Here is a 57671-nt window from a genome sequence, read left to right as displayed (position 1 = left end):
CTTGCCTGTGACTCTTTCGTAGCTCAATATACTACCGTAAGCGTTTCGTGTTGCAATATTCTATAGTGCAGCACGAGCAACCCTATCTGTTCAGTATTTTAAAAATAGTGATGTCACTTTATACACGATAACCTAATGATAAGCTTATAGGTGCCATATGCCGGTCACTGTCAAGACTCAGTCCAGCTCAGCGGCCACTTGCCATTTAAGCATCAACCCGCAACATTCTGCCTATCATAAAACAGAGTTCAGTCTGCTTCCTCGTCATTGTCGCAGTGACTACTCGCCGTTAAAAAATTCTCAGATTTTCTCTGCTAAACCATTAAGCCTTTGTCGATCGCAAACGGGTTTTACTCTCGTTGAAATCGTGGTGGTGGTGGTTATTCTATCTATATTTGCTGGCATGATGAGTTTGTCGGTCGGTAGCAGTGAATCCCGCAAAAACCGTGCTTTTTATGAGCACTTTACCGACTCATTAAGTTACGTTCGTCTGTTATCAGCTGAGCGTATGCAGCCCATGGGGCTAGTTTTACAAGCGGATAAAGAAGGTCAGGTAAACCCTGTGATTGTCACCTTATCAAATCCTTATGTCGCTTATCAAAGCGCTGACATCACATCGAGTAGTGTAGACAGCCGTCCCAAAAATGCCATGGAGTTGTCTACCGATTTGAATGCTATGTCAGGGGCTATGAGCGACCAACCGCCAACCCCGAGTTGGGAGAGTGAACCAGAAGTCAGCTTGCCTGAACTGCCTGCTGGGGTCAGCTTAAGGATTCAAAGCTTAGAGTCTGGTAACTTATCAATTTCTGGACAAAAACAAACACTACAGCCGTGGTTTGCCAACCAAGCAGTACCACAGGTCCTATGGTTTGGTACTGGGCAAGCGACTCCCGTCACCATTGAAGTGCTGCATGATTCGCGTTTGGTGGGTGAGGTGATTACGATTATGCCCGATGGTAGTATGATGATCGGACAGGGGGTATAGTTGATGGCTATCTTTTCCAAGTCGCTTACTATGCCTACCTACTCTCAGTTTAAGCGTGAGCGTGGCTTTACCTTGATTGAGGTGATGGTTGCTTTGGCCATTTTGGCAGTGGTTGCCGTGGCGGCCAGTCGGGCCAGTAGCGCCTACCTGCACTCAGTCGATGTATTGCGCACCCGCACGCTGGCGCACTTTGTCGCACAAAACGCGGCGTCTGATTTGCGTATTCAAAAGACGTGGCTGACCGCAAGTCGTACTCAGACTGTCAATGCCCAAGGTCGTGATTGGCAAGTGGTTATGACAGTGGGTGAGGCCATGACACCTGCCTTAAAACAAGTGAATATCGCTGTTGCTCCCATTATTGATGGACAAACGCGTAGTGCTGTGACAGACATTGATGTGATGTTAAGCAGCGCTGAGCAAGAGGTTGGCAGTTTGGATTTGGCTGGTTTAAACCCAAATGGTCGTGTGCCATGAGTCAGCGCGGCTTTACCTTACTTGAGCTGATGGTTGCCATGGCAATATTTGCGATGCTGGCGGTGGCGGGTTGGCAAGTATTTGACAGTGTCAACCGTGCTCGTGAACGGGCGCAGTTCCATGCGGATAATTTGGCAGTATTGCAATACGCTTATCTACAGCTACAGCAAGATATGGGGCAAATCATTCCTTATCAAGCGATCAATGTCCAACAAGATAGCATCAGCAGCAATGATGGTAACCAAGCAAGTAACATCCAGCCTGAGCCTTTTATGCGCTTAGATGGCGAGCAGGTCAGCTTTGTACGCTTTGCCGATCCTGATCCGCGCTATCAAAGCAGCACTAGTGTGCAGCATGTCGAATACGTTTTTGTAGATGAGCGCTTAATACGCCGTCAATACACCAGCCTGGATGGTGGGCGTGATAGCGTCAGCTTAGACAGTGTGTTGCTAGAAGGCGTCACCGCAGGCCGTTGGCAAGCGTATTTACCAGAGCTGAGCAGCACATTCCCCAACGAAGACGGCAGTAGTGTCGGTACAAATGTAACCTCTGAACAACCAGCTGATACAGTAGACATGCATCCTGAAGTGGCTTTACTGCCAAAAGGTATTGCCGTTAGTTTTACTTATCAAGACATGCCAATTACTTGGCAGTGGGCGCTCGCGCCGCAGTCGTTACCCCAGAGCAGTCGTCAAAACGTTCCTAATAAAAACAGCAACAACAATGGCAATGATGGTAGCGAGGCAGGTAGCGGCGATGAGGAAACCAGTAATTGAAAAGGCAGTATTGAAAATGGTTTATTGGCTCAATAATGAAGGCAATTTATGTCAATGACAGCCCATTCTCAGCGCGGGGTAGCGCTGCTCACTATCTTGCTATTAGTAGTCAGTATTACGGTGGTCGCAGGGGCGATGCTTGCCAGCCAAAAGATTGCTATTAGGCGTAGCGGCTTATTGTTTGACCAAAACCAGTTATTACAAGACATTCATGCAGGTCAGCAATTGGCCCTCACGGTGATTCGTGCTGACGATAAGCTAAATGATACCGACAGCGAGCAGGATATTTGGGCACAACCCATTCCACCTTATACCTTAGGCACGCATAGCATCAGCGTCGAGTTACGTGATGAAGCCAGTCGGTTTAATATCAACAACTTATATCAGAAGGGAGCGGTAGATACAGCCGCTTTAGCACTCTTTCAAAGACTGCTGACACAATTGAACTTAGAGCCTGACATTGCCATCGCGGTACTTGACTATCAAGACACAGACAGCGACGTGTATCAAGACGGTGGTAACGAAAGTACAGTCTACTCTCAGCAATCGAGTGCGACAGTCAATAATACGTTGCCAAATCAGCCCTTTGTTAGTGTTGATCAGCTGCAAGCGGTTCGAGGCGTCAATACTGACGTGCTAGCGACACTACGCCCTTATATCACGGCGGCTCCCTACTTTGTACCGGTTAATATTAATACAGCCAGTCCTGTTTTATTGGCTGCACTGGTAGACGGCGGCAATAGTGAGCAGATGCAAGGACTGGTCGACATGCGGACGCAGCGGGCGTTAGAGTCTATTGATGCTGTGTGGCAATTGCCAAATTTGAGCGGTTTAAACGAAGAACAACGAGCCGCACTAGCGCCACTATTAGCCGTTGACAGTCAGGCTTTTATGACGCTTATTACGGTTACTGATAATGCAACGGTCGGGCAGGCAAAACATCGCTATGCCACTGTATTAATGAGTAAAACGGCGAATGATGCCGAAGGTAGTAGCAACGCGAATAACAACAGCTCAAATGCCAATAACGCCAATAACAATATCCCTAACAGTCTCCCTAACGGTGCCAACTATAACGGCGACAGCAAAAAAACCAAGCAAATCGACGTAGTGGCACAGCGGCTATGGGCTTTTCGGCCCAGTTTTTAATCACTCTCCTAAAACGAGTGATCAATCCTTTAAAAGGGTTTCCTCACTGGACTTCCAATTGTAAGCGCCATAAAAAAGCATCTGTGCTTGGCGGGTACAGTTGTGTAGCATCGTCTGTTTATTCTCTTCAATCTCATTCAAATCGATTTCATCATCATGGTCTTCAGTATAGGTCAACTCTAACCAATCGATGATCCAAGAAAAGAACATATTTACGCCAGCCTCAGCCAACAGACGGCGGTCATAGTCATTGATGTGCGTAAACGCTGGCTGTAGCGCGAGATCTTCCGCTAAGCTGTGGGCGTGCTTTTTGACCAGCTCATTAATGGCCTTTCGCACGGCGTCTGAGCCGCCATAACGTTCACTGACTAAAAACTGCCAGTAGTAAGGCTGATCACTGACCATATACAAAAAGAGTTGGATACTCTTAGCGATTTGGCGATCAAAACTACGTTTACGGCCAATCTGTAAGCTATCGCTTAATATGGCTAAGGTGCCTCCTAGCTCTTCTACCACCAAGGCTCGTCCAAGCGACTCCATATCATCGAAATGCCGATAAAACGCAGTCGGCACAACGCCCACCTCACGTGTTACCTGTCTGAGGCTGATGGAGCTAAAAGACTGCCCTGTCATACATAAATCCAGCACAGCATTAAAAAACGCGTGCCGAGTTTGAAGTTTTTTTTGTTCGCGACTGCTCATAATATTTCAAAATTATCCGATAGGGGTTTATGATACTCATTTCAGCGCGTAAATACGACTGAAATACGCCACATATGTTAATTTATTAAACCATCGTGCCCCAGTGACCTTGTAACTCTTGCGCCAACCGATAAGCCTCATGATCATTCATGCCGGTAATAAAGTCTAAGATATTCAAAATATTGTGATAAGTATTGTCTGATAGTTCGCGGCGATGTTCGTCAAAATGTGGCTGTAGTAACTTTAGTAAGCGTTGCTGTTCAAAGGACATAGGTAATGACGTGAGTGTGGCTTGAGTGCCAGTCCAAGCGAGTGGCATAAAGGCATCTAGCAGACGGTGCAAACATTGATTGGCCATCAGCTCCATTCTTACCTTGCTTGGGTGGTTAAATATTTGCTCACGTGCTAGTTGTTTGGCTTGGTGAATGCCGTTTTGTACGCTAGTGTCACAATGGGCAAACAAGCTACCGTTCAGTTTTCCAGCGAGCATAGCATCGTTATTAGCCACGAAAGCATCAGTAACTGTATTGACCAAACGCATCATGGCACGTGCTCGCAATGACGCCAAACTTTGCCTAACGGACATGTGGGCGGGCAGCTGGATATTGCTAGGACGCTCGCCAATCAGCTCATAAAATATACTGGCCACATCCTCATAGGTTAAAATATTTAAATTGATGCCATCCTCTAAATCTATCAAAGCGTAGCAGATATCGTCTGCCGCTTCCAGCAAGTAAGCCAACGGATGACGGGCAAAGCCATCGTGTTGCTCTGAGCGCGGTAAGTGCAGGCACGCTGCCAACTCTTCTAATTGTGAGGCTTCACTATCGAAACAGCCAAATTTCTGCACGTTACTGTTGATACTATGATTACTGACATCGTTGCTGTGAGACGCTAGCCACGGGTATTTCATAAAGGCACCCAAGGTTGCACAGGTTAGCCGCATACCGCCTTTATCAGGATGGTGCTCATTGCGCGCTAATAGCCGAAACCCCTGAGCATTGCCTTCGTATGCCAGTAGATCCAACTGTTCATTAAGGGTCAGGTTTTGCAACCTAGCTTGAGGAACAGGTTGCCTAAACCAGTCGCGAATGGCGTATTCTCCGGCATGGCCAAAGGGTGGGTTGCCAATATCATGAGCGAGGCACGCTGCTTGTACAATCACCCCGACATCGGCTGGCGAGACCCCGCTGGGTAGACCGCTACCTAACGTGTCATGGAGCTTTTCTGCTGACATCATCCCTAAAGAGCGGCCAATACAAGACACTTCAAGAGAGTGGGTCAAGCGAGTATGAATACCAAGCTGATTGGTCAATGGATGGACTTGCGTTTTTTGATTAAGCTGGCGAAAGGAGTGAGAAAAGACCAATCTGTCATAGTCTTTATGAAAGTGCGAACGCGCCGTTTCACCTGTTTTGGGTTCTTTGGATGAGCCGAGCCGTTGGGCGCTGAGTAAGTGCGACCACTGTGTGGTGGCAGATGAGAGAGATAGGTGGTTAGACATTATTATTGTGATCCCAATGATGAGCCGATAGTATTTGTTATATTGCTTCTTAGCATAGCAAAATAGTCGCGTCGGTTCATCTGTTGCCGCCGCCTGTTTTTGGTTAGGCAACGGCACTCTTTTTGAGATAAATGTTGGAGATAAGAGGGAGTCGCTTAAGCAGTCATTAAGCCGTATTAGCTGTCCGTTTCTTGACAATCGAATAGTACGGTTTCAGCATCTTTAGCCACACTGCCGTCCAGTGTTTTATTGCTCAATATCGCTCTAGTCGTGTCAGCATTCACTTGCCATCTCATCCCAGCATCATTAGTGATGCCAATATCGGTTTCATACACTGCACCAGCACGGTCGGTTTGAGGTAGCGTCATTGCTGTCAGATCGTACTCAATACCATCGATCAATAGGTGTGCGCTGGTAGCAGATTGGGCATTATCTTCGGGGTCATAATGCGCTTTAATTGTCTGTTCAGGCTGGCACGCGTAAGTGGTCATGTCTGTTGCGTCATGATTGTGCCCCTCATGATTGCCTTCATGACCGTGTTCTCCGTGACTGTGTTCACCGTGACTGTGTGCGTGTTCCTCATGACTGTGCTCATCGTGGTCTGCATGCGCGTCGTGCGTGTGTTCATCATGTGAGGCCTCAGCAATTGAGTCAGGCGCTACAGCAGCGCTACTTGGTTTTGGCTCATCAGCTTGTTGTTGGCAGCCTGCACTTACTATGAGAAAAGACAAACAAAGCAGAGCGGTCGTGGAATGAGTGCGGGAAAGTGCTAGCATGAAAAATGGCCTTGTAAAAGCAAACGTAGAATAGGGCAAACATAAGAATTTTAAAAGTTATGTTATAATATAACATATTAGCCATAAAAAAAACCAATATAGATGGCTCTATATTGGTTTTTTACTTCAGGATACAGCGTTATTACACGTTAAATCTAAAGTGCATCACATCGCCGTCTTGTACGATATAAGTTTTGCCTTCTAGGCGTGATTTACCAGCGGCTGCCGCCCCTTTTTCACCGCCATGTTCGATAAAGTCGTCATAAGCAATCACTTCAGCACGAATGAAGCCACGCTCAAAATCCGTGTGAATCACGCCAGCTGCTTGCGGCGCTGTGGCACCAACGGCGACTGTCCAAGCGCGTACTTCTTTCACGCCTGCTGTGAAATAAGTCTGCATATCAAGTAAATCATAACCACCGCGAATCACTTGATCAAGACCGGCCTCGAGCATATCCATCTCAGCCAAAAAGTCTTTTTTATCATCTTCATCAAGCTGCGCGATTTCAGACTCGATTTGGTTGCATAGGGCGATGACGATAGAGTCTTCACCAGTCGCATAATCGCGGACCGCATCGAGGTATGGATTGTTTTCAAAGCCGTCCTCAGAGACGTTAGCAATGTACATGGTTGGCTTTAGCGTGATTAGACCATAGCTTCTAATCAGTTTTTTCTCATCGGCGTCTAAGTTAGCAGCGCGAGCAGCTTTACCTTCAGCCAGTAATGGTTCGATCTTTTTGAACACTTCCAGCATGGCCTGTGCGTCTTTATCGCCGCCTTTGGCTTTTTTGGTCAAGTTAAAGACAGCGCGCTCGACGGCTTCTAAGTCAGCGAGTGCCAGCTCAGTGTTGATGGTTTCGATATCATCAATAGGACTGACGCGGCCATCGACGTGTACCACGTTGTCATCATCAAAGCAGCGTACCACGTGGGCAATCGCATCGGTCTCACGGATATTGGCCAAGAACTGGTTGCCCATACCTTCGCCTTTTGATGCGCCTGCAACCAAACCTGCGATGTCAACGAATTCCATCGTCGTTGGAAGTACGCGCTCAGGATTGACGATATCAGCCAACTTCTTTAGACGTGGGTCAGGTACTGGTACGATACCCGTATTGGGATCTTTGGTACAAAATGGAAAGTTTTCAGCGGCAATTCCCGCTTTGGTCAAAGCATTAAACAAGGTGGATTTACCCACGTTTGGTAGGCCGACGATGCCGCAATTAAAACCCATAGTGTTCTCTCAATGTATTAATAAAATCAGTTGGTATTCAGACAGTATAAGACCTGACACTTAGTCAGTATAAAACGCAGTCAAATAGTAAATCAAAATTGGGCGTATTGTAGCAAATTTAACCCAATATGGGTGAGGTTGTTGCGTTAGAAGTTTGGATTTCCAATACTCAGTAGCAGTGAGGTTTAGTATGCTCATAAAAAGTTATTGGGTCTCAAAACGGCTTCTGCTATCAGCGTGTGTTGTCTGATAGAGTGTCTCTTGTTACTCATTCTCAAACCTCAATAATTCATCAAATTGGTTAGAAAATGAATGCTCAACCCTCTGTTTATTCCTTTTGAAAATACCTAGTTTGAAAATTCATAGCCAAAAGTTTTTAATAGTAAAAATATTTATTAGATAAGGGTTTAATATTTAGCCCAATACGTTACTATTACCACCTTATCTGTTAGACCCTCATATTTGACACTCTGTATTAATACCATAAGAAAAGGACAGGTTATGCGCTATGAAGTTATCGTTATCGGTGCAGGTATGGTTGGCACCTCAATTGCGTGGCATCTACAAAAAAACCACTCAAAAGTGTTACTGTTAGATAAGAAGTTGCCCGGGTCGGAGACCTCATATGGCAATGCAGGATTGATTCAGCGCGAAGCCATTCATACGCATCCTTTTCCTCGTCAGCTGACTGAAATGATCAGAGTGTTGCCAAACCAAGGCACTGATATCCGCTATCGCATACCGGCAATTTTGCGTTATCACCAAGCGCTGCTCCAGTACTGGAAGTACTCTACACCCGCGTCAGTCAAAAAAATCGAATCTGAGTGGCAGACGCTGATCGCGCATTGTACCAGTGAGCACCAAACCATGATTAGCGCCTCTGGTGCTGATGAGCTAATTACTCGTGATGGCTGGTTACAACTGCATCGCTCAGAAGAGACGTTTAAAGAGGCTCAAGCGTCAGCCATTGATGCTCGTAATCAAGGGGTTGAACATAACGTATTAAATATTGCAGCGCTAAAAGCAATGGAGCCGAGCGCCAATTTTGAGGGCTTTGTTGGTGCAATCCATTGGTTGAACTCATGGCAAGTATCAAACCCAAGCTCGCTTGTAAAAGCCTATGCAAAGAACTTTCAAGACATGCAGGGCACCATTAAAGAAAGCGATGTAAAAGAAATCGTCCAAGATAGCGAAGGCTGGAAAATAATCACTGATAACGAGACTTATTATAGCGATAAGTTGGTCATCGCAGCAGGCCCGTGGTCCAATGATTTGATCAAACCGCTTGGCTATAATTTGCCACTGTTCCCAATGCGTGGCTATCATCAGCACTTTAAAGTGACGGATAAAAATACGATCAAGCACAGTATGTTTGATATGGACAAAGGCTTCGTCATGGGCCCGATGCAGCAGGGCATCCGTATCACGACGGGTGCTGAAATGACCACGATGGACGCACCGAAAAACTTCGGGCAACTAAAAACCGTCTTAAAATTTGCGAGAAAGATCTTGCCGTTAGAAGACGCAGTAGAAAGTGAAGCGTGGGCAGGATCGCGTCCTTGTATGCCGGACATGAAACCCGTGATTGGCCCTGCTGATAAGCATGACAAATTATGGTTTGCCTTTGGTCACAGCCATCAAGGCTTTACGTTGGGGCCAATGACAGGTCGTCTGGTTGAAGAAATGATTCATGATAAGCCTGCATTGGTCGATCTTGCCCCGTTTAGCGCCCAGCGTTTTTCTAACTAAAAGCAATTTGACTGGCTAAGTATAGATTTAAATTCATAAATGAAAGGGATATGACATGATAAAGAAGCTACATAGCAATCAACGTATGAGTAAAACTGTAATTCACAACCAGACTATTTATTTATGTGGTCAGGTAGGTAATGCAGAAGACGATATCAAAGCGCAAACATTGACTTGTTTGGAAAAGATCCAAACGTTGCTAGAAGAAGTGGGTAGCGACAAATCCAAGCTGTTGTCAGTGACAGTTTGGATAAAAAATATGGCAGACTTTGCGGCTATGAATGAAGTCTATGATAAATGGTTTGAAGGCGTGCAGCCACCAGCGCGTGCGTGCGGCGAGTCTGCATTGGCACGTCCTGAGTTATTGGTTGAGATGATCGCCATCGCTGCTGAATAATAGACCCATTTTAATGCCTGTATAAAGTAAAAAAGGACATGATAAAGATATCGTGTCCTTTTTTACGCTTGGCTTAGTAGGCGCCTTCGCTGTAGATAAGCTCGTAGCTGTGGCTATATATCTCAACGATATTGCCGAACGGGTCTTCCATATAAATCATACGATACGGTTTTTCACCAGGATAGTAGTAGCGTGGTTTTTCCATACGTTTTTTGCCACCTGCTGCCACTATACGCTCAGCGAGCGCTTCAACATTTGGATCTTGCACACAGAAGTGAAAGATGCCTGTTTTCCAGTATTCAAAGTTGTTCTCAGGGTTTTCTTGATTTTTGAATTCAAAAATCTCCACACCGATACGGTCACCAGTAGAGAGGTGAGCGATACGGAAACTGCCCCAACCTGAACCGAATACTTCAGTACACATCTCACCAATCGGGCTGTCATCTTCAACAATCTCAGTTGGCTCCATGATGGTGTACCAACCCATCACGTCAGTATAAAATTTTACGGCGGCCTCCAAGTCAGGGACTGAAAGACCGATGTGCGAAAAGCTTCTTGGATAAACGTTGTTCATTGCTTGTGCTCCTATTGGCTGTACGCTTATTTAAGGTGAGATCAGTGTACAAACGCACAGTCATTATGTAAAATTATCAAATATTATATAAATAAGTATAAATTTTAATGATAAATATCACATGGTTACGCACTTTTTGTACGCTCGTTGACGTTGGGCACTTTACTCGTACAGCTGGACGTCTATACATGACACAGTCTGGCGTGAGCCAGCACGTGCGTAAACTAGAGGAGCAGTTGGATACAGAACTACTGATTCGTCAAGGCAAGCTGTTTTCATTGACCAACGCAGGTGAGCAGCTCTATCGGGAAGGGGGTGAGATACTGCAGCGCTTATCAAATCTGCAGCAGCGTATCGGCGAGGATCCCCCTTATGCAGGGCTCGTGCGCTTAATGTCGCCTGGTAGTGTGGGGCTCAAGCTATTTCCGCAGCTTTTGACGTTACAGCAGCAGCATCCAAAGCTAGTGATTGATTATCGCTTTGCCCCAAATTCTGATATAGAGCGAGCGCTGGCCAATCATGAGATTGATCTTGGTTTTATGACAAATGTCTCAGATGATGAGACGGTTAGTTGCAAGCCTATGGCGCAAGAAGCATTGATACTGGTGACACCTGCCACTACGTTAGAGCCAAGCTGGGAGAAGCTCACAGAGCTTGGTTTTATTGATCATCCAGACGGTGCCCATCATGCGGGTATGTTATTGACTGCCAATTATGATGAATTTCAGCATATCAATGACTTTGACAAAAAAGGCTTTTCTAATCAGATTGGTTTGATTTTAGAGCCAGTTGGTAGGGGCATAGGCTTTACCGTCTTGCCAGCACATGCTGTGGCGGCTTATCAAAAACCTGAGCTGATCAAAAGCCATCATTTGCCAGTTGCCGTGAGCGAGACGCTATACCTTGCGGTCAGACGACAGCATGCACTCTCTAACAGAATGCACACGGTCATTGATGAAGTAAAAAAATGGCTATAGCAGTGTTGAAGTAAAGGTTCAATGTAGAGCTATCAACGGTATGCAATGGCTCTACATTTGATAGACTACTATTATTTCAAGTTTTGCCCAAGTTTGATACTTGCGGCGATGTTAACAGCAGTCGTCTCTATATTGTGATAAGCCGTGCGGAGCACATTATCAATCGAGTCGATCTTTTGGATACTCGGCATAATGACATCGAATTGATTGGTCTGAGTAGGTTTTAGTCCATCCACGCTACCGCAAATCGCAATAACTGGCGTATGAGTGGCTTTGGCGAGCTGACTGATGCCGCCCGCCACTTTGCCCATTGCGGTTTGCACATCAAGCTTACCTTCGCCTGTGATCACCAGGTCCGCATCAGCAATATGCTCTGATAAGCTGGCAACCTCGGCGACCGTATCAAAACCTGATTTCAACTGGGCATTGCAAAAGCTCATCAAGGCATAGCCAAGGCCACCTGCTGCTCCAGCCCCCGCTACTTCCTGACATTCTGGATAGCCATGCTGAGCACATGTGGCGGCAAAGTGGCTTAACGCCTTGTCTAAGTCAGCGACTTGTTGTGGACAAGCGCCCTTTTGAGGACCAAATACTGCGCTCGCCCCTAGAAGGCCACACAGTGGATTGGTCACATCACAAGCCACTTCAAACACGGTCTCTCGCACCTTTGTATGAAGGTTTGTACTATCTAATCGGTGTAAGCTGGCAAGCGCGCCGCCGCCGTGGGTGAGTAGGCTGTCATTCACATCGTGGAACGTCATACCTAACGCCATTAGCATGCCTAGACCAGCATCATTGGTTGCGCTACCGCCCAGACCGATGATGATGCGTTTGACCCCTTCACCTAAAGCATCTGCAATAAGCTCACCCACACCATAACTGCTAGCAACGACAGGATTACGCTCTGCCTCTGTTAACAGATGTAAGCCGCAGGCTTGGGCGATTTCAATGACCGCCGTGGCATCAGGTAACAGCAAGTATTTTGCGGTAATTGGTCTCATTAAGGGATCGTGAACGCTCACTTCTTTCCAGCGTCCACCCAACACATAAGACAAAACCGCAGAAGTACCTTCGCCGCCATCCGCCATGGGTAATAACGTATAGTCAGCGTTTGGAAACACCTGACTAAATCCAGACTGGATAGCATGGCACACATCTAATGCCTCTAAGCTTTCTTTAAACGAGTCGGGAGCGATTAAAATTTTCATGAAATTCTCTTTGAATATTGCCGCTAATACGTTAAATAAATACCAAGGTTAATAACCAGATAAACATGATACTGGTCACGCCTTGAATACCAGTAGCCATTGAATGGGCTTTGTAAGCCTGTGCCACACTCATGCGACTAAACTGGCTAACAATCCAAAAAAAGCTGTCATTGGCGTGAGAGATCGTCATTGCGCCCGCACCAATGGCCATGACACAAAACACGCGGCCAAGCTCACTGTCGAGACCAATTTGATCCAATAGTGGGGCAACCATGGCCGAGGTAGTAACCAAAGCGACTGTGGTCGAGCCTTGCGCGGTTTTTAAAGCGGCTGAGACAATAAACGGCATAAAAATACCCAGTCCTAATGCCGATAGAGTCGTGCCCAAATAATCCCCAATCGGAGTGACTTTTAGCATGGCACCAAATGCCCCACCAGCACCAGTAATCAATAGGATGGGAGCGGCTACCACCAAACCTTGTGAGATACTGTCACTAATCTGCTGCGTTTTTTGATCCGTATTAATGAGTAAAAACGACAGAAATAAACCAATAAGCAGCGCGGTGAGAGGGTTGCCAATAAACACCAAGATGTCTGTCACTATACCGCTGCCGAATGGCGTGCTTGGAAAATTAGCAACGGAAGATAGGCAGATTAAGACGATCGGTACGATAATGGGTAAAAACGCCATCGTTGCTGACGGCATGTGGCTATAGTCGTCGCGGGTTTTCATGTTTTCAGGTAGTGTCGCGGCTGGCGCGTCCATCGCATCTATATTGTCGGGAGTGGCATTCAAGAAGCGGTTCGACCACCACCAGCCTGCCAACACTGCCACAGCCGTCACCACCACACCCACCATGATGACCAAGCCTAAATTTGTCTCTAATCCCAAGTTCCCTGCTGCTGCAATCGGTCCTGGGGTCGGTGGTACAAAGGTATGAGTGGCATACAAACCCGTTGCTAAGGCAATACTCATCGCCACACTAGACACGCGTAAACGCTCGGCTAAAGACTCCTTTAAAGAGTTTAAAATGATGTAACCAGAGTCACAGAACACAGGTACTGACACCACGGCACCAACAATGGACATGGTCAAAGTAGGGAAGCGTGGTCCCAATACTTTGATGACCGTTTCTGCCATCACAATGGCGGCACCTGTTTTTTCAAGAATCAAACCGATAATAGTACCAAATACAATCACCAAACCAATGTAACCTAAGATACCACCAAAGCCATCAGAGATCGTTTTAGCGACAGTGTTAAGAGGTACTTGGTAAAATAAGGCCACCAAAAAGGCTGATAATATCAATACTAAAAAAGGATGCCACTTTAACTTTGCTGTGGCGAAAATAATAAAAAGAATGGTCAGCACAAGCCAAAATACGATCATTACTGTCTCTATATAATTGATATCTTAGTGAATTATTCATGCCATTATTACTTAGCTTAGCATCAATAATGATAGGGAATTTTAAAGGGGCATATTCTATCGTAAATACGCGCTGCTAGGAAACCTATTCGGCCCAGATATGACTTTATTAATGGCAAAAACCACACACTCTGCTAGTATGTGGTTTTGTTTTACATGTACCAACATCAGGATGCTACCCTTTGATCACATTTACTGCGCCCACTATCGCCACTATAGAGAATAACGAACGACGTCAACAGCTCCAGCAAATTCTAGACCTAAAAACCAAACCACTTGGTGCCCTTGGACGGTTAGAGGCGCTGGCATTGCAATTGGGGATGATTCAAGGTACCACCAAGCCGCATATTGAGCAGCCACAGATTCGGGTGTTTGCCGCTGATCATGGCTTAACCAAACATGGCACCTCCGCGTATCCGAGTGCGGTGACCGCGCAAATGGTTGAAAACTTTTTGCAAGGTGGGGCGGCGATCAATGTATTGGCGCGCCAACACCAGATTGAGCTAAAAGTAGTCGATGCTGGCGTAGATACGGATTTTGCCCCCCACGCGCAGCTACTGGATTGTAAAGTACGTCATGGGAGTCGCGATGCGCTAACAGAGCCTGCCATGACAGAGGGTGAATGCTTGGCGGCGTTAGAAAACGGTATGAAAGTGGCTAAGGAGGCCCCTGGTAACTTGTTGATCGTTGGAGAGATGGGTATTGGCAACACCTCAGCGGCCAGTTTGTTGTTGGCAAGGTTGGGTGATGTGCCTATTACTGATTGTATTGGTCGTGGCACGGGTCTTGATGATGCAGGGTTGCAGCACAAGCACGATATTTTAACGCAGGTATTGGCGCGTCATAGTGAGGCAACAGCACCGTTAGCGGCGCTCGCAGCACTAGGCGGGCTTGAGGTTGCTATGATGACAGGTGCGCTAATTCAAGCCGCCAGCGAGCGTCGTATTCTCTTAATGGATGGATTTATTGCCAGTGTGGCTTTGTTAGTCGCTGAGCGCTTAGCACCAGGAGTGGCGCAGTACGCTGTGTTTGCTCATCACTCGGTCGAGCCGGGGCATGCACACTTATTAACGTTGTTAAACGCTAAGCCATTATTGGACGTGGGCCTGCGTTTAGGCGAAGGGAGCGGGGCGGCGCTAGCGTATCCGCTCTTGCAGTCTGCTTGTGCCATTATTAATGACATGGCAAGTTTTAGTGATGCTGGTGTTAGCGGACAAAACCACTGATGTCACAGTCGCTAAATCAACCAAAACCGTCAAAGAACGCACCAACGCGACCAACGGTTGGACAGCTCATAAAATATGAATGGCGTCTGCTGCTGGTTGCCATGCAGTTTTTAACGCGCCTGCCCGTTCCCTCATTTTCCAGCTATGATCCGCAGTGGTTGCATCAGAGCAGTCGTCATTTTCCAGCAGTCGGTTTGCTGATTGGCTTACTTTGTGCTGGCGTGTTTTGGCTTGGCAGTGTTTTATTTACGCCGTTAGTAGCTGCGGTGATTAGTACAGTGTTTGGTATTAGGCTTACTGGTGCTTTTCATGAAGACGGTTTGGCCGATAGTTGTGATGGTTTGGGCGGTGGTTTGACTCGTGAGCGTACGTTAACGATTATGAAAGACTCACGCTTGGGAACGTATGGTGTTTTAGGTCTAGTGTCAGCGCTGCTACTCAAAGTGACCTTGTTGGCCTCCATGCCACCATCAGTGGCTATCATCGCACTTATCATTGGCCACACTGCATCACGTTTACTATGTATTAGTCTGCTCGCTTTACTGCCTTATGGCGGGGAGATCGAACATGCCAAAGCCAAACCCATGGCGCAGCAGTTGACGCCATTACAAGGACTATTAAGCAGTGGTTGGCTGCTGTTAGCCGGCGTACTAGTAACGCTCATTTTTCCTTATACGGTACAGCAGATTGGTGTGGGTCAATGGCTGTTGGCGCTATTACTTGCCCTAATAGCCACAGATTACATGCGGCGCTTATTACGTAGGCGACTCGATGGTTATACGGGTGATGGGCTGGGTGCCACGCAGCAGCTGAGCGAAGTGGCGATCTATGTAGGTCTGGCGGCATCGCTACCGTTTATCTAATATTTAAACATCAAAAAGGTAACACTCTCTTAATGGTTCTCTACATTTGGCGCCACCCTAAACCGCGTACCGCGCAGGGCAGGTGCATTGGGCAGACAGACATAGCGGTAGATAAACGCAAACTAAAACGCCTTGCTAATAAAATCGAGCGCTTTGTACGTTTGCATCAATTGCCTAGAGTGATTTGGGTCAGTCCTTTGCAGCGCTCACTCAAGGTTGGTCAGATATTGGCGCAACGTGGATTTCAATATCAAGTCGCCCCTGAGCTTGCTGAGATCAATTTTGGCGTATGGGACGGTTGTCTGTGGGAACAGATTACTCAGCAAGAAATTGACGACTGGTGTAATGACTTTGCGCACTTTGCTTGTGATAAGGGTGAAAGCTTACACCAGCTCTTTGATCGTGTTGAAGGCTGGATGAGTGCTAGAGTGATCGAAAACAATGGCAAAAGGAACAACAAACCTACCTTAGTTGTCGGTCATGCGGGCTGGATCACTGCTGCTAAAATGATTGCTGACGGGCAAAATGTGCCGACGAGAGCCAGTGAGTGGCCACGTTCGGTAAAGTATCAAGAGCGCAGTCGTCTAGACTACTAATCGTCTACTAAGCAAAAAAAATGGCCATGTGTCATGACCATTCGTATTTTGAGTATAAGCATGTGGTGACTTCTTTGACTGCTAGGCTATCTTATCAAACCATGCTTTATTGTCTTTTGCTGACATCGAGTCAAAGCTTACGTAGATCCCTTTTTCATCGAGTGTGGCATACCAGTGATCATCGTTACTACCGGTAAGTAGCTGAAAATACTTGTTATTTACAATTCTACCAACGGTATAGACCTCGCCTTCTGAGTAAAAGTCATTACCTCGTATACATAACAACTTATCATTGGTATTGATCATATTATCGCGCTCTATTAGTAAATAAGATACAGACAGGATACCAATTCAACTGAGAATAATAAAGATGATTTTTTAGGGAGTATCTTGTTGTTTAGTAACAGCTTTTAAGTTGTTTATTACCGTCCGTTACCGCGCTACCTAGTTTTAAAATAAGGGATAAAAAGTGGGTGCAAGCATTCGTGTTTAACGTATCAAGAGTCACAAAATAGTGGCGTAAGATAAAGTCATGATGTTGGTATACAGCCGTAAGTAGACTGACACAAAAAAAAGCCAACAACTCAAGGTTGTTGGCTTTTTTACAGACTGAATCTAACTATTTCAAAAATTACTCTTCAGAGTAGTCTTCATCAGCAGATTCTTCATCTAGATCTTCGTTATTATTGTCTTCAGACAAAATAGTAACTAAGATGCTAGCAGTAACGTCATGATGTAGCTGAATATCAACATTATATTCGCCAATTTGACGTAGTGTGCCTTCAGGAAGCTTGATTTCAGCACGGTCAACTTCTAGACCTGAGTTAGTCAATGCTTCAGCGATATCGCGAGTACCGATAGAGCCGAATAGCTTGCCTTCGTCACCTGATTTAGCACGCATGATGACATTAACGTCAGTTAAAGCATCAGCACGCTCTTGAGCAACAGCTACTTCTTTTGCTTCTTCAGCTTCAAGCTCAGCACGACGTGCTTCGAACTTTTCAATGTTAGCTTTGGTCGCAGGTAGCGCTTTGCCCTGAGGGATAAGAAAGTTACGTCCGTAACCTGGTTTTACATCGACAGTTTCACCGAGTTTACCAAGGTTGACGATACGCTGTAACAAAATAATTTGCATGAGTCATTCCTAGTTAGCGGTTAACCTTGATGGTTATCAGTGTATGGAAGTAGCGATAAGTAACGAGCTTGCTTGATAGCAGTCGCTAGTTGACGCTGATATTTAGTAGAGGTACCGGTAATACGGCTAGGTACGATTTTACCATTATCACTGATGTACTGTTTTAGCAATTCAACATCTTTATAATCGATGTGAGTGATGCCTTCAGCAGTGAAACGGCAGAATTTGCGACGGCGATAGAAACGTGCCATGAGTATTCTCCTTTAATTAGTCTTCACTGTTGTCGTTGTCGTCATTATCGTTTTCACGATTGTCTGGACGACGAGTAGTTGCTTTGCGTGCGCGTTTTTCATCGGCATTCTTGGCTAACTGCGACTCTTCAGTGACAGCTTCGTCACGGCGCATAACTAGACTACGAATGATCGCGTCGTTATAACGGAATAATTCTTCAAGTTCAGCCAAAGTCTCGCCGTCAGTTTCAATATTGAAAAGAACGTAATGAGCTTTGTGAATCTTGTTGATAGGGTAAGCCAGTTGACGACGGCCCCAATCTTCTAGACGATGGATAACACCGTTGTTGTCTTGAACTAACTTGATGTAGCGCTCAACCATGCCGACCACTTGGTCGCTTTGGTCTGGGTGTACAAGTAACACCAGTTCGTAATGTCGCATTATGACTCCTTACGGATTAGTAGCTATTAACCCTATGTTAATAGCAAGGAGATTTATAAGGTAAACCTAATGTCCAGTAAATATAAAAAATACAGGAGAGGATAAGCTTAGTTTATAAAGCGCCGTATTATAACAGTACTTAGTGATTAACACAAAGGTTAATCACTCAGGCGCCCATAATAAAATATGCCAACACGCCATTGTTTATTACCAACAAAAAAGCAACGATGAGACGCTGCTTTTTTATGCAAGAACTCAGGCATGTGATTAAGAACCAAACTAACCATCAGGATGAAAATCGATTATTTTATCTTGGGTTCTTTGACCAATTGACTGCTGTCAGCTTTCACCACTAAGGTTTTAGCCAATTTATCATGCCAACCAATATTTTTGGCGCTTTTAGAGGCCATATAATAGTGAACCGCAATAATGACAAAACCTAAGAAGCTAGTAAAAGAGAACAATAAATTGTAAATAATAAACAGCAGTAACGTTCGTACACCGATAAGTTTGGTAAATGATGGCAGACGATGCGTGGTTTGATCCACGACGCGAATACCCGTCAGCAGCTTACCGAGTGACTGACCACGCATGGTGATAAAGACCAACTGCAACGCAAATAAACCAAAGACCATGACTTGCGACATCATCAGTGTGCTGCTAGGAAGGCTTTCCATCAGCGTCATGGAATACTGATAAGCGGCGTCCATATCTTGGATATTTTGAAATTTACTATAATCCACATCCATGTTGGTCAAAGCCATCACTAGTGGAAAAATGGCCAATAGATACAGTAAGCCATTAATGGCAGTAGCGAGCACCCGCGACATGATAGGCGCAAGTACGACGTTTCCAATGACCTTGTCTTTATCCGTAGCGGTTTTTTTGATACTAGATTTATTTAAGGACACGTTGTTATGCGGTGTTTGCTGACGGTTGCTTGTCATGTCAGCTTTCACTTTTTTACTTGTGTCTTTTGGCCGCTCAGGCTTGCCATACAATCTATCTAACGATACTGACTTGCCATCTTGATCACTACTGGCTTTATCTTCAGGAAAGATCGTGACGTTATTAATAATAGAGTCATTAACATCCGAACTGCCAATATTGGTCGGTCTATAAACCGTTTGATTATTGGTTAAGGTGCCAACGCGCTGCCATTGATCTAAGCCTTCGTGCCACATCAAATCATCTAGTAATACTTCACCAGACGCCAACATGATATTAAGTTGCTCCAAATCGTATGGACCAGCTTGTACGTTATTTCGAGCAAGGAAAATCTGCATAATTGCCTGCATAGTTAGTCATATCTTAAGTCACTATATATGATACCTAGTATTAGGGTCTATTTAATATTTTTCAAATAGACCCTAATAATTGTTTCTTTAATGACTGTGTGAATTACTGCTGTGACTGAACGTGATGGCTTATTTCGTTTCTTCACCAGCTAAGAAGAACCATGTGTCTAACACTGAATCAGGGTTCAATGACACAGAGCTGATACCTTGCTCCATGAGCCAAAAAGCAAGATCTGGATGGTCCGATGGTCCTTGGCCACAGATACCCACGTATTTGTTTTGCTTACGGCAGGCATCGATCGCCATAGTGAGCAGTTTCTTAACAGCAGGGTCACGCTCATCAAATAGATGTGAGACGATGCCTGAGTCACGATCAAGACCAAGGGTAAGCTGAGTCAAGTCGTTAGAGCCGATTGAGAAACCATCGAAGTGTTCTAGGAATTCTTCGGCTAGTAGGGCGTTGGTCGGTAGTTCACACATCATGATGACACGTAGACCGTTCTCACCACGTTTTAGACCATTCTTTGCCAGTAACTCGATGACCTCAGCGGCTTCGCCAACCGTACGTACGAATGGAATCATAATCTCGACGTTGGTCAAGCCCATCTCATCACGTACACGTTTCAGCGCTTTACATTCAAGCTCAAAGCAGTCACGGAAGTTATCAGAGACATAACGGCTAGCACCGCGGAAACCAAGCATTGGGTTTTCTTCTGATGGTTCGTACAACTTACCGCCAAGCAGGTTAGCGTATTCGTTTGATTTAAAATCTGACATACGTACGATAACGGGCTGATCCATAAAGGCAACGGCTAGCGTTGAGATGCCTTCGACCAATTTATCAACATAAAAATCAACCGGTGAGGCATAGCCTGCGATACGCTCTTGAATGGCTTGCGAGATTTCACGTGGCAAGCTGTTCATGTTGAGCAACGCTTTTGGATGCACACCAATCATACGGTTGATGATGAACTCAAGACGCGCAAGACCAATACCTTCGTTTGGCATTTGCGTGAAAGAGAATGCGCGATCTGGGTTACCAACGTTCATCATAACTTTGAACGCAAGCTCTGGCATAGACTCGACAGAGTTGGTCTGTACTTCAAAATCAATCAGACTCTCGTAAATAAAGCCAGTATCACCTTCGGCACAAGAAGCGGTCACTTCTTGACCATCAACCAATAGCTCAGTGGCGTTACCACAACCCACGATGGCTGGCACACCTAGCTCACGCGCGATAATGGCAGCATGACAGGTACGGCCGCCGCGGTTGGTAATGATAGCAGAGGCACGCTTCATGACAGGTTCCCAATCAGGATCAGTCATGTCTGATACCAAGATGTCGCCTTCTTGCACTTTGTCCATCTCGTTTAGGTTGCTTACGATACGCACTTTACCTGAACCGATACGCTGACCGATTGAGCGACCTTCACACAATACTTTTGCGCCAGTCGTATCGATGACATAACGTTCCATGACATTGCTGTCTTGACGGCTCTTAACGGTTTCAGGACGTGCTTGCACGATAAAGATCTCACCGCTGTCGCCATCTTTTGCCCACTCGATGTCCATCGCTTGGCCATAATGCTTTTCGATCGTTACGGCTTGTTTGGCAAGAGAGGTCAGCTCTTCAGTAGATAAAGAGAACTGCATACGGTCTTGTTTTTCTACATCGACGGTTTTAACGGATTTTGCCGTGCTACCTTCGTCACCATAGACCATTTTCTTATGCTTGCTACCTAGGTTACGGCGAATAACGGCAGGCTTACCATTGGCTAGTAATTGTTTTGAGATATAGAACTCATCTGGGTTTACTGCACCCTGAACCACCATTTCACCCAAACCGTAGCTTGAGGTAATGAAGACCACTTGATCAAAGCCGCTTTCGGTATCGAGCGTGAACATCACGCCCGCAGCGCCAGTCTCTGAGCGTACCATACGCTGTACGGCTGCAGATAGCGCAACACCTTCGTGCTCAAAACCTTTATGGACACGGTAAGAGATGGCACGGTCGTTGTATAATGATGCAAACACTTCTTTAATAGCAATCAGAACGTTATCAATACCGCGAATGTTTAAAAAGGTCTCTTGTTGACCGGCAAATGACGCATCTGGCAAATCTTCGGCAGTGGCAGAAGAGCGTACCGCAACCGCGATGTCTTCGCCGCCACTCATGGTTTCAAATGATTGACGCACTTCTTGCTCAAGATCTTTAGGCAGCTCTTGTTCAATAATCCAAGTACGGATTTTTTTACCAGTGGCAGCAAGCTTATTGACATCATTCACATCCAACGTTTTTAGCTCGCTATTGATTTTGTCCAGCAAGCCGGTTTCTGTTAAAAAACGGTTGAATGCATTTGAAGTGGTGGCAAAACCGCCTGGCACACTCACGCCTAAATCAGAAAGATGACTGATCATCTCGCCAAGTGAGGCATTCTTACCACCGACCATATCAATGTCGTCTTTTCCTAGCTGATCAAGATTGATTACAAGTGCTGTAGATTGCGCTGCCATGATAACTCCAGAAAATAAGGTTATTTAGTAAAGATTATAACGGTAAATTATACCGCTATATTAGGACAATTTCGAGGGGTTGAACCAAAAAACTTGTTAAAAAGATACAAATTGTCGAGTTTGCTACACACATTCATAGAAGTCGCGGTTATTATTAATTTTCAGAGGTGAATAAAGAGGCCTTACACAAGGTCAATATATGCCCGTACGACTTCACGGTTTTAAGAAATGGGCTTATAAACAAGTAAATTTAACGGCATAAAAGCGGGCTTAATATGTTCTGTGATGTGTATCTTGCCACACATTAGGCAAGTTTAACCAAGGTGACCCCTGAAACGTTACGATAAGTACAATCAATTAAGAGGAGCAGACTAAAAACAGTCTGGGTTTCTATATGAGTTTCTACATGAGCTTCTATGTGGATTTCTAGGTGTACACCTGTAACATTGATTTCTATTAGGCCGCTATTATGCGTATAATGTATGGCATAAATAGTAGAGACTGGTTCTGATATAAGTAGTCAATATCAGTGCTGATCTAAAGCGTCCCGTCAGACCACGCAACATCAGTTAAAAATAGGTGAGAGACACAAGCGCAATGAAGGTCACTATTGTGTTTTTAATCGAGGTGCCACAGTTATGTATTCAAGCAATCCAGCGGAACAAGTGAATCCCACTATTCAAAACCGCCATGCGCTCAACTTAGACAGCTCCCAAGCTGTTAGAACGGCGTTTTTTATCTCGGATGGTACAGCGATTACCGCTGAAACGCTTGGCCGTGCTATTTTGAGTCAGTTTGCCTCGGTCCCTTTTGAGACCCGAGTATTGCCATATGTGGATAGTTTGGAACGGGCAGAAGATGCGGTCGAGCAGATCAATATGGCCTATCAACGAGACGGTTTGTTGCCCTTGGTGTTTGATACGATTGTGAGCCCTGAGATTCGTGAAAAGATCAACTCTGCCCAAAGCTGTAATTTAGACATGTATGAAGGCTTGATTGGGCGCGTTGCTGAAGAGACTGGCGTGGAGCCAGATGGACATTCAGGTCATGCACACGATGATGTTGACTCTGAGACATATAAAGAACGTATCGATGCGGTTCATTTTGCTTTAGACAATGACGATGGGGCACGGACTCGCCATTATAACGCAGCAGACATTATTCTGATTGGGGTATCGCGTTCGGGTAAAACACCGACGTCATTATACTTAGCATTACAATTTGGTATTCGCGCCGCCAATTATCCTCTGACTGAAGATGATTTGTATGACAATCAGCTACCAAAAGCGTTACGTGAGCACAAGGACAAGCTGTTTGGTCTATTAATTGACACAGATCGCTTGGTAAAAATTCGTCAGGAACGCCGCGCGGGCAGTCGATATTCTAGCTATCAGCAATGTCAGCAAGAGCAGCGTGCGATACAGGGGATTTATATCACTCATGGCATCCCAAGCTTAGATGTGTCTGAGATGTCTGTTGAAGAAATTGCCACGCGTATCCTACAGATGACCGGACTTAAGCGCCGAATCGGTTGATGAGATACTGTCTTATATATAGTGGTTGCTGTCATCAACATTGTAAAAATTTCCTACACTCACGATGTATGGTAAGCAAACCTTTGCTAGCCAGCTTAAATTTGAAAAATATCAACTCTTACATACACACCTTAAATAGAACCAATAAATAAAGAGGACACCATGGTAAGTAAAAGTGCAATTGACGAGACCAATGATACGGGTAAAGACGTTCATACCGAAGTATCAAATAAATCAAGCGGACACGTGCCAAGCCCTGAACATACCGAAGGTAAAAACAAAAAGCAAAAAATAGAGCAAACCCACGAGCAGGTCACTGATGATGTCATGCATCATCCTGACCTTGTTAATCCGCTCGATGACACGCGAATTGATATCAAATCCGGTTTTACTAAAGACTCTCGCCGTCTAAAAAGTGACAATCACGAGTATGAATACGATGCCGTTGTTTTAGGGGCAGGTCCAGCTGGTGAAGCGGCGGCCATGAAGCTGACCAAATCTGGCAAAAGAGTCGTCGTGGTCGATCCGCGTGACCAAGTAGGCGGTAATTCAACTCATGTCGGTACCATTCCCAGTAAGGCATTACGCCAATCCGTATTTAACTTGATTAACTTTCGCCGTGATCCTATGTTTACCAAGGCGATGGAATATAAGCAAGTGCCGCTAAATGAAGTGTTGGCTAAGGCGCGTCAAGTGATCCGTCGTCAAGTCAGTACGCATACACGATTCTATGAGCGCAATCGTATTGAAGTCATTCAAGGGTGGGCGAGCTTTGTCGACGCCCACACGCTGCGTATTGAAGTGGATGACAATGTTTATGAAACCATCACTTTTAATAAAGCGATTATCACCGTCGGTAGCCGTCCTTATCGTCCTGATATTCTAGATTTTAACCATCCACGCGTTTTTGACTCTGACAAGATCTTGCAAATGGATTATGTGGTTAAAAAAATCATCATTTATGGTGCCGGTGTCATTGGTTGCGAGTATGCCTCTATTTTTACCGGTCTTGGCTATAAAGTTGACTTAATCAATAACCAAGATCAGCTACTCAACTACTTAGACAGTGAAATTAGTGATGCTATCGCGCATGACTTTAGACAGTTTGGTGTGCTTATCCGGAGTAACGAAGAGATTGATTATCTGGAGACTCATGATGATTATGTGGTCTTACATCTCAAGAGTGGCAAAAGAATCAAGTCTGATGCCATTCTCTGGTCAAATGGTCGCTCAGGTAATACGGAAGGTTTAAACTTAGAAGCCATTGGTCTCAAAGCAAACAGTCGTGGTCAATTAAAAGTGGATGACACGTATCGTACTGAGATCGAAAATATTTATGCGGCTGGGGATGTCATTGGTTGGCCATCGCTTGCGTCTGCTGCTTATGACCAAGGGCGCTGTGCCGCTGCCTTTATGGTGGGTGACAGTGATGCTGAGCCAGTATCTAGTGTACCGACGGGTATTTATACGATTCCTGAAATCTCATGTATCGGTAAAACAGAGCAAGAGCTGACGGATGAAAAAGTCCCCTATGAAGTGGGTCAAGCGTTCTTTAAACATTTGGCACGGGCACAAATCATCGGTGAACGTTCGGGCGTACTAAAGATTTTGTTCCATCGTGATACGCTAGAAATCCTAGGCATACATTGCTACGGTAACCATGCTTCAGAGATTATCCATATTGGCCAAGCAGTAATGAAGTGTAAGAGCAATAATACGCTTGAGTATTTTGTCAATACGACTTTCAACTATCCAACGATGGCAGAAGCTTACCGCGTGGCTGCATTGAACGGCTTGAATCGGGTTTTTTAAGATCTGACAGTCTAAAATAAATACAAAAAGCGCCCACTAATGTTGTGGGCGCTTTTTTTTGGCTGATTGTTGTCTGTTAAATGTGCCTTAGAGCAAGGCGTTATCTTGCTTTACAGAGTTGTGCCAGCGGATCAACATGAGCAGGACAAAGTAACATACCCATAAAGCAGCAAGCGCATAAAATCCAGTAGCGACTTGTGAGACACTGGCGCCCATTTGGTTCAGCTGGACAGAGGTGTTAATAGCAGGGGTGGTGGGTATCAACCAACGTATTATTTGTAAAAACTCGGGCAGCTGGTTGGCTGGCCATGGATAGCCACTGACAAAAAACATGGGTAGGGAGCTGAAAATCAAAATTTGCATACTGCGCTCACGCTGACGGAACCAAAGCCCCAGTACGCACCCAAGCGTCGCCACGGTCGGACAAAACAGCAGCAGAAATAGCAGGCTGCCAAGCATGTTTTGCCCGCGCGGATAGTGATGTAGCTCAAATGCCCAACCATAATAAAAGCAGCCAACAATGAAGCTGAACATACTAAGCGCCGTAATACGCCCAAGCCAGCCACGAACACTGGTGGTATGGCGACGTTGCTCATATAGCGTGCCAATCAGCATCGCCGTCGCTATTAAAAGTGTTTGTTGCAAAATAAGAATAGAGACCGCTGGCACGACGTACGCGCCGTAACCTTCTGTTTGATTGTATAAAGGAGTAATCTCTAATGGCACCGCTTGAGTGTTGGCCGCTGCCGTCGCTAAATATGCGCCTTGTGCTACCTCTTTTTTAACCTCAATACCGGCTGATACCGTACTAACGGCTTTTAAGAACCCCATCTGTACGTTTTTATTTAACAGAAAATAACCACCATTACCAAGGACGCTGACGTAAGCGGCTTTTCCAGACAACACTTGCTGCTCAAGTCCGCTTGGAATAATCATGTATCCAGCGATTTCATCTGACCACATGGCTTCTTTAGTTTCTTGTTCATTGAGAAAGTGTCTTGTATCCAATTGGGGGCTGGCACTGGCATAGCGCACGATGGTTCGTGATAGATTGCTATTGTCGTTATCAATGATACCAACTGGCACATGATTGACCACTTCTGTTGAATACGGCCAAGGGTAGAAGAAGCCATAAATGATAGGGGCAATCATTAATAGTAAAAGAACGCCTTTATCAGAAAAGATATCTGTTATGGTTTGTAAAAAACTGCCTAAAAATTTTTGTGAGGACGAGTGTGCTTTTGAGTCTGCTGCTGTGGTAGACACATTATGGTGTGATGACCGTGACATTAGCGTGCCCCCCAACGTTCAGGATGCAAAAGTGCGCGTTTGGTTAATAACGCGGTCAAAAACAGCGCAATCGATGTCGCAAGGGTAAGCCCATAAACAATCGGCAACGACACCGCCACAGGCGCCTGCATCTGCAATTGTGCAATGTGCAGCTTTAGATAATGGGTCAGTGGTAGAGCGTTGGACCAGCGCTGGGCGCTGTCACTAATGGCCATATAAGGAAAAGTGACGCCAGCAAAGGCGTAAGAAGGTGCTGACATAAACGCCGTAGAAGACAGGCCCATCCGTAACGAGAATGAGCTTAAGGTAAAAATAGCACCGAGCCAAAAGGACAGCGTCAGCAGTAGTATCAGACCGATATAGGTGACCGTGACTGAGCGGATGGCAATGGATTCTTGGGGGGTGGCAAACCAGAGCGCTAACATCGCCCAACCACTATAGGCCAATATCGGCCAAAAATATTTCCCCAGTAAGCCAAACAACAACACCAAAACGTCTATTTGTTCGGTAGCTGTGCTTTTACTAGGGATCTTATCCTTTTTGCACCCTTCTTGACGGTTTTTTGGATGATCTGTTGCTAAGATTGATTTTGTTTTACGGTGCGTCCATAAGGTCAAGTTAGGCGGGCTGGTATTAATAAAACGATACCAGTGCCCAAGTTTTCTATCACGCAGCTCACGGCCCATGGTCGTCGCACCGATAACCATGGCCAAAATGTGTAGCAGCGCAGGAATAACGGTTGATGCTAAAAACTGCTGATAGTCGGTTGCTGCGTTAAATAGGCTGATGCGTTGTATTTTAATCGGTGAGTAAGCGATTGCTGCTTGCGACGGCGCCATGCCTTGCTTGATTAAACGCTGTATCTCAACGCCTGCTGATAATGTACCTGCGATGGTTTGGACACTGGTTTGAATGATACCTGAATGCGTACCGTACTGAGCGTTTACTTGCAAAATCAGTGGGGCTGGCTTGCCCGATAAAATATTGCGAGAAAAGTTATGAGGAATAACGACGATAGCATAAATATCACGTTGCAAGATGGCTGACTCTGCCTCAGCCTCTGAATAATACCGCTGTTTTACCGTCAGAGTAGGGCTGGCTTCTAAGTAACGTACGGCAGTGTGGGCAATAGGGCCGCTGTCTTGATCGATGACCCCAATGGGTAAATCTGTTACCTGAGTGCGGGAAAATATCCACCAAATCAGCAGCACAGTTGCGAGTGGTATCCAGACTACCATGGTAAAGTCCCATGGATTTTTGGCTAAAAACCGTCGCTCGTAGGCCGCGCTACGGACAAAAGCCCCACTTAGCTTAGTCAGGCGCATGGCTTACTCTTGGCTTTGATTATTAGGGGCGGGATTGATACGTACAATAACGCTCATACCTGAGCGAATACGTGCATCAGGAGTCGTTGGCCGTGCTTTTACTTCAAAAGTACGTACATCGAAGCCGTCATCATTGTTGGTCGGGCGCCAAGTAGCAAAGTCAGACAGCGTCGACGTGGCATAGACGGTAAACAGTTTGGTATAAGGTTTATTGGCTGACGAGAGAGCAGGAATCGTACCAGTAAACTGCTGACCAATCGCAAACTGATTCAAATACGTCTCGGTGACGTTTAGCACCACCCATTGATCATTGGTGTTGACTAACGTCAAGATAGGCACGCCTTGACCGATAACTTCACCAGCATTAACAATGACATCATCAACAACACCAGCGATAGGGCTTGTTAAATTGGCTTCTTCTTTTGCTACCAGTGCTTCTTCTAGTTGGGCGTCGACTTGGGCGACTTGCGCCATCGCGGCTGATTTGTCTTCACTGCGCGCCCCTTCCATCGCCAAATCATACTGCAAGCGCGCGGCTTCGGTTTGATCTTGGGTGGCTAGGTATTGTGCATACGCCTCATCGCGTTTTTGCCGTGCCATTAGCCCTTCTTCATAAAGGCGGTTGACGCGCTGATACGTGTTTTCTGCCAAATCAGACGCGGCCTTATTGGCTTGCCATGCCGCTTTTGCTTGAGCGATCTCTTGTGGACGGGCACCATTTTCTGCTTTGTCTAACTGACTTTGTGCCATTTGCTTGCCGGCTCGTGCTTGATTGATCTTGGCGTTAATTTCAGGCGAGTCCATTTCAATCAGCTGCTGACCAACCGTCACCATATCACCTTCTGTTACTAAAATTTGAGCAATCCGGCCTGGCACTTTTGCCGCAATAGACGTTTGCTGCATTTGCATTTGACCTTGTAGCGTCACAACTTGAGGCTCGCTGTGCTGATTACTCTTATACAGACCATAAGCGATGATGCCCACTACGATCAAAAAAAGTAAAGTGAGCAGTCCTTTTTTTGTCATGGCGGGCTTATTTGTTTTTGCAGGTGTGCGTTGATAATTGGGCGCCGCTCTCGATTGGTCAGCACTGCCTTCATCAACGTCAGGGCTGGCAGGTGTTTGCTCATTGTCGTGGCTGTTTGGTGTGGTTGGTGATTCTGAGTCGTTTAACTTGCGTGAGTTGTCTGATCCGTTGGTAGCGTCAGTCATGACAGTGAGATTCCTAAAGCCATAAAGTTGAGAGTAAAGGGTTTATTACTAATACACACGAACCGCATAAGGTTTGGCGCTTTCTAGGATTTCAGAGTTAAAAATAGCCCCAAAGGCGATGATAAATGCTGAATAATAAAGCCATAGCATAATGACCACGGCTGCTGAAAGCGCGCCAAACTCAGCGCTGTAGTTATTAAAGTTTTGCACATAAATCGAAAATAACACAGACAACACAATCCAAAGGACAGTCGCTAGAGTGGCGCCTGGCATCAGTTTTTTTAGCGCTCTGGCATCACGGTTTGGGGCTAGGCGATATAGACTTAGAAAGCTTAAGAAGATGATACCAGCCAATATCGGCCATCTGCTCCAAAGCGCAATCGTCTTAGCGACTTGAGGGAAGGGAAAATAGGCTGCCCCTAAAGGAATAATAGCAATTGAGGAGATCGCTATGATCAAAACCACGACCGCGCCCAAGGTCAAACCAAGCGCTCGAATCGTGCTTTGTATAAAGCTACGTTCTTGAGAGATATGAAAGGCAAGATTGATAAGAATAATCAAAGACTTTATGCCTTTAGAGCCAGCATAGAGAGCGAGTAGGCTTGATACAATTAGGCTAAAAGTGAGTGTGGACGTGGTGTTAGAGAGTAACTCGCTTAAACGTGCGTTAAGAATGTCATAAACACTATCAGGGATAAAGGCGCGTAACAGTGAAATCTGTGCTTGTATCTCAGTGGGAGTAAACGCGAGACCATAAAGCAGTACAAACACGGCCATAACTGGAAAAATGGACAAAAAACCAAAAAAACCGACGCTTGCGCAATGCGCCCAAATATTGGAGTTGTTCGCAATACGCCACGTTGCTAACAAAGGCTGTAGCCCACTTGGTAATTTAGAAGTTATTTTTGTCATAAAACAGTCATCCACAATAGGGTTGGTCATAGTATGAGTCGTTGCGTGATAATCGGTATCAGCGTCTATTAACACGCCCTATGATCTTGTAACATAAAATCGTTATTCAGTATACAAGGTCGGCAGCCGAATGTCGGCTGCATTGAGATAAGCGTTAAAGGCGAGAGGTGTACCGCAGCTTTGCATAAGGGCGGCTAATGACTGTACATAACTATTCGCCGCTTGTGCTTGTTCAGTACGTGCTTTGAGGGACTGCGTTTGTGCTTGTACCACATCGATTGGCGTATTCACACCTTCTTGCAATCCCAATTGACGCAAACGCAGTACCTCTGCGGCCAAATCTACATTGCTTTGTAACGCCTGATAACGTGACTGGGCATTATTGACATCGTGCCAGTTCTTCTCAACCAAGAGTAATAGGTTGTCACTGACTTCAATCTCAGACAGGTCCGCTTGACGTATTTTGGCGTTACTCGATGCCAATGACGCTGTTTTATCGATTCCACCCCACAGCTTCCAGCTGGCAGATATTCCGGCGACCCAGCTGGGGTCTTTTTCTATTTGTCCGTAGCCATAGAGCATAACGGTCGGTTTATAACCGGTGTCTGATAGGGCGTGTAACTGCTCAGCCTGGGCTCGTTTGGCAGCGACTTTTTGTAGCCCCGGGTGATTACTGAGCGCCAACTCTTGAAAGTAGGTGACGTCTGGTAAAGGACGACTGGAAACAAACAGAGGGGTCGTGGGTTTGATGCGATAATCAGTACGCAGTAGGCGTTGTAGCGCCATCATAGCCAGACGGGCATCATTATTGGCATTGACTGACTCACTCTTTGCATCAGCCAGTGCGGACTGGGCTTCTAAGCGATCCACACGCGAGATAAACCCTTCTTCAAAAAGGCGCTGCGCCATATGGTCGGTCTGCTGTAACGTATCATAAGCGTCTTCACGTAAATAGGCGGCAATGATCGCCAGTTGTGCCTTAAAATAGCGCTCAATTAAGGTGTCATAAAGCTCATTGGTGTCCAACAGACTGTCTGCTACGGCTTCTTGGGTGCGGGCATTGGAGGCGGCTGTCAAAGCAGTGGTGCGTCCAGCCGTATAAATTGGCCACACCACACCAAGACCTGCCCCAGCTGTTGAGCTCGAGCGCTTTAATTCGTATGAATCTGGAATACGTTCACCAACCAACTCACCGAAGTTTGGGAGTTCTAAGGGTGGTGGAATGGATGGGATCACATCATCAACACTGGTGTTGACGTCATTCACAATGTTGTTTTTGAGCGTCGATAAGTCAACATCCGCGTCTAAGTTGTAAGCACTGGCTGATACTCGGGCAAATAGCAAAGGGTTATCTATGGTTTTGAGCGCGTCAGTTTGATACTCGCTGGCGGCAATCGCTGCTTGATTGGCAGCAATTTTTGGGGAAACTTGCAACAAAATACGTTGCGCTTGCTCAAGGCTTAATAGGCTAGATACTTCTAATGGATAGCTGTTATCGATACGTTTGCGGGTAATAGGGTCGATAAGAGGTGTCAGCTTACGCTGTTGCTCAGTGTTAGCAGGCGTGATGTTGTTTGTAGTGCTCGCGTCTTGAGCATCAGCGTCCACAACTTGCGTCACAGTGACGGACGTTACTTCATTTTGCGCCCCAGTGTTATTCTCGTTGGCGCTTGCCAAGGCAGAGGTAGTTAAGCCCATGAGCGTAACCGTCAACACCGCAGTAGACAGAGTTGATAAAGCAAATTTCATAAGTCACATAAGCCATTAATTAGAGTACAAGGTATTTGATTTTAGAGTCACGTAACCTGTTAAAAATATCGACTGACGTCGCTAACTCCCATTCATGCGAGGACGATAGTGTAGACTGTCAACACAGTCGCGCGTTTTGTGACCAATAACAAAGCGTACACTGTAGTGCCACAATAGTGACGGGTCAATGCTCATTATAGGCTTATTTTTCATTGAATGACTGCCGTTTATGTGCTATGTATCTTAACTAGCAAGACGTGAGGGATGGGCGTTGATAATAAAAAATATGGCCGATTAGAACAGAGACGGCTGTAAAATCCCAAATGACAAAAATGTATAAAATAAGACAGGATGTGAGTAATGACAGGATATATTTTGGCGTTAGATCAAGGCACAACATCAAGCCGAGCGATACTGTACGATGATCACGCGCGTCCGATCAAAATGGCGCAGCAGCCAACGATATTGAAAACACCGCAAGTGGGGTTTGTCGAGCAAGACGCGCAACAAATCTGGCAGACACAGATTAGCTGTGCGCATGACGTCATCAATCAGGCAGGACTGCTTGCCACCGATGTCACCAGTATTGCGATTACCAATCAGCGTGAGTCTATTGTCATTTGGGATAAGCAGACAGGCAAACCCTTAGCACCGGCCATTATTTGGCAAGATAGGCGTACGGCAAGCTATTGTAAAACGCTTGCTGCTGAGCGCGCGAGTAGCATAGCTAGTGACAGTCATGAGGACATGGCAAGTGCTGTGCAACGTATCACAGGCTTGCGCTTAGACTCGTATTTTAGTGCCAGCAAAATCGCTTGGTTACTAGAGCATAATCCCAAGTGGCGTGCACGCGCCAATAAAAATGAATTGGCTGTTGGTACCATAGACAGTTGGCTCATATATAAGCTCACTGGCGGTGAGCATGTCATTGATGTGACCAATGCTTCTCGTACCCTATTATATGATATTCATAAAATGGCGTGGTCAGAAGAGCTGTGCGCCTGTTTTGCGATACCAATGACGATGCTGCCCAAAGTACTACCCTCTGATGGTGACTTTGGTAAAACCAAAAAAGGGCTGTTTGCCAAACAAATCCCCATCCATGCAGTACTGGGCGACCAGCAGGCAGCGCTTTTTGGGCAAGGTTGTCTTGATGCGGGTATGGCAAAAAACACTTATGGTACCGGGTGCTTTATGCTAATGAACATTGGCAAAGAGCCCAAGCTTAGTGAGCATAAGCTATTGACCACCGTTGCTTGGCAACGAAAGTCTGCGACCACTCGTCCAGAGAGTCTCTCGTTTGATCAGATCGTACAATCCGGTCGACGTATGCTACAACCACCCAAAAAAGAAGTGACTTATGCGTTGGAGGGTAGCGTGTTTATGGCTGGCGCCATTGTCCAATGGTTGCGCGATAATTTGGGTATGATTCAACAAAGCAGTGAGATCGAGGCGTTAGCGCGGCAAGTCGACCATAGTGGGGACGTGGTATTGTTACCTGCATTCACAGGGCTTGGTGCCCCTTATTGGCGCACGGACATCAGCGCGAGTATCACGGGTATGAGCCGCGGCACGACCAAAGCCCACATTGCCCGCGCCGCTTTAGAGGCGGTCGCTTACCAGTCTTATGACGTACTGATCGCCATGCAAAAAGACAGCCCTCAGCCTCTCACCGAGCTAAGAGTGGATGGCGGGGCGGCCAACAATGACTTACTGATGCAGTTTCAAGCTGACTTATTGGATGTGCCTGTACTGCGTCCTAAGGATACAGAGATCACTGCCAAAGGAGCGGCACTACTTGCTGGGTTAAAAGCGGGTTTATACGATGAAGCAACTATAAAAACCTCATGGCAAGTTGATCGGGTTTTTGAACCTAAAATGTCTGCTGATATCCGCGAGGCGCATCTGCACAAATGGCAGCAGGCTATAAATAGAGCTTTGAGCGTCGTATAAGGCGTATAAATAATTAAGCAGAGTCGTTAAACCGCGCTAACCACTGAGTGGCTAATTACCTAAAAGGCTCTACCGTTCTACAGAACTGATATAAAGATACAGGCTGTAACGCAAGACAATCGTAACTCGGACAGAGTTTACATAACCCATCTATCGATCTTTGGCCATAAATTCCTATACTTTATTTAGACAAATTAAGTAAGACCGCTAATTCTTATTAATCAATAAATTAGCCTTTAATAACTCTAATATATAACAACGAATTTAAGGACAATACTATGAATAACGATGGCCGCATTACAGACCCTAATAATCGTGTAATTGATGATGACTACCGTGAAGTAGGGGATAGAGAGCGCATCATTGATGACAATGAACGTCGATTAACGGAGCGTGATCATACGGTAACCGGTAATCGAGTCGTTAGACATGAAAACGACAATATCGTAGATGACCGCGTGGAACGGGACTATGTTGCAGGTGATCATGATGCTATCGATCGTGACGAAGTAAAACATATGTCAGACGAAACAAAAGAAGATTTAAACGCTGACATGATCACAGGCGAGCCAGGTTCGCATCCAGTAGGTACAGGTATTGGTGGAGTGGGCGGTGCCGCAGCAGGTGCCGCGATCGGTACCATGGCAGGACCGCTAGGAACTCTAATTGGTGGTGCTATTGGCGCTATCGTTGGTGGCGGTGCTGGCCATGCAGCAGCAGAAGCGATTGACCCAACACGTGAAGAAGCGTACTGGCGTGCAGAACATGCAAAGGCGGATTACTACAGAGAAGGGTATGACTTTGACCGGGATATGCATCCAGCTTATGCAGTTGGTTACGCCAATCGCGCACGCTATCCTGCGGATGCCCGTTTTGAAGATCATGAAGCCGATTTAGAACGTTCATGGCATGAAGTCAAAGGTGACTCTCGTATGGAATGGAATGATGCCCGTAGAGCATCACGTGATGCTTGGAATCGCGTATCATAGAGCTAAATGAGTACGACGTTATGAAGTATGACTAATAGCTGACTTCATTTTAGTAAGCCAACAATACAAAATCTTACTATCTCATCACTAAAGTTAGTCTGATTGTAGATATTGGTCTACAGATGAGAAAACCAAACTAATTTATGTTATTTTAAAGCCTCCAAAGGTCTCTTTGGAGGCTTTTTTATGGTAGATCCTACTATGAGATGGGTTTTACTATGAATTAGTACGGTTTGATATCTTAATATCAGAGGCGTGTAATTGTAATAAACTGGGATTAATGACGATAATTATAGGTAATTTATGACCAATGATGCGAATGGAAGCCGACAAAAGCAATTCTACATAGCAACGGCTAATTTACTGAATCTTGCTAATCCCAATCGTATCTATTATGACAATGCGCCCGCTTATACCGATAAAGAGTACCAACATAAACTGCGCGGTATTAGTGATTTATTAGCAAAGGCCCATGCCGATATCATTGCTGTACAAGAAGTGTGGGACAGTAAGGCACTTGAAGCATTGGCTGTCTCATTAGGTTTTCAGCCTGAGCATGTTGTGATTCCATTGGCAAGCAACGAGAGTGCGAGTCCATATACGCAAGGTAAAGGGGCGCAACATACGCCAGCTGTCGGTATTATCAGTCGCTTTAAGCAATTAGAGAGTCGTTTGCTCGAAGACGTGGTACCAAAGGCGGTGATTGATATTCCTGATATTGGTCCTTATCAACGGTTTAATCGTCCGCCCTTGCTCTTACGTGTCAATGCTTATGGTCAGCCAATCACTATCATTACCGCACATCTAAAAAGCAAACGCGCTTTTTTCTTGCGTGATGAAAACGGGGCGCTACTAGAAGACATGGACGATCCAAACATTCGAGTCCGTGCCAAGCTTCGTAGTTTGTGCATGCGCGCCGCAGAAGCGGCCTCTATTCGTCTGTCGATCATTGAGCGCTTGCATCATACTCGTGAGCCATTGATTTTGTTAGGTGATATGAACGATGTCACGGGTAGCGTGACCACGCAATTGATGAGCGAGACGGGTGAAGTCAACTACGATAAAAGTATGCGTGACGTTGCGTTGTTTGATGCCGCTCGTATTCAAGCGCGTTATGGTTGGATGAAAGATGTGGCATACACCCATATATATCAAGGTATGCCAGAGGTGATCGATCAATTATTTGTTTCAGAAGAGTTCTTACCTGATAGCAAGTTTTCACTGGGTCGGGTCGAGCGGGTTGACTATTTTAATGACCATTTGAAGTGGGATTATGCAGATAGGGTCATCGATCATGGTATTATAAGAGCGCAAATTAAACTTAACGACTAATTTTATTACATTGAATGGTCAACTCTACTAAATTGTTGGCCCCCACATTATTTTTAACCCATTTATCTCCCTTGCTTGATAGTGTACAAGCGTTTATGATGCCTCTCCATTAGCCTTAATAGTATTAGCGCTATACTATAGCTAATAGGAAGTAATCCTTCAATTTGGGATGAATACTATCCACTGAAGATTATATTTATAAAATAGGGTGTAACATTAAGAGACTTATGATGAGCGAAAACAAAGACGAAAAAATTGAAGATGTGTTGGTAGACTCGGAATTGGCAAAAAAACTGGTACCAAACAAGTTCAAATTTACCAGTCAACAAGGCCGTGCGCGCCGTCAAAAACTTTTGGCTGGGGCCAAAAAGTTGAGTGAAACACAGGCTATTAACGATATTACCTTAGCTGCTGTATGTGAAGAAGCAGGTATTCCAAGAGCCTCTGCTTATCACTTTTTTCCTAATATCGAAGCAATATTTTTAGCCCTACGCTTTTTGAATGCTATCGAAATATTGGAGATGGTAGAAACGGTCGATATTGGTAATTATGACAGATGGCAAGGGTATCTCACCGCACTTATCGATAAGTGTGTGATGATATTCCATAGCGATGAAACCAAAGCCAAGCTGATTTATGACACCAACACGCCTGACTTTGAAGGTGATAGCTTTGGCGAAGATATAGATCATCAAATCGTTGATTTGGTTTATAAGCGTTTATCAGAGCGTTATGAGATGCCAAATTTTGATGATATTCAAGACACCTTGTTAATTGCTTATAGTATTGTCAACGCTATATTCACGTTGTCTTATCGCCGTCATCAAACGATTACCAATGACTATATTCAAGAAGCAAACACCGCGTTTATTGCTTATTTACGTTGCTATCTGCCAGAAAAACTTCCCCGTAAAAACCGCTAATGTGGATGGTTTATAGGTAGCGAGTATAGAAGAGCCGGCATATAATGTCGGCTTTTTTGTGATTGTATTTATAGGTGTTCATTTTTGCCTGCGGCAAACTTTATCGCTCATGTTGTCATCAGTAAATAGCACGACAATATGGATAAATTATAAGGTAGCAGTATTGGTTAGACTTTGTTTTTATGTGGGTCATCACGCGTGAATAACTCTTCATCAAATTTAAAGCGTAGTCTAAAGTAGGCGCCTTGTTGCGTGGTGTCATCATAAGCGATGTCTTCATCCTCAAAGCCCATAAAGTTATAACCCAATGACAACCAAAGATTGGTCATCGGGCTATAACCAACTTCTGCACCCAACATGTAAGTCACATCATCCGCTTGTTTGTTCCAATAAGTACCCGCTTGTAAGCCGATATCCCAGCGCTTACTAACATCATAAAGACCACGAGCGTAAAGCGCGTGAGCTGTATTGTCACTGCTGATGTTATCGGCACCAAACTGAGTGTACTTACCTGCGTAGTGCCCAGACAAGGTGAGTGGCTGCGTTGGGTGATAATTACTACTCAAAGACCAAACAACCGCATCTTTTTGATAAGCGTCGTCGCCTGTACTGTTATCATCTAAGCGATACTCAAGCTTCGCCAGCATGTCTAGCTGATTGCTATCATAATCACGATACGCGGCGCCAAGTTGGAAGCGGTTGATCGTACGCACGCCCTCATCATAGGTGACTTGTGAGTAGATGTCTTTAGCCAGTAAAGTGACATCATCGGTATAGCGATAAGCAATGCCAGCGCTACCTAATAATGTATCACTGGTCTCACCCCAGCGTTTTTCAAGACGAGCAGAGGCTTTATAGTCTTCTTTTGCAAGATACTCAACGCCGATACCGGCTGCCGTTGCGGTATTTTCGGTATCGCCTTCTAGGGATTCAACCCGTTCAAACAAAGTGTTTATCGTTAAGCCTTGCTGAACATACCATTTATTTTTTAGGCCAATAGCAGCTTCAGCTTCGCGGGCGCTGATGGCGTCACGCATACGATATTCGCTATAAACTTTGCCGTCTTTCATGTAGTTGGCGTCAAACCCAACCACCGTACGCTGACGCTCTTCCGTATCATCCAAACCATAGCTACCAGATAGACTGTTGATTAAATCATGACGAGCGTACAGACGCCCCAAGTCACCTAGCGGCGTCTCACCGCCAATAGATGTGGCATTACGATCACTGTTGTCAATATCTTGCTCATACTCTGCAAATACTAAAGAGTTATTTAGCTTTGGTAGACGTGCGGTGAGCCGCGCTCGGGCCGTGATACCTTCGATGTCTTTTTCAGCGTCATTGACACTATTCAGTGCTGATTGATTGATGATGTCATCATTAAAGACAGTGTCGTCAGTAACATCTACGACGTCTGTAGCTGCTTGGGTATTGCGTGAGGCCGCAGTGGCCTCTTGTTTATAATAACGTACACCAATCTCGCCTACGACATTGGTACTCAAGCGTTGCTCAATGCTGGCCAAAATACCTTCGCGGCTGGCTTTGGTTGTGTGATCTTTAGTGTGTACGCCTTCAAATTTTAGGGCGGTATTTTTATCATTGATTAAGTGAGTGACCTCAGCGCCCGACTCTTCACGGCCAGCCGTTTGTGGCGAGGCGCCAGTCACAAAACCTTCATCAGTGTCTTTATAATACGCTTTAGCACGGGTGTTTTTCTTATTATCAAAATCGAGCTCGACACGTAGCGCATCGCCCTTAGCGTCACGTCCGTCTAATTTTGTTGTATTAACCTGATTGCTGGGCTGAAAATTTGGGTTTTCAGTTTTATTCATCGCATATTCGGCAACCAGCTTTAGCGTATCATTGAGTTTAATGACGCTGTTGACGCTTGCCAGTTCTTCTTGATTCAGCGGGTCGTCACTATGAATGTAGCTACCGCCGATAGCGATTTTATCAGTCAGCTGTTGCTTGGCAGCAATACCGCCGACCAAGTACTCTTCGCCGCCTTCATCTACTTCTACCGTGACACGTAGATAAATAGGGTTGCCATTGATGTCTTGGCTAGCAATAGGCGCTGTTAGAAATAAGCTGCGACTAATAGGATCAATCTCATAATCAGCAAAACGAGTAAGCGTCGTGCGTTGAATGATTAATCCAGGATTGTTTGCATCACGCGTGATCACTTCAACGGTTTCTGAGTTTTCTACAACGGCGTCAAAGTTTTCGCCCAACGGATAAGGGCCGGATATGCCTAAGCCGCGAGTCTCATTGACGCGCTGGCTAGTGCTGGTTTCGGCCATAAAGGCAGTAATGCGAGTATTATTGTCTTCATACTGAGCTTTTATACCGGTCAACGTACGGTTGTATTGACCCAGCTTGATACCTTCATCATTATCAATTTGAGTTTTTAGGTCACCATACATCGCAAACGAACGACCTTTGTCTAAGCGCACATAAAGCTTGCTGGTAGACTGCGCATCGAAGCCTTTGGCTGATGAGTCGCCGTATACAGGATAATACTCGCCAGGCTCGATATCACGGAACAAGCGCTCGCCTTTTTTGTCACTGTCGTAAGCCAATGTCAAAAGATAGTCGCCGCGCACCTTACCTTTGAGAAACATCGCCGCACGACCAGAAGCCGTATAGTTATCATCGCCTGCAAAGTCATTGAGTTCTTGCTCGAATGCACCTTGAGCATCAGTGATGCTATCGCCATCGAAGTCTTTGAGCGAGACAGTGCCTTCAACGATACCAACGGCAATGAGTGGACGTAGTTTGGCCGTGAATTGTAACGGAATGATCTGTTTGCGACTGCCCGTGTCAATGACCAATTCACCTTTACCTGGTGCGCTTGGCGCGGTCACTGGTATTAGTAGCTCGCCACCAGAGACGATAACTTGAGTGCCCGCTTGCTCTTTACTGCTGTCATTAAGATTGACACGACCAATATTGGTATCAATGGTGATTGGTGTTGAGGCGATATAAGGGCGGCCATCACGATCTTTTAGGCTGATAACGACTTGGTATTCGCTTATGCCATCAGCTGCGACTAGTTGCGTTTGGGTACGATAATCGATCGCTTGTAAACTTTCAGGGGTTAATACTTTGATAGTCTGCTCAGAGATAACGTTACCGTTTACGTCAGTAGCCACACCGCGTAAGGTGTTGTGGCCGCGCTGTAAGTCAACGGCATAGTAGTCAAAAGCAGTAACACGCTGCTTTTCTTGCTCAGCAGTTTTACCGATTTGCTGCTCTGATACTGCTTTTCCATTAGCATATAGCGTGAACAGTGAGCCAAGGGGCGCTTGTACCTGTACCAGTTGTTTATACGTGCTTAGCTGCTGGCCTTCGCTGAGATTAATAAAAGCCACATCATTACTAGCCACTTCTTTTAGGTACTCTTCTAGCTCTTTTTCTACCGGAGGCGCAACAGTAGTAGTCGACATATTCACACGATTGGCAGTGGGATCAGTCATTTCATTGATAATAGCGGAGTCACAATTATTACCCAAATCTAGATCAGCGTTGATATTACAGCCACTGGCATCTACGTTATCCGTATTGTCACGATCGTAGTCAGGGTCTAAAGTCAGCTCGGTTTTTACTGCTTGCTCAAGTGTGTCGTTTTTAGCACTCACGGATTGACTACGAGCGATCAGCTCTATGTTTAAGCGCTCAGTGCTATTGCTCGTATCGCCAATAACTCCGAAGTCAGCCCGATGCAATTCACCGTACTTTAAATCCACGAAACGGCTACCTACATCCCCAGTATTACGGTTACTTTGGGTGATCATGTCGGTGGCATGAGGAAGCGTCGTACGGTCAACTTTTAGGACGTGAGTCTTGGCGCTCACACCATAGAAGTTATACTTACCTTGAGGATCGGTAATGACAAAATTACCGTTTTCCATGTAGATGCGCACGCCTGCAACGCCAAGCTCGCCATCTTCTTTTTGTTGAATGCCATCACCGTTGATATCGTGGTAGACCTTACCGATGATGATGCCATCGGTATTCATGACCCCACGCTCTACATCAATTTTCCATTGGGCTTCTCTTGATGCTAAGCGTTGACCTTGCTCATTATGAGCAATGGCAGTTGCACGATTGATCCCATCACCGCCCAATGATGAAGCGCCGATCAGTACACGGTATGTGATTTTTTTACTTTCACCGTTTGCTATATTACCCAAGTTTAATACCTGATATTTACCGTCAGCTTTAAACTCAGTGGTTTGTGCTTTATTGATGTCGATATCAGTAGTTTGACTGAGGCGCACGCTACCATCCACATAGTCAAAACCACGTGGTAAGGCATCTTTTAGTTGTACATCAAAAGCCGTAGAGTTGCCGCTATTGGAGACATTGATGGTATAACTGACGTAATCACCAATCTCAGCACTTCTCACGTCACTTTCTTTGGTCACAACGAGGCTTGGGTTGTCATCGATGACACTGATTTGCGTATCTAAGTCATCGATATGTGCCGTTAAGTCGCCATCGTTCGGTAGCTGGTCATCTCCCGTGCCGACAGAGGGCGCGATACAAGCGTTCAAGCTAGCAGTTAAGGTATCGTTTGCTAACGTCTGAATGAGCTTGTCATTGACAGCATTGGCATTGTTTTGTGTCGGTGCAGACAACTGATACTTACCCGTACTGTTGCCCGTTTCAAGCGCTTTCAATGAGTATTTGTCACCAGTCAATAACGAGGTGATCGTGACCCACACCTGATCTGGCTGATCTAGCTGGACGTTACATGGCGCGTAGCTGGCATCGACATAGACATTCTCACCGATTTGTAAGGTGGTTTTATTTTCATCAAACCCAGAGGTTGTGAATTTTATCTCAGGTTCAACGATGAGTAACTCATCTATAGCATTAGCGGCTGATACTGATCGATCTTCTAATACAACTGCCCCCATCTTAACGCTGGCAGTGTCGCCACTCTTACCATTAGGATCTGACAAAGCTTGTACGATAAGTTGGATGCTTTCGCTATGTCCAAGCTTAATTTGGGTGGTAAAGTTTTTATCGAAAAAAAGCTCTACACGTCCTTTGTCTTTTAGTTCCTGATAAACTTTTACATTAGAAAGGGTGGGAGATATATCTAACGTTAGCTTAACAGTTTGATTGCTATAACTGGTGTTACTTAGGACATTAACCCAGTTTACCAAGGCATTGGGCATGACGGTATGTACCGGCTGCTGAGTCAAACCAATACCGTACTCAGGCAGATGGGAGGCTTTGATTTGTACTTGATTTGAGGCAGTAGCAATCGCTGTGTCATTTTGGCTGTTGACGTGATAGCTGGCATTGGCAATATTATTGATGATCTGCAACTGAGGGTTTGCTGCTGGAATTGAGGCAGCAGCTGCGATCGCGATGTTCGATTGGATAAGTAACATGGCTAACGTCAACGCAGAAATCTGAACGCTGCGTAATGACGTGGGTTTAGACAATGTCATTGACTGCTCTGTCATATGTCGCTTATCCAATAAAACACACTGTTTGATTTAGAGTACTTTAGCCGCATGGTTTTTAGGTGAAGGCAGGTCTATAAGCCCCGTTAGATGCTTATAGACCTTAAAACTATCTGTTTGAATTAAGTTGACGATACAGAGTGATCGTTTAACGATTGTTTTTAATCTTCACTCGGAAACTCAGTGTCGCTGTACCTTGAGGCGCTAATGTAGAGACATTGGCATAAATAGAATCAACACTGTCTGGCGCTGGAGGTGTACCTTTAACAGCATTAGACTCAGCAGCGGAACCAATTTTTATTTTAGCGGTATTAGCAACGTAGTCAGCTGCAGTGCTGTACTGAGATGTCGCATCAGCAATAAGCAAATTAGTAATGTCAAAACCTAATGGTGCTGTAGAAGAGGTGTTTTTAGCATCGATTCTATAAATCACACATTGATCAGGTTCTGCTTGTTCGATTGGATCTTTTGTGAAGTTGATTTCACCTGCTCCTGAAATGATGCCATCACAGTTGATGTCTAATGCTTGGAACTTATCTAACGTTAGGCCTTTGACATACGTTGTATGAGTAATAGGCTCTATGTTAGTAGGAGCACCGTTACCGCTAGCAGTCAGTTTCACGGTAGTAGTCTCGGAGCTACCGACGAGTGCATCAGTAGAACCCATGTTATAACTAATAGTTACTGCCCCACCTGGAGCTATACCGATACCTCCGGTCAATGAACTAACTATGGTGTAAGCCTTTCCGTTAACTGTAGGTTCAACTTGAATTGGTTCAGTAGGCGTACCATCTGGTGAATTGTAAACAAGAGTAAGCGGACCAACAGGATTTACTTGTTCGTTACTACCGTCAGTAACTATAAAAGTTAATGGGTTGTCAGCGTTGCCTTCGGTATCTTGTCCCTTATTAGTGATAGTGACTTGATACGTAACCTGACCATCCGTACTTGTGCCGTCCGTAACTGTAATTGGTGCAATTTCTTTTAAGGTAGTTGAACTTGCCAGAGTGATAACACGTCTGGTAAAGCTAATAGTCGGCGTTGTGTCTGCGCCAAGTGTGTCTGAGTCCTCAGTAGGTATTTTGGTAGTATTAAGAGTAGGAGTGCTGTCATCTGTACTATCAACAATGTCGTACTCGGTATCATTCGGGGTCATACTAAGTACAGGCGTAACACTATCGAATTTATCGTAAACCGTGGCGTGGTTGGTAGCAGAACTATTAGCCTTAGTGTATTTAGTTTTGTCAACGTCGACCTTGAAGCTAATAACCTGATTTGCGCCAACCGCCAAACTTGGTACAGTGATGTCAACAATTGTCCGGCCATCTTCAGTTCTAGCATTAGAGGTAACTGTAGCACCGGATGCAGTAACAGTGCCATTTAGAGTCATGCCTAGCGGCAAAATGTCTCTCACGATAAAGCTTGTAGCTGTATCGCTGTAATCAGTAGATACGTTAGTTACTTTGATACTGTAGTCGATCGTAGGAGTAGCAGCGGTTAAATCTAAAGTAGAACAAGGAGCAGTAGTACCACAAACTGCTGTCTTTTCAATCTTGAATACTGGAAGTTTCACCAGTGTTTGGTTTTCATTGACTAGCGTGGGCTTAGCAGCATTGACAGTAGTAAAGAAAGCACTCGTTGCCGTTAGGGTACCCACACCTTTATCATTACCTATTTGATTGATAGGTGTCGCTGCCTCATAGCTAAGATTCGCTCTTAAACCTGGTGATAACTGGATAGTACCGCCATTAGTAAGCGTACCCTCGGAAACCTGATTAAAAGCATTCAATGCACTAGTTTGATCGGGTGTTAGAGGGTCACCGTTAGACTGTACAATGGTATATGCGATGCTGTCTGAAGTTCCCAGTGCATAGTCTGGAGTAGCAGTGGTAAGCTCAGAGGTGTCATCACCTGTTGTTGTAACTGTATAGGTGTCGGTGACGTTACCAGTATTGGTAAGAATATGATCAAATTTGGTGGTACCACCTGGGATAACCAATTGGTTTGCGTTCGTATCACTATTATTGTCCGTATCTGAAACAGCTACTAATGAGAAGTTAGCCGTTTCACTAACATTTACCGTCACTTCATTCGATTCAGCTGTTTGTTGCTGATCAGGGTTGGTCGAAACAGTGTAGGTAGCCGTTGCTTTACTAACAATGGGCTCAGCGTCAGCACTTACCTCAGTGGACTCAGCAGCATTAGCGCCAGTAGAGATACCCATCACTGCAGCGACACCGACAGCAAGCAAGCTATAGTTAAAATTATTTGATTTCATGTATTGCTCCAAAGGTAACGATAAAAAGCGAGTCTAAAGATGAAGTAAAAACACAATCGAGAATCGATAAATCAGTTGACGGTAGTATTCAGTGCGACTGTAGCGGACTTATAGGCAGGCAAGAGTTTGATATTCCAGCGTAGCGAGCGATACTCAGATAGGGGGATTTTCACCAATTTGTCGTTCACTTTACGCATCAGAGGCATGTCAGCATAGTTTTTGCCATCGGTACTGGCTTGTGCGCTTGCAGGGAGTGCTTCACCAGTGAAGGTCATGTTTGTTGGAATAGGGAGGGTTACCATCAAGTCGTTAATGTCTTTATTGATAGTGCTGGTGTAAGCAGCTTTGTATTGAACCACTGTACCCGCGGGTGCTGTGCGTACTGGCGAGTAGATGACTTTACCCTCTGCGTTTTTGATGACTTGATTGACCGTGAGCTCCATTTTTAAAGCATCATCAGCGTAAGCTACGTTCAGACTCAGTAGACAGGTAGAAGCCAAAGTAGCCAATAGGACATTGTGCAAGAGCTTGAAATGTTTCATGGAAAATCCTTCTTAAACCATAGCTGGCAATGACGTGCTAGCTTGATAAGTTGCAGTCTATTGTCTGTAATTTGTCATAAGTAGCACTAATAGAAATATGTATATTTACTTGATTATATTGTCACGCAACCATTACAAATATTCAGCTCAAAAACGATAAATGGTAATTTGAGGTGGCTAAACGGCAAAAGCCCTATCTAATAAGATAGGGCTTTTGTTTATTAAAATTTAAATCATAAATGATCTAAATGTGCAAGAAAAAATAGCTACTGAGGATTCATAGTTATGCCGTACTTAGTATTAAAGTATAAACTTGCTAAGTTTGGTTTGGTGCTATCAGTAGGTACAGCAGATAAGTTAAAGGGAGTAGAACGAATCTCACCATTTTTACCATAGGTGACAATAGGACCACCTACTGAGGTAGGTAGAAACAGAGGAGGGGGCTGATTAAATACTGAAGTAACACTAGTGATTTGTACTTGCTGAAGCTCTAAGTGGCCCCGATTATAAGCCTGAATAACATAGGCAATGCATTTTCTTGGACTGACACCACTATCCGGCGTTTTGACACTGAAACCCACTGTTGGATCATCATTGTTATGGCTGATATCTTGATAACTTAAGCTATTATTACACTCATGCACGTATTGCGATGTTATGAGGACTAAGGCGGCGTTATTAGCCTTAACTTCACCAAAGTCCACCTTACTGTAATCAAAAACGTTGGCTATGAGGGCAATCTCTCGGTTATTTGTAGTTGTGTCTATTGTATAATCCCATGCATTTGGCTCATTTTCAATCAAACAGACTTTTGTCTTTTCGGCTAAGATGTTAGCAGCCACTGTAAAGCTGTATCTGCCTTTATTACCTAAAATGCTGGAAACAGTTTGTGGATTGGGCGAAATAGTCACAATGTCGTTATCATTACAATCCGTCAAACGTACGCTCAAACTGCTATCGTATATTCCTAGCTCACTTTCACTATCATAGATGCCGTTAAAATAGCTACTGTTACCTGTAAAGGTGCTAGATGTATCTTGTTTGGTGCGTTCAGCAGCTACGATACCGCCGTTATCATTAAAGACAATACCTGAAAAAGTGTAAGTGACTGGTGTGTTGGTAATCGTACAGGTAATCTCATCGCCATAAGTAGTATTGCTAAGCGTAAATGAACGCGTTTGAGCTGTAGCGTTGTAAGTCATCGCCGCAGTAGGCATGATGGTGGTGCTACCAGTAGTGGCATTGGTACAAGTGTAGGTGGCATTATAGTCTGTGATATCACCTAGCGTTGTTCCGTTCATGACGCGCTCAGTAATAGTATAGCTTGTATTTTCTGCTAAGTTTAGGACGCTGCTACCTTCATTGCTAACCGTCGCACCGGTACCTGTAGTGGTAGCACTGTTGGAGACAATAGCATCACCGGTCACCTTTATCTCAAACTGGTCACGTTTGGCGTCTGTGTCATGAATGCGAGTACCATTTAGCTGTTTTTTAACCACCAACTTTGGCGGGGCAAGACAGAAGTAGAAGTCTGAGTAGCCCACCAAATGATCACCAGCTGATGTTGTTGTGCTGGCGCCACTGTAAGTATTGCCATGAGTAATTGTAAAAGGGGTCAATGCCGGCTTATAACCCCAGTCGACGTTAAAATTACACGAGTTAGATGTACTACAGTTCTGCCATGGAATGCCTGATATGGTTTGGCTACTATTAGTCAGTTCATGATTAGAGGTTTTAAAATTACTGAAAATCCCACCGATAGTTTTCAGTGTTATGCTTTCAATATACCTACTGTTTTCGTTTGAGTCTGCGTCTTGAACAACGAAGCCATATTTTGATACCGGTTTGTTAATCGTCGCGGTTAATTGATGGTTGACATCTTCTTTTTTACTATTATGAAGTATGTTGAGAGAGTTTTTAGTGGCTGTACCATTGGTAGATTCATACTTTGGATAGCCAGCCACTATGTTTCTTATAATAGGAAAAGACAATGTAATATCTACACCACTAAAATGATAAGTGTTATTTGATCCGCTAGACCAGCTTAGCTTTTGCGTCTTTATAGGGGTATGGCCTGGTGGGTTTTCACCAATATAATACATCTGATGATTGCTTGGACAACTGGCAGGTGAACTTATTGAACCACCACCAAACATAGAAGTCACCTCATTAGTATCACTAGCGCTTTTTAGGGCTAAGTCAGCCGTTTTTATAGTCGCGGTATTAGTCACAGTAGTGCCTGAAGCGGCAGTGACTAGTGTTGGTACTTTGATACTGTAGCTTTTGTCAACGGGTATAGATGGAATCTTAAACCCTGTCGGCCCTTCTAACAGTGCGGTTGTAGGTAGAGAGCTGGTGGTACAAACGTTGTTCGTATCAGCGCTATCACAAGTAATATTTGATTGCTTACTAAGACCTAAGACGGCGGGATCTTTAAGTATTATATCTTGTAGAGAGGTACCGCCTGTGTTAGTAATCTTAATAATATAATTAGTAGTGTTATTAGTACCTATGCTGGTTAGACCATCATCTTTTGAAATAGTGTATGCTGGCACTGGCACGCAGAAGTCGTCAAAAGTGACTGCGATATTTTGCTCCTCTGGGTTATCTTTGGCGCCATTCGTATTCCCGTATACAATGCTTAATTCTGAGATTGGTTCTTTAAAAGAGGCAGTAACTTTACAGCGGTTACTAAAATCATTATCGTTGCATGTCCCAAAAGTCCCAAAAATACTGTCTCCAAACGCCGTATTTCCATCAATATTAACAAACTCTCCAGCATTTGAGAGCACGGGAAAGGTATTACTGCTAGTCATATCTTTAGCTGTAAGTTCTACTTTATCTTTCCAATCGTAAACAAAAAATCCAATCCGGCGATCAATATCATAAATACTCATATTAAGATTAGAAAGAGGTTTATCAAACTTATATGTGACAGTGTTGGTATCGTTTTTGCTGTTCATGTCTTGTTTAATGAAAAATGCGCCGTCTATCGTAGAACTGGGGTTAACGGCACCACTGATACTCTGTGAGCTGCCAATTGTGCTCATGGATCCTGTAATGACGACATCATCTAAATTAGAAGTGCTGCCTACTGCCGATGTTTTTGGCCATTGATACTCTGCAGGTTCAAGCGTTGAAGAAACGTGACCAGCTGGGCAAGTAGCGGCAAATGCTGCAAAACTTGGGAAAAATAACAATACAACTAAGGCTATCCAATAAGCCATCTTGGGTTTTAGTTCTGATGATTTCACAGAAAAATCCATGATAACTCCGATAAAGATGTCAAAATATTAATAAAGCTTTGAAATGATAGTAGTGTTTAGAGCATGATTAATATACAAAAATAAGACGAACGTATGTTTAGAGGGTATGAATGACGAAAATGTCGAATGTAGTTGACAGAAGGAGATAGGCCTTTATAAAACCAGAAAAATGTAGAATGTTATAACTAGGTTGGATCAGGTCATATGCTTGTTAGGATTTCTATTAACGTTCATTTTTAACCCTATCTACTGTAAATATTTACCTAATCACTAATCATTATTTATTTCAGAAATACTTGTCATATCGTCATTTTCTTATCGCTATAAACAACCTCTCCAGAAACGCCTATAATAAAGCGTTATTATTATTTGATAATTAACCCCACACATTAAGTTGCAACGTGACTTTCTATAACTAGGCGGTCATACATCGTCATGTAAATGCACCATACTAAATGCCACTTTTTAAAATTAACAAGGAAGTCATTGAGCGAACCATTCACGTAAGACACTATGAACACACTAATTTGATTTAATAACATCCTGTATTAGGCAGGATGGACTGACAAAAAAGGACAACGAAGATGAATTATTATAAGGATGCTGATAGCACCGAAACCCAAGAGTGGCTGGAAGCCTTTGAGTCTGTTATCAAACATGCAGATAAGGATCGTGCTCAGTTTCTACTAAAAGCCTTATACAATATGGCGGTCCAAGAAGGCCTGCCATTTAATCGCCTCGATACCGCTTATATCAATACGATCGCAGTTGAAGACGAGCCAATGTACCCTGGTGACTTGACGATTGAGCGCAAAATTCGTGCGTTGATTCGCTACAACGCGTTGGCGATGGTCATGCGTGCGAACAAAAACGACGATGATTTAGGGGGTCACTTAGCGACATTTGCCTCTAGTGCCACGCTCTATGAGACAGGTTTTAACCATTTTTTCCGAGCCGCCAGTGATCATTTCGGTGGTGACATGATTTATTATCAAGGTCACTCAGCCCCTGGTATCTACGCACGTTCTTATTTAGAAGGGCGTTTGAGTGAAGATCAGCTAGATAACTTTCGCCGTGAAGTCGGTGGTAAAGGCTTATCAAGCTATCCCCATCCATATCTCATGCCTGATTACTGGCAGTTCCCGACAGTTTCTATGGGACTCGGCCCCATCATGTCGATCTATCATGCGCACGTACATCGCTATATGGAAAACCGTGGTTTGCTTGAAAAAGAAGATCGTAAAATCTGGACATTCTTAGGAGATGGTGAGACCGATGAGCCAGAAAGCTTAGGGGCGATATCACTTGCCGGTCGTGAGAAGCTGGATAACCTGATTTGGGTGATTAACTGTAACTTACAGCGTCTTGACGGTCCTGTTCGTGGTAATGGCAAAATCATTCAAGAGTTAGAGTCAGTATTCCGCGGCGCAGGCTGGCGGGTGATTAAAGTGGTTTGGGGTGGTAATTGGGACAGTTTGCTTGCCAATGATCATACAGGCGTGCTTAAACATCGTATGGAAGAAGTGGTTGATGGTGAGTACCAGTTATATGAAGCTCGTACCCCTGAGTTTACTCGTAAAGAGTTCTTTGGTAAGTACCCAGAGCTAGAAGAGATGGCTGATGCGCTATCTGATCAAGACATTGCCCGTCTAAACCGCGGCGGTCATGATCCCCAAAAGGTGTATGCCGCTTTTAGTGAAGCCATGAAGACTAAAGGGCAGCCAACGGTTGTTTTAGTCAAAACCGTCAAAGGCTATGGTCTCTCTACGCAAGCACAGGCTGTCAATAAATCGCACCAAATTAAAAAGTTAGATCATGACTCTTTGAAGTATTTCCGTGATCGCTTTGATTTGCCGTTTACCGATGAAGAGCTTGAGACACTACCGTTTTATCGCCCTAAAGAAGACTCGCTTGAGATGAAGTATCTAAAAGGTCGCCGCGAAGCGTTGGGCGGGCATTTACCAAATCGTCGTAGTGGACATATTCCATTAAACATACCTGATTTATCCATATTCGATCGTGTGTTAAAAGGCAGTAATGGCAAAGAGCAGTCGACGACGATGATGTTTGTCCGTCTGCTATCAGCGATGCTAAAAAACAAAGACATCCAAGACCGTGTCGTGCCTATCGTTCCTGATGAAGCACGTACCTTTGGTCTAGAAGGCATGTTCCGCCAGTTGGGTATTTATTCAGCGTCAGGCCAAAAGTACACGCCCGAGGACAGTGAAGCGTTGATGGGTTATAAAGAGGCCATCGATGGTCATATGCTAGAAGAAGGCATCAATGAAGCGGGTGCGATGAGTACGTGGATTGCGCTTGCGACCAGTTACTCAGTCAACGCTTTGCCGATGATACCTCTATACATCTACTATTCTATGTTTGGTTTCCAGCGCGTTGGTGACTTGGCGTGGGCGGCGGGCGATTGTCAAGCGCAGGGCTTTTTATTGGGCGCGACGGCTGGTCGTACCACCCTAAATGGCGAAGGCTTGCAGCATCAAGATGGGCACTCACAGATTTTATTTAATGTGGTACCCAACTGCGTCAGTTATGATCCATGCTTCGGTTATGAGCTGGCTGTTGTCATGCATGATGGCCTACGCCGTATGTACGGAGAAGGCGAGCGCGTTTATTATTACTTAACACTGATGAACGAAAACTACGAGCAGCCTGCGATGCCAGAAGGCTGTGAGGAAGGTATCAAGCGCGGTATGTATCTGCTTGAGGACAATGGCTCAAGTCAAGTACAGCTGTTAGGATCTGGTGTGATCTTACGTGAAGTACAAAAAGCGTCGAAGATTTTAAAAGACGAGTTTAATATTACCTCCAACGTTTGGAGCGTGACCAGCTTCAACGAGCTGACACGTGATGGTATGGCTTGCGATGATTACAACCGCTTGCACCCAATGGAAGAAGAAAAAGTGCCTTGGGTCACCGAGCAATTGGCACCGCACGAAGGGATTGTCGTAGCAGCGACTGATTACATGCGTAACTACTCAGAACAGATACGCGGATGGTTGCCTGATAATCGCCCTTATACCACCCTTGGGACCGATGGTTATGGCCGCTCAGACACTCGCGAAAAACTACGAAGCTTCTTCCACGTCGATGCGGCTCATATTGTCGTCGCAACCCTCAAACGCTTAGCAGATGAGGGCGAGGTAGAAATGCGCTTGGTTAAAGATGCGATTTCAAGCTTCGGTATTGAAGCGGATCAGCCACCTGCATGGCAAATCCAGCCTCATTATGATCATTTTCCAGATGCGCCAGCACCCGACAATGTCAATCCCAATCCTGTGCCGGAGTTTGTCGGTGAGGAAGATGAAGAGATCAGCAACGAAGGCCGTGCTGAAGATCAAGCGGATGCGACTTTACTCAATGATGGCGATGTCAAAGAATAATAATCATAAGACAAGGAGATAAACCATGGACATTAAAGCCCCCGATTTGGGTGTCGATAGCGCTGAAGTCAGCGAAATTATGGTAGAGGTTGGTGACGTCATCGCAAAAGATGACAACATCATTTTGCTAGAATCCGATAAAGCCTCGGTTGAAGTCCCAAGCTCTGCTGCTGGTAAGGTCACCAAAATTAGCGTTGCCGTTGGTGATCAGGTCAGTGAAGGTATGGTGCTGATTGAAATTGAGAGCGAGGATGGTGCTGCAGATAATAGCAATGATGCTGCCGATACCGATGTAAATACTAATGACGTAGATACTCAAGACAGTGACAGTCAAACAACAGCAGCAGAAGACCAGCAATCGTATTCTGCCTCTAAAGATAAGACTGAGTCTAGTGCGCCAGCCAATAGTTCAGAAAAGGCAATCACTTACGCACTGCCTGACCTAGGTGTCGATGAAGCCCAAGTGTCTGAGATTATGGTCAGTGTCGGCGATACGGTTAGCGCTGATCAGTCAATTTTACTGATTGAGTCTGATAAAGCGTCGGTTGAAGTACCCGCACCAGTAGCAGGCAAGATTGAAAAAATATTGGTCGAAGCGGGTGATATGGTCGCTAACGGTCAAGATTTTATTGTCATCATGGGTGGCGGTTCAGATGAAGCAAGCAATGCAGATGCGAGTGAGTCTAAATCTGACACACCCGCTGCGCAAGATTCTACGCAAGCTAAGTCAGACAGTAGCGCGGATAAGCAAACAACTGGTGAGCCAAAGCAAGCGGCTAAATCTACCACGACCAATACCGCCAATAATCAGAAAAAAGACAAGCTGACAGAAGCACAGATCAATGAAAAGCTGGTCGATGTGTATGCTGGTCCTGCCGTGCGTAAGCTAGCACGTCAATTGGGCGTAGATATCACTCAAGTGAGTGGTTCGGCACTGAATGACCGTGTCCTAAAAGAAGACTTGTTTGCCCATGTTAAGGAAAGTCTAAGCACTCAAAAAGCTGATCCTGCGGCCGGTAGTCCAGTCAGCTCAGGGTTACCAACACTTCCTGATATGAGTAACACAGAGGTCTGGGGTGAGACAGAAGCACAAGATCTCAGTCGTTTGCAAAAAGTCTCCATACCGCAGCTTAACTACAATACGCTGTTGCCGCAAGTGACGCAGTTTGATCTGTCTGATATCACTGAGACCGAAAAGCTACGCGGTGAGCTAAAAGGTGGCATGAAAGCGGAAGGGATTGGTTTTACCATCTTGGCATTTGTGGTTAAAGCCACTGCCTACGCCTTGACGCAGCATCCCCGTTTTAACAGTCATTTGAGCGATGACAATACCCAAGTTATCTTGCGTAAAAGTGTCAATATGGGGATCGCTGTGGCAACGGATGACGGTTTAATCGTGCCTGTTATCAAAAATGTGCAAGACAAAGGTCTGAAGCAAATTGCTATTGAGATTGGCGAGCTTGCCGTCAAAGCTCGGGACAAAAAACTCAGCACCAAAGACTTACAAGGTGCAAGTTTTACCATATCAAGCCAAGGTAATTTAGGCGGTACAGCCTTTACGCCGCTGGTAAATTGGCCACAAGTTGGTATTTTAGGCGTCTCTGAAGCAAGTATGCAGCCCCGCTGGAATGCTAAAAAGCAAGATTTTGAGCCGCGTCTCATGTTACCGCTATCATTGTCTTATGATCACCGTGTCATTAATGGGGCAGACGCCGCTGTGTTCACTCGTTATATCGCAACGTTGCTCGCTGATCCGCGTCGTATTCTGCTGTAGAATTGGCATTAATCGAAAAATTATTTATTTGCAAAAAGACTGTCCACGGATGGTCTTTTTTATGCTTGATGATTTTTGGTAGGATGCTTTTTGCGTCATTCTTTTATTTTGAGCTGTCTATAGCATGGACACAAAAAAGCCAGCTAATAAGCTGACTTTTTTATGGTGCTCAGTTGATAGTAGGAGCTATCTTAGAACTGTTTTACAAATGCCACACCATATACCCAAGGGCTGATATCGATTTCGCCAAGATCATCACCATTTAAGCTAGCGTCAGTTTTGATGTCCATATAGCGGGCATCAATACGAAACGCCTCAGTGTCAGCGAAGGGAATGTCAACACCGATGTGGCCTGCAACGCCAACGCTATCGTCAAGCTCTAAATCACCACCATTAGACACTCTTTCTTTAAAGAAAGTTGTGTAGTTGACACCCACACCAACAAATGGTTTGATATTCATTGGCATATTATAGCCGTCGAAGTGATACTGTAGAGATAACGTTGGTGGTAAGTGCTGAGTTTTACCTGTTAAAACGACAGTATCATCAGTAGGATCTTTCAGGTCAAAGTCGTGATGAAACGGAATGGCCGCTAGTAGTTCAACACCAACGTTGTTAGCGATAAAGTACTCACCACTGATGGTTGGGCGCACATCGCCATCAACGTCAACAGAGTAATCAGCTCCCCCTACATTTACGGTACCGTTATCGCTTTTAGGGTCAACATAGTGTGCACCAGCAGCAACAGACCAAGTACCGGCAGGGACAGCAAAGGCAGTGGTCATGGTAAGAGCAGTGGCTGCGGCTAAAACTAGGGATTGTAGTTTCATCGTTTGATTCCTCAACGTAATAGATGATTATTGGTAAATACCTAATGAGGGATGACATTAGTTACCGATACACAATGTTATGTTTCTTTAGTAATCTGTAACACTGTCTCTCTATTATAGTACAAAACCCTGCTTTCTGTAAGGTTTTAATTGCTTTTATATTTCTTTATTTCTTAAATAGCGCTGTTGTGGCTCACAATGAAGCAGTCAGAGATTTTATAAAAGTGATGGGCGTTGGGAGTCGGGTTTGACCTGTATTGTGACTGAGTCATTATGATATAAAGGAGGCGTAACCTAGTATGCTTGGCTATTGTAGTAACTCTCCACTCCGCTGTGAAAACGCCCGTTCTGCAAAGATATTGAATCGAATGGATGCTTGTTGTCCGGAGTGCGGTTTATTCTTATTACCTGCACAAGATGTTAGCCAGCAGTTACGTGCGGATGAGCAGTTTTTAAGATACGCTGTCTTAGCGGTGGCATTGGTGTTGTTTATCGCTGTCTACATTTATTATTCAAATTTTGTATAATCACTTATCATAATGCATAATAAACAGCCAATCTCGCCATTAGTCGTACTTTTTTATGGTGGTAAGCTGGTTGTGAGAATCGTGCGTTAGGGTCATAGTCTGTGATGGCTGCTTTATTCTATTAATATAAGACCGGTGTTTCACCGCATAGGGACGGCATGCTACTCCAATCTATACGGCGCTTGCGTCTTTTTGTTTACAATATCTTGCAAAATGATGAGCATGACACGCTATTTAGCCGTTGTGTCGACTATTTTCTTATATTTCTCATCATGACCAATGTGGCGGCAGTCATTGCCGAATCTGTTGATCAGTGGTATTACCCCTATCAAAGTTATTTCACTTGGTTTGAAAACTTCTCTATTGTGATATTTTCTATCGAGTATTTGCTACGTTTGTGGAGTGTTGCCGAAGCAAAGCCCGATCACACGACTTGGCGTCAGCGTTGGGAGTGGCTAAAGAGCCCCTCAGCGTTGATTGATTTGATCGCTATTGCCCCTGCGTTCTTAAACTTCTTTGTCTCCATCGATTTGCGCTTCTTACGTATTCTACGTTTGTTCCGTATTCTTAAACTGACACGCTATTTTGCTTCTTTGCGTATCTTGCTGGTGGTGATCAGTAAAGAGCGAGGCTCATTTCAAGCGGTCATTTTTATCTTAATTATTATGATCGTGACCGCCTCTAGTGGTATTTATTTGGTTGAAAACCATGCGCAGCCAGAGGAGTTTGAGTCAATTCCCAAAGCCATGTGGTGGGCGGTGGTGACGCTTACCACAGTAGGTTATGGTGATGTTATACCAATTACCAATGCGGGCAAAATATTGGGTGCCATCATTACGATATTGGGTGTGGGCTTGGCCGCATTGCCTGCCGGTATTTTGGCGACAGGTCTTGCCAATGAGTTGGCGCAGCGCCGAGAGGAGCTTGAGCAACACTTTCGCGAGCAACTGATTGATAGTGACTTTGATTTGGTACAAAATCAGATGATGATTGATAAAATTCGCCGAGAGCTAGGACTGGATAAAGAGCAGGCACAAAATATCGTATTGCAAGTACTGCGTGAGCAAGAGCTTGAGCGGCGCGAAAGAGAGGTAGAAATACGACAAAAGAACTTCTGTCCCCATTGCGGTGAGCCACTATAAAGTCTTGTCTTGTCAGCTGTTTGTATGACGAAACTTGATAGTGAATACTTGATATTTTAAAAAAAGAGAAGGGTGCGGTGTATTGATAACACGGCACCCTTCTACGTTTTTAAAATGAGGACACGCCCTCAGTAGTACTTACACGCCTTGCGGAATGGGGAGAGATCGCGCCAACTCATGTGCCACTTCTTTTGCTGCCTCTGCTAGACCCTCAGCAGACAGTGGCAAATTATGTAGCGTTAAATGCCAGTCATCGACCTCCCGGCGCAAATGGGCGACCCAAAGCGTCGTGCAATCACGGGGTAGCTGTTTTAGATTGACTTCAAAACACCGATTGCCCTCATCATCACTCAGATGAATCTCGCCTTTTTTGACGCGAGAAAACGGATGATCGTGATAAGAGTTGGCTATCATAGCGATGTGGGTGATATGGGCTGGAATCTTATCCAAGAATAGCCTTATCTGCTCTTGATCAAGTGGTGCCAGATACATCGCTTGTTCGCCGCGATCTTTGCCATTTAGACTGTCACCTTGATGTTTTACGGATTCAGCTTTATCTCGCAATTGCTTGAACCAAACGATGTCACGAATGGTGCAAAGCTCATCGTACAAGACGCAGGCTAAGTCAATGTCAATCGCACCTTGGTTTTTCTTAAAGCGCTTAAACAGGCCTTTTGGCTCAATCTTAGTAAATTCGTAGTTCAGCGCAAAAAACAAGGTTCCCGCATCTAAACCCAGTCCTTTTAAACTGTCTGAAAGTAATGGTGATGGGGTCGTAGTTGACATAACATTCCTTTTTAATTCTTAATGTTGAAAGTGGTCGGATGGGTTTGAAGACCGCAGAATTTAAGCGCTATTATTATTCATGATGGCTATCTATGAGGGTTATTCATGATCTATAGATTTATCCAACACAGCTTGATACAGCAGCTCAGGCGTGGCTTTTAACAGACCACTGCCAAAACCCCGTAACCACCAGACCAGTTGGGAGGTCAAATTGACCGTTGCTTGGATTGTCAGGGTGTCGTCGTCATTCAACGTGACAGTTTGGTCATCACTTAGCTTACTTTCAGTGAGGCTTTTTCCCGCTTGTTTGGTGAACTGTAGCTCAATAGGTGTGTTTTTGCCATGACTGGGTAGCTTACTAAATAGTGGATGACTAAA

The 57671-nt window shown here is 44.9% G+C and carries 45 protein-coding genes (1 of these 45 only partly in view); 20 read left to right on the top strand and 25 right to left on the bottom strand.

Annotated elements, in window-relative coordinates:
- Positions 1 to 157 precede the first annotated feature (157 nt).
- The 4 genes from JFC06_RS04255 to gspK are packed head-to-tail and all read left to right on the top strand — an operon-like array spanning position 158 to position 3384.
- Positions 158 to 985: a prepilin-type N-terminal cleavage/methylation domain-containing protein gene (locus tag JFC06_RS04255; protein WP_198334081.1), complete on the top strand. Its 828-nt coding sequence runs from the start codon at positions 158 to 160 to the stop codon at positions 983 to 985.
- Between the two features lie 30 nt (positions 986 to 1015).
- Positions 1016 to 1459 carry a type II secretion system minor pseudopilin GspI gene (gene gspI, locus JFC06_RS04250; protein ID WP_226949489.1) on the top strand — a complete coding sequence of 148 codons (444 nt, stop codon included), beginning with the start codon at positions 1016 to 1018 and terminating at the stop codon, positions 1457 to 1459.
- Positions 1456 to 2235, top strand: a complete 780-nt coding sequence (gene gspJ / locus JFC06_RS04245) for a type II secretion system minor pseudopilin GspJ (RefSeq protein ID WP_198334080.1) — start codon at positions 1456 to 1458, stop codon at positions 2233 to 2235. Before gspI ends, gspJ begins: the two co-directional genes overlap by 4 nt.
- Before the next feature lie 48 nt (positions 2236 to 2283).
- Positions 2284 to 3384 carry a type II secretion system minor pseudopilin GspK gene (gene gspK, locus JFC06_RS04240; protein ID WP_227670170.1) on the top strand — a complete coding sequence of 367 codons (1101 nt, stop codon included), beginning with the start codon at positions 2284 to 2286 and terminating at the stop codon, positions 3382 to 3384.
- 21 nt (positions 3385 to 3405) lie between these two features.
- Here the strand turns inward: gspK and JFC06_RS04235 are convergent, their stop codons facing one another.
- From JFC06_RS04235 to ychF, 4 genes are all read right to left on the bottom strand, one after another.
- Entirely contained in the window at positions 3406 to 4086 is a 681-nt protein-coding gene (locus JFC06_RS04235; RefSeq protein WP_198334079.1) for a TetR family transcriptional regulator, read from the bottom strand.
- 85 nt (positions 4087 to 4171) lie between these two features.
- Entirely contained in the window at positions 4172 to 5590 is a 1419-nt protein-coding gene (locus JFC06_RS04230; RefSeq protein WP_198334078.1) for a deoxyguanosinetriphosphate triphosphohydrolase, read from the bottom strand.
- A 176-nt stretch (positions 5591 to 5766) separates the two neighbouring features.
- On the bottom strand, positions 5767 to 6366 hold the full coding sequence (locus tag JFC06_RS04225) for a hypothetical protein (RefSeq protein ID WP_198334077.1): 600 nt from the start codon (positions 6364 to 6366) through the stop codon (positions 5767 to 5769).
- Between the two features lie 142 nt (positions 6367 to 6508).
- Positions 6509 to 7600, bottom strand: coding sequence for a redox-regulated ATPase YchF (gene ychF / locus JFC06_RS04220; RefSeq protein ID WP_193006185.1), 1092 nt, complete (start codon positions 7598 to 7600; stop codon positions 6509 to 6511).
- Between the two features lie 501 nt (positions 7601 to 8101).
- On the opposite strand from ychF, the gene JFC06_RS04215 reads away from it, so the two are divergent.
- Both JFC06_RS04215 and JFC06_RS04210 read left to right on the top strand, forming a co-directional pair.
- Entirely contained in the window at positions 8102 to 9349 is a 1248-nt protein-coding gene (locus JFC06_RS04215) for an NAD(P)/FAD-dependent oxidoreductase (protein ID WP_193006184.1), read from the top strand.
- A gap of 58 nt (positions 9350 to 9407) precedes the next feature.
- Complete coding sequence (locus JFC06_RS04210; protein WP_193006225.1) at positions 9408 to 9746, top strand: RidA family protein; 339 nt, start codon at positions 9408 to 9410, stop codon at positions 9744 to 9746.
- Positions 9747 to 9819: 73 nt separating this feature from the next.
- Here JFC06_RS04210 and JFC06_RS04205 read toward each other — a convergent pair whose 3' ends face one another.
- On the bottom strand, positions 9820 to 10320 hold the full coding sequence (locus JFC06_RS04205; RefSeq protein WP_193006183.1) for a lactoylglutathione lyase family protein: 501 nt from the start codon (positions 10318 to 10320) through the stop codon (positions 9820 to 9822).
- Between the two features lie 107 nt (positions 10321 to 10427).
- Between JFC06_RS04205 and JFC06_RS04200 the strand changes: the two genes are divergently transcribed.
- A complete protein-coding gene (locus JFC06_RS04200; RefSeq protein ID WP_193006182.1) occupies positions 10428 to 11297 on the top strand; it encodes a LysR family transcriptional regulator in 870 nt (289 codons plus the stop codon).
- Positions 11298 to 11368: 71 nt separating this feature from the next.
- Here JFC06_RS04200 and JFC06_RS04195 read toward each other — a convergent pair whose 3' ends face one another.
- Positions 11369 to 12505: a glycerate kinase gene (locus JFC06_RS04195; RefSeq protein ID WP_193006181.1), complete on the bottom strand. Its 1137-nt coding sequence runs from the start codon at positions 12503 to 12505 to the stop codon at positions 11369 to 11371.
- Between the two features lie 31 nt (positions 12506 to 12536).
- Positions 12537 to 13895: a GntP family permease gene (locus JFC06_RS04190; RefSeq protein ID WP_198334076.1), complete on the bottom strand. Its 1359-nt coding sequence runs from the start codon at positions 13893 to 13895 to the stop codon at positions 12537 to 12539.
- 221 nt (positions 13896 to 14116) lie between these two features.
- Here JFC06_RS04190 and cobT point away from each other — a divergent pair, with 221 nt between their 5' ends.
- The 3 genes from cobT to JFC06_RS04175 are packed head-to-tail and all read left to right on the top strand — an operon-like array spanning position 14117 to position 16619.
- Positions 14117 to 15160, top strand: a complete 1044-nt coding sequence (cobT, locus tag JFC06_RS04185; protein ID WP_193006179.1) for a nicotinate-nucleotide--dimethylbenzimidazole phosphoribosyltransferase — start codon at positions 14117 to 14119, stop codon at positions 15158 to 15160.
- Positions 15160 to 16023, top strand: a complete 864-nt coding sequence (cobS, locus tag JFC06_RS04180; RefSeq protein ID WP_198334075.1) for an adenosylcobinamide-GDP ribazoletransferase — start codon at positions 15160 to 15162, stop codon at positions 16021 to 16023. Before cobT ends, cobS begins: the two co-directional genes overlap by 1 nt.
- 32 nt (positions 16024 to 16055) lie before the next feature.
- Entirely contained in the window at positions 16056 to 16619 is a 564-nt protein-coding gene (locus JFC06_RS04175) for a histidine phosphatase family protein (protein WP_198334074.1), read from the top strand.
- Between the two features lie 81 nt (positions 16620 to 16700).
- Here JFC06_RS04175 and JFC06_RS04170 read toward each other — a convergent pair whose 3' ends face one another.
- The 6 genes from JFC06_RS04170 to ppsA all read right to left on the bottom strand — a co-directional run bounded on the left by JFC06_RS04170 (position 16701) and on the right by ppsA (position 22238).
- Positions 16701 to 16925, bottom strand: a complete 225-nt coding sequence (locus JFC06_RS04170; RefSeq protein WP_193006176.1) for a hypothetical protein — start codon at positions 16923 to 16925, stop codon at positions 16701 to 16703.
- Between the two features lie 325 nt (positions 16926 to 17250).
- Positions 17251 to 17754 (bottom strand): 50S ribosomal protein L9, encoded by a 504-nt coding sequence (gene rplI / locus JFC06_RS04165; RefSeq protein ID WP_193006175.1) that lies wholly within the window; start codon positions 17752 to 17754, stop codon positions 17251 to 17253.
- A 20-nt stretch (positions 17755 to 17774) separates the two neighbouring features.
- Entirely contained in the window at positions 17775 to 18005 is a 231-nt protein-coding gene (rpsR, locus tag JFC06_RS04160) for a 30S ribosomal protein S18 (protein WP_010198808.1), read from the bottom strand.
- A 16-nt stretch (positions 18006 to 18021) separates the two neighbouring features.
- Entirely contained in the window at positions 18022 to 18426 is a 405-nt protein-coding gene (gene rpsF, locus JFC06_RS04155; protein WP_101205443.1) for a 30S ribosomal protein S6, read from the bottom strand.
- Positions 18427 to 18728: 302 nt separating this feature from the next.
- Positions 18729 to 19724 carry an RDD family protein gene (locus tag JFC06_RS04150; RefSeq protein ID WP_198334073.1) on the bottom strand — a complete coding sequence of 332 codons (996 nt, stop codon included), beginning with the start codon at positions 19722 to 19724 and terminating at the stop codon, positions 18729 to 18731.
- A 129-nt stretch (positions 19725 to 19853) separates the two neighbouring features.
- Entirely contained in the window at positions 19854 to 22238 is a 2385-nt protein-coding gene (ppsA, locus tag JFC06_RS04145; RefSeq protein WP_193006173.1) for a phosphoenolpyruvate synthase, read from the bottom strand.
- 638 nt (positions 22239 to 22876) lie between these two features.
- On the opposite strand from ppsA, the gene ppsR reads away from it, so the two are divergent.
- Positions 22877 to 23773 (top strand): posphoenolpyruvate synthetase regulatory kinase/phosphorylase PpsR, encoded by an 897-nt coding sequence (ppsR, locus tag JFC06_RS04140; protein WP_226949486.1) that lies wholly within the window; start codon positions 22877 to 22879, stop codon positions 23771 to 23773.
- A gap of 162 nt (positions 23774 to 23935) precedes the next feature.
- Positions 23936 to 25585, top strand: coding sequence for a Si-specific NAD(P)(+) transhydrogenase (gene sthA, locus JFC06_RS04135; protein WP_227670171.1), 1650 nt, complete (start codon positions 23936 to 23938; stop codon positions 25583 to 25585).
- Positions 25586 to 25672: 87 nt separating this feature from the next.
- On the opposite strand, the gene JFC06_RS04130 is transcribed toward sthA, so the two are convergent.
- The 5 genes from JFC06_RS04130 to JFC06_RS04110 form a co-directional block, all read right to left on the bottom strand.
- Entirely contained in the window at positions 25673 to 26875 is a 1203-nt protein-coding gene (locus JFC06_RS04130; RefSeq protein ID WP_193006171.1) for an ABC transporter permease, read from the bottom strand.
- Complete coding sequence (locus tag JFC06_RS04125) at positions 26875 to 28200, bottom strand: ABC transporter permease (protein ID WP_198334072.1); 1326 nt, start codon at positions 28198 to 28200, stop codon at positions 26875 to 26877. Before JFC06_RS04125 ends, JFC06_RS04130 begins: the two co-directional genes overlap by 1 nt.
- Positions 28201 to 28203: 3 nt before the next feature.
- Positions 28204 to 29412, bottom strand: coding sequence for an HlyD family secretion protein (locus tag JFC06_RS04120; RefSeq protein WP_198334071.1), 1209 nt, complete (start codon positions 29410 to 29412; stop codon positions 28204 to 28206).
- A gap of 48 nt (positions 29413 to 29460) precedes the next feature.
- Positions 29461 to 30354, bottom strand: a complete 894-nt coding sequence (locus tag JFC06_RS04115; protein ID WP_193006168.1) for a YihY/virulence factor BrkB family protein — start codon at positions 30352 to 30354, stop codon at positions 29461 to 29463.
- 72 nt (positions 30355 to 30426) lie between these two features.
- Positions 30427 to 32073, bottom strand: a complete 1647-nt coding sequence (locus JFC06_RS04110; protein WP_198334070.1) for a TolC family protein — start codon at positions 32071 to 32073, stop codon at positions 30427 to 30429.
- Between the two features lie 360 nt (positions 32074 to 32433).
- On the opposite strand from JFC06_RS04110, the gene glpK reads away from it, so the two are divergent.
- From glpK to JFC06_RS04090, 4 genes are all read left to right on the top strand, one after another.
- The gene (gene glpK / locus JFC06_RS04105) at positions 32434 to 34026 is read left to right on the top strand and encodes a glycerol kinase GlpK (protein WP_198334069.1); all 1593 of its coding nucleotides are present in this window, start codon (positions 32434 to 32436) and stop codon (positions 34024 to 34026) included.
- 518 nt (positions 34027 to 34544) lie between these two features.
- Positions 34545 to 35015: a hypothetical protein gene (locus JFC06_RS04100; protein WP_226949493.1), complete on the top strand. Its 471-nt coding sequence runs from the start codon at positions 34545 to 34547 to the stop codon at positions 35013 to 35015.
- A 303-nt stretch (positions 35016 to 35318) separates the two neighbouring features.
- Positions 35319 to 36347, top strand: coding sequence for an endonuclease/exonuclease/phosphatase family protein (locus tag JFC06_RS04095; RefSeq protein ID WP_193006164.1), 1029 nt, complete (start codon positions 35319 to 35321; stop codon positions 36345 to 36347).
- A gap of 230 nt (positions 36348 to 36577) precedes the next feature.
- Positions 36578 to 37270 (top strand): TetR/AcrR family transcriptional regulator, encoded by a 693-nt coding sequence (locus JFC06_RS04090; protein WP_193006223.1) that lies wholly within the window; start codon positions 36578 to 36580, stop codon positions 37268 to 37270.
- A 167-nt stretch (positions 37271 to 37437) separates the two neighbouring features.
- Here the strand turns inward: JFC06_RS04090 and JFC06_RS04085 are convergent, their stop codons facing one another.
- From JFC06_RS04085 to JFC06_RS04070, 4 genes are all read right to left on the bottom strand, one after another.
- Positions 37438 to 42750 (bottom strand): DUF11 domain-containing protein, encoded by a 5313-nt coding sequence (locus tag JFC06_RS04085; protein ID WP_198334067.1) that lies wholly within the window; start codon positions 42748 to 42750, stop codon positions 37438 to 37440.
- 148 nt (positions 42751 to 42898) lie between these two features.
- Positions 42899 to 45028 (bottom strand): hypothetical protein, encoded by a 2130-nt coding sequence (locus tag JFC06_RS04080; protein ID WP_198334066.1) that lies wholly within the window; start codon positions 45026 to 45028, stop codon positions 42899 to 42901.
- A 71-nt stretch (positions 45029 to 45099) separates the two neighbouring features.
- Positions 45100 to 45570: a hypothetical protein gene (locus JFC06_RS04075; RefSeq protein ID WP_198334065.1), complete on the bottom strand. Its 471-nt coding sequence runs from the start codon at positions 45568 to 45570 to the stop codon at positions 45100 to 45102.
- A gap of 266 nt (positions 45571 to 45836) precedes the next feature.
- On the bottom strand, positions 45837 to 48836 hold the full coding sequence (locus JFC06_RS04070; protein WP_198334064.1) for a hypothetical protein: 3000 nt from the start codon (positions 48834 to 48836) through the stop codon (positions 45837 to 45839).
- Positions 48837 to 49420: 584 nt separating this feature from the next.
- Between JFC06_RS04070 and aceE the strand changes: the two genes are divergently transcribed.
- A complete protein-coding gene (aceE, locus tag JFC06_RS04065; protein WP_193006159.1) occupies positions 49421 to 52234 on the top strand; it encodes a pyruvate dehydrogenase (acetyl-transferring), homodimeric type in 2814 nt (937 codons plus the stop codon).
- 25 nt (positions 52235 to 52259) lie between these two features.
- Positions 52260 to 54008: a 2-oxo acid dehydrogenase subunit E2 gene (locus tag JFC06_RS04060; RefSeq protein ID WP_198334063.1), complete on the top strand. Its 1749-nt coding sequence runs from the start codon at positions 52260 to 52262 to the stop codon at positions 54006 to 54008.
- 191 nt (positions 54009 to 54199) lie between these two features.
- Here JFC06_RS04060 and JFC06_RS04055 read toward each other — a convergent pair whose 3' ends face one another.
- Complete coding sequence (locus tag JFC06_RS04055) at positions 54200 to 54838, bottom strand: OmpW/AlkL family protein (RefSeq protein ID WP_198334062.1); 639 nt, start codon at positions 54836 to 54838, stop codon at positions 54200 to 54202.
- Between the two features lie 299 nt (positions 54839 to 55137).
- Here JFC06_RS04055 and JFC06_RS04050 point away from each other — a divergent pair, with 299 nt between their 5' ends.
- Together JFC06_RS04050 and JFC06_RS04045 are read left to right on the top strand one after the other, a co-directional pair.
- Positions 55138 to 55365 carry a hypothetical protein gene (locus tag JFC06_RS04050; protein ID WP_193006156.1) on the top strand — a complete coding sequence of 76 codons (228 nt, stop codon included), beginning with the start codon at positions 55138 to 55140 and terminating at the stop codon, positions 55363 to 55365.
- A 158-nt stretch (positions 55366 to 55523) separates the two neighbouring features.
- Positions 55524 to 56507: an ion transporter gene (locus tag JFC06_RS04045; RefSeq protein ID WP_193006155.1), complete on the top strand. Its 984-nt coding sequence runs from the start codon at positions 55524 to 55526 to the stop codon at positions 56505 to 56507.
- Positions 56508 to 56645: 138 nt separating this feature from the next.
- Here the strand turns inward: JFC06_RS04045 and JFC06_RS04040 are convergent, their stop codons facing one another.
- Together JFC06_RS04040 and JFC06_RS04035 are read right to left on the bottom strand one after the other, a co-directional pair.
- Positions 56646 to 57293: a TerD family protein gene (locus JFC06_RS04040; protein ID WP_193006154.1), complete on the bottom strand. Its 648-nt coding sequence runs from the start codon at positions 57291 to 57293 to the stop codon at positions 56646 to 56648.
- 99 nt (positions 57294 to 57392) lie between these two features.
- Positions 57393 to 57671, bottom strand: partial view of a helix-turn-helix transcriptional regulator gene (locus JFC06_RS04035; protein WP_193006153.1) — the end only. Its footprint extends 843 nt past the window's final position; only the last 279 of its 1122 coding nucleotides appear in the window; its start codon lies beyond the right edge, outside the window — the gene reads right to left on this strand; it ends in the stop codon at positions 57393 to 57395.

It is taken from the genome of Psychrobacter namhaensis (assembly GCF_016107545.1).
Lineage (GTDB): Bacteria > Pseudomonadota > Gammaproteobacteria > Pseudomonadales > Moraxellaceae > Psychrobacter > Psychrobacter namhaensis.
Note: the sequence above shows the minus strand (reverse complement) of the source record. Positions and strands in the feature narration are given on the sequence as shown.

What these genes read in the sequence shown, in the direction of transcription:
- JFC06_RS04255 (WP_198334081.1), top strand. Translation starts at nt 158, where the DNA reads ATGCCGGTCACTGTCAAGACTCAGTCCAGCTCAGCGGCCACTTGCCAT.
- gspI (WP_226949489.1), top strand. Translation starts at nt 1,016, where the DNA reads ATGCCTACCTACTCTCAGTTTAAGCGTGAGCGTGGCTTTACCTTGATT.
- gspJ (WP_198334080.1), top strand. Translation starts at nt 1,456, where the DNA reads ATGAGTCAGCGCGGCTTTACCTTACTTGAGCTGATGGTTGCCATGGCA.
- gspK (WP_227670170.1), top strand. Translation starts at nt 2,284, where the DNA reads ATGTCAATGACAGCCCATTCTCAGCGCGGGGTAGCGCTGCTCACTATC.
- JFC06_RS04235 (WP_198334079.1), bottom strand. Translation starts at nt 4,086, where the DNA reads ATGAGCAGTCGCGAACAAAAAAAACTTCAAACTCGGCACGCGTTTTTT.
- JFC06_RS04230 (WP_198334078.1), bottom strand. Translation starts at nt 5,590, where the DNA reads ATGTCTAACCACCTATCTCTCTCATCTGCCACCACACAGTGGTCGCAC.
- JFC06_RS04225 (WP_198334077.1), bottom strand. Translation starts at nt 6,366, where the DNA reads ATGCTAGCACTTTCCCGCACTCATTCCACGACCGCTCTGCTTTGTTTG.
- ychF (WP_193006185.1), bottom strand. Translation starts at nt 7,600, where the DNA reads ATGGGTTTTAATTGCGGCATCGTCGGCCTACCAAACGTGGGTAAATCC.
- JFC06_RS04215 (WP_193006184.1), top strand. Translation starts at nt 8,102, where the DNA reads ATGCGCTATGAAGTTATCGTTATCGGTGCAGGTATGGTTGGCACCTCA.
- JFC06_RS04205 (WP_193006183.1), bottom strand. Translation starts at nt 10,320, where the DNA reads ATGAACAACGTTTATCCAAGAAGCTTTTCGCACATCGGTCTTTCAGTC.
- JFC06_RS04200 (WP_193006182.1), top strand. Translation starts at nt 10,428, where the DNA reads ATGATAAATATCACATGGTTACGCACTTTTTGTACGCTCGTTGACGTT.
- JFC06_RS04195 (WP_193006181.1), bottom strand. Translation starts at nt 12,505, where the DNA reads ATGAAAATTTTAATCGCTCCCGACTCGTTTAAAGAAAGCTTAGAGGCA.
- JFC06_RS04190 (WP_198334076.1), bottom strand. Translation starts at nt 13,895, where the DNA reads ATGATCGTATTTTGGCTTGTGCTGACCATTCTTTTTATTATTTTCGCC.
- cobS (WP_198334075.1), top strand. Translation starts at nt 15,160, where the DNA reads ATGTCACAGTCGCTAAATCAACCAAAACCGTCAAAGAACGCACCAACG.
- JFC06_RS04175 (WP_198334074.1), top strand. Translation starts at nt 16,056, where the DNA reads ATGGTTCTCTACATTTGGCGCCACCCTAAACCGCGTACCGCGCAGGGC.
- JFC06_RS04170 (WP_193006176.1), bottom strand. Translation starts at nt 16,925, where the DNA reads ATGATCAATACCAATGATAAGTTGTTATGTATACGAGGTAATGACTTT.
- rplI (WP_193006175.1), bottom strand. Translation starts at nt 17,754, where the DNA reads ATGCAAATTATTTTGTTACAGCGTATCGTCAACCTTGGTAAACTCGGT.
- rpsR (WP_010198808.1), bottom strand. Translation starts at nt 18,005, where the DNA reads ATGGCACGTTTCTATCGCCGTCGCAAATTCTGCCGTTTCACTGCTGAA.
- rpsF (WP_101205443.1), bottom strand. Translation starts at nt 18,426, where the DNA reads ATGCGACATTACGAACTGGTGTTACTTGTACACCCAGACCAAAGCGAC.
- JFC06_RS04150 (WP_198334073.1), bottom strand. Translation starts at nt 19,724, where the DNA reads ATGCAGGCAATTATGCAGATTTTCCTTGCTCGAAATAACGTACAAGCT.
- ppsA (WP_193006173.1), bottom strand. Translation starts at nt 22,238, where the DNA reads ATGGCAGCGCAATCTACAGCACTTGTAATCAATCTTGATCAGCTAGGA.
- ppsR (WP_226949486.1), top strand. Translation starts at nt 22,877, where the DNA reads ATGTATTCAAGCAATCCAGCGGAACAAGTGAATCCCACTATTCAAAAC.
- sthA (WP_227670171.1), top strand. Translation starts at nt 23,936, where the DNA reads ATGGTAAGTAAAAGTGCAATTGACGAGACCAATGATACGGGTAAAGAC.
- JFC06_RS04130 (WP_193006171.1), bottom strand. Translation starts at nt 26,875, where the DNA reads ATGTCACGGTCATCACACCATAATGTGTCTACCACAGCAGCAGACTCA.
- JFC06_RS04125 (WP_198334072.1), bottom strand. Translation starts at nt 28,200, where the DNA reads ATGCGCCTGACTAAGCTAAGTGGGGCTTTTGTCCGTAGCGCGGCCTAC.
- JFC06_RS04120 (WP_198334071.1), bottom strand. Translation starts at nt 29,412, where the DNA reads ATGACTGACGCTACCAACGGATCAGACAACTCACGCAAGTTAAACGAC.
- JFC06_RS04115 (WP_193006168.1), bottom strand. Translation starts at nt 30,354, where the DNA reads ATGACCAACCCTATTGTGGATGACTGTTTTATGACAAAAATAACTTCT.
- JFC06_RS04110 (WP_198334070.1), bottom strand. Translation starts at nt 32,073, where the DNA reads ATGAAATTTGCTTTATCAACTCTGTCTACTGCGGTGTTGACGGTTACG.
- glpK (WP_198334069.1), top strand. Translation starts at nt 32,434, where the DNA reads ATGACAGGATATATTTTGGCGTTAGATCAAGGCACAACATCAAGCCGA.
- JFC06_RS04100 (WP_226949493.1), top strand. Translation starts at nt 34,545, where the DNA reads ATGTCAGACGAAACAAAAGAAGATTTAAACGCTGACATGATCACAGGC.
- JFC06_RS04095 (WP_193006164.1), top strand. Translation starts at nt 35,319, where the DNA reads ATGACCAATGATGCGAATGGAAGCCGACAAAAGCAATTCTACATAGCA.
- JFC06_RS04090 (WP_193006223.1), top strand. Translation starts at nt 36,578, where the DNA reads ATGAGCGAAAACAAAGACGAAAAAATTGAAGATGTGTTGGTAGACTCG.
- JFC06_RS04085 (WP_198334067.1), bottom strand. Translation starts at nt 42,750, where the DNA reads ATGACAGAGCAGTCAATGACATTGTCTAAACCCACGTCATTACGCAGC.
- JFC06_RS04080 (WP_198334066.1), bottom strand. Translation starts at nt 45,028, where the DNA reads ATGAAATCAAATAATTTTAACTATAGCTTGCTTGCTGTCGGTGTCGCT.
- JFC06_RS04075 (WP_198334065.1), bottom strand. Translation starts at nt 45,570, where the DNA reads ATGAAACATTTCAAGCTCTTGCACAATGTCCTATTGGCTACTTTGGCT.
- JFC06_RS04070 (WP_198334064.1), bottom strand. Translation starts at nt 48,836, where the DNA reads ATGGATTTTTCTGTGAAATCATCAGAACTAAAACCCAAGATGGCTTAT.
- aceE (WP_193006159.1), top strand. Translation starts at nt 49,421, where the DNA reads ATGAATTATTATAAGGATGCTGATAGCACCGAAACCCAAGAGTGGCTG.
- JFC06_RS04060 (WP_198334063.1), top strand. Translation starts at nt 52,260, where the DNA reads ATGGACATTAAAGCCCCCGATTTGGGTGTCGATAGCGCTGAAGTCAGC.
- JFC06_RS04055 (WP_198334062.1), bottom strand. Translation starts at nt 54,838, where the DNA reads ATGAAACTACAATCCCTAGTTTTAGCCGCAGCCACTGCTCTTACCATG.
- JFC06_RS04050 (WP_193006156.1), top strand. Translation starts at nt 55,138, where the DNA reads ATGCTTGGCTATTGTAGTAACTCTCCACTCCGCTGTGAAAACGCCCGT.
- JFC06_RS04045 (WP_193006155.1), top strand. Translation starts at nt 55,524, where the DNA reads ATGCTACTCCAATCTATACGGCGCTTGCGTCTTTTTGTTTACAATATC.
- JFC06_RS04040 (WP_193006154.1), bottom strand. Translation starts at nt 57,293, where the DNA reads ATGTCAACTACGACCCCATCACCATTACTTTCAGACAGTTTAAAAGGA.